At 59.2% G+C, this 57,671-nt stretch carries 42 protein-coding genes, 2 tRNA genes, 3 rRNA genes and 1 pseudogene (1 of these 48 running past the window's edge); 31 read left to right on the forward strand and 17 right to left on the reverse strand.

The window, feature by feature from the left end; genetic code table 11:
* Positions 1–280: 280 nt before the first annotated feature.
* The 11 genes from BFL40_RS20230 (at position 281) to yfiB (ending at position 17,304) form a co-directional block, all read left to right on the forward strand.
* Positions 281–1,817 (forward strand): 16S ribosomal RNA (locus BFL40_RS20230).
* A gap of 82 nt (positions 1,818–1,899) precedes the next feature.
* Positions 1,900–1,976, forward strand: a tRNA-Ile gene (locus tag BFL40_RS20235).
* Between the two features lie 30 nt (positions 1,977–2,006).
* Positions 2,007–2,082, forward strand: a tRNA-Ala gene (locus tag BFL40_RS20240).
* A gap of 249 nt (positions 2,083–2,331) precedes the next feature.
* A 23S ribosomal RNA gene (locus BFL40_RS20245) occupies positions 2,332–5,223 on the forward strand.
* 163 nt (positions 5,224–5,386) lie between these two features.
* A 5S ribosomal RNA gene (rrf, locus tag BFL40_RS20250) occupies positions 5,387–5,502 on the forward strand.
* Together the 16S, 23S and 5S rRNA genes with 2 tRNA genes alongside form the textbook arrangement of a ribosomal RNA operon.
* Before the next feature lie 137 nt (positions 5,503–5,639).
* Positions 5,640–9,095 (forward strand): exodeoxyribonuclease V subunit gamma, encoded by a 3,456-nt coding sequence (gene recC, locus BFL40_RS20255; protein ID WP_071485603.1) that lies wholly within the window; start codon positions 5,640–5,642, stop codon positions 9,093–9,095.
* The gene (gene recB / locus BFL40_RS20260) at positions 9,092–12,766 is read left to right on the forward strand and encodes an exodeoxyribonuclease V subunit beta (protein WP_071485604.1); all 3,675 of its coding nucleotides are present in this window, start codon (positions 9,092–9,094) and stop codon (positions 12,764–12,766) included. Before recC ends, recB begins: the two co-directional genes overlap by 4 nt.
* Positions 12,763–14,820 carry an exodeoxyribonuclease V subunit alpha gene (gene recD / locus BFL40_RS20265; protein ID WP_071485605.1) on the forward strand — a complete coding sequence of 686 codons (2,058 nt, stop codon included), beginning with the start codon at positions 12,763–12,765 and terminating at the stop codon, positions 14,818–14,820. The genes recB and recD overlap by 4 nt, the downstream gene beginning before the upstream one ends.
* 153 nt (positions 14,821–14,973) lie before the next feature.
* On the forward strand, positions 14,974–15,549 hold the full coding sequence (gene yfiR, locus BFL40_RS20270; RefSeq protein ID WP_071485606.1) for a regulatory sequestration protein YfiR: 576 nt from the start codon (positions 14,974–14,976) through the stop codon (positions 15,547–15,549).
* Positions 15,546–16,808 carry a diguanylate cyclase DgcN/YfiN gene (gene dgcN, locus BFL40_RS20275; RefSeq protein ID WP_071485607.1) on the forward strand — a complete coding sequence of 421 codons (1,263 nt, stop codon included), beginning with the start codon at positions 15,546–15,548 and terminating at the stop codon, positions 16,806–16,808. Before yfiR ends, dgcN begins: the two co-directional genes overlap by 4 nt.
* A 4-nt stretch (positions 16,809–16,812) precedes the next feature.
* The gene (gene yfiB / locus BFL40_RS20280; RefSeq protein WP_071485608.1) at positions 16,813–17,304 is read left to right on the forward strand and encodes an outer membrane lipoprotein YfiB; all 492 of its coding nucleotides are present in this window, start codon (positions 16,813–16,815) and stop codon (positions 17,302–17,304) included.
* A gap of 203 nt (positions 17,305–17,507) precedes the next feature.
* Here the strand turns inward: yfiB and BFL40_RS20285 are convergent, their stop codons facing one another.
* Together BFL40_RS20285 and BFL40_RS20290 are read right to left on the reverse strand one after the other, a co-directional pair.
* Positions 17,508–17,798 (reverse strand): DUF3077 domain-containing protein, encoded by a 291-nt coding sequence (locus BFL40_RS20285; RefSeq protein WP_071485609.1) that lies wholly within the window; start codon positions 17,796–17,798, stop codon positions 17,508–17,510.
* A gap of 314 nt (positions 17,799–18,112) precedes the next feature.
* Positions 18,113–19,060 carry a LysR family transcriptional regulator gene (locus BFL40_RS20290; protein WP_071485610.1) on the reverse strand — a complete coding sequence of 316 codons (948 nt, stop codon included), beginning with the start codon at positions 19,058–19,060 and terminating at the stop codon, positions 18,113–18,115.
* A gap of 130 nt (positions 19,061–19,190) precedes the next feature.
* On the opposite strand from BFL40_RS20290, the gene BFL40_RS20295 reads away from it, so the two are divergent.
* Complete coding sequence (locus BFL40_RS20295; protein WP_071485611.1) at positions 19,191–20,708, forward strand: CoA-acylating methylmalonate-semialdehyde dehydrogenase; 1,518 nt, start codon at positions 19,191–19,193, stop codon at positions 20,706–20,708.
* A gap of 15 nt (positions 20,709–20,723) precedes the next feature.
* Positions 20,724–21,611: a 3-hydroxyisobutyrate dehydrogenase gene (gene mmsB / locus BFL40_RS20300; RefSeq protein WP_071485612.1), complete on the forward strand. Its 888-nt coding sequence runs from the start codon at positions 20,724–20,726 to the stop codon at positions 21,609–21,611.
* Between the two features lie 48 nt (positions 21,612–21,659).
* Here mmsB and BFL40_RS20305 read toward each other — a convergent pair whose 3' ends face one another.
* Positions 21,660–22,004: a cupin domain-containing protein gene (locus BFL40_RS20305; RefSeq protein ID WP_010206533.1), complete on the reverse strand. Its 345-nt coding sequence runs from the start codon at positions 22,002–22,004 to the stop codon at positions 21,660–21,662.
* A gap of 294 nt (positions 22,005–22,298) precedes the next feature.
* Here BFL40_RS20305 and kynB point away from each other — a divergent pair, with 294 nt between their 5' ends.
* The gene (gene kynB, locus BFL40_RS20310) at positions 22,299–22,949 is read left to right on the forward strand and encodes an arylformamidase (RefSeq protein ID WP_071485613.1); all 651 of its coding nucleotides are present in this window, start codon (positions 22,299–22,301) and stop codon (positions 22,947–22,949) included.
* Complete coding sequence (kynA, locus tag BFL40_RS20315; RefSeq protein ID WP_071485614.1) at positions 22,946–23,803, forward strand: tryptophan 2,3-dioxygenase; 858 nt, start codon at positions 22,946–22,948, stop codon at positions 23,801–23,803. The genes kynB and kynA overlap by 4 nt, the downstream gene beginning before the upstream one ends.
* An 81-nt stretch (positions 23,804–23,884) precedes the next feature.
* Here the strand turns inward: kynA and BFL40_RS20320 are convergent, their stop codons facing one another.
* The 4 genes from BFL40_RS20320 to antA all read right to left on the reverse strand — a co-directional run bounded on the left by BFL40_RS20320 (position 23,885) and on the right by antA (position 28,311).
* Positions 23,885–25,273 carry an amino acid permease gene (locus tag BFL40_RS20320; RefSeq protein ID WP_071485615.1) on the reverse strand — a complete coding sequence of 463 codons (1,389 nt, stop codon included), beginning with the start codon at positions 25,271–25,273 and terminating at the stop codon, positions 23,885–23,887.
* A 72-nt stretch (positions 25,274–25,345) separates the two neighbouring features.
* Complete coding sequence (gene antC, locus BFL40_RS20325; protein WP_071485616.1) at positions 25,346–26,353, reverse strand: anthranilate 1,2-dioxygenase electron transfer component AntC; 1,008 nt, start codon at positions 26,351–26,353, stop codon at positions 25,346–25,348.
* A gap of 75 nt (positions 26,354–26,428) precedes the next feature.
* Positions 26,429–26,920, reverse strand: a complete 492-nt coding sequence (antB, locus tag BFL40_RS20330) for an anthranilate 1,2-dioxygenase small subunit (RefSeq protein WP_071485617.1) — start codon at positions 26,918–26,920, stop codon at positions 26,429–26,431.
* Positions 26,920–28,311: an anthranilate 1,2-dioxygenase large subunit gene (gene antA, locus BFL40_RS20335; RefSeq protein WP_071485618.1), complete on the reverse strand. Its 1,392-nt coding sequence runs from the start codon at positions 28,309–28,311 to the stop codon at positions 26,920–26,922. Before antA ends, antB begins: the two co-directional genes overlap by 1 nt.
* Before the next feature lie 324 nt (positions 28,312–28,635).
* On the opposite strand from antA, the gene BFL40_RS20340 reads away from it, so the two are divergent.
* Positions 28,636–29,628, forward strand: a complete 993-nt coding sequence (locus BFL40_RS20340; protein WP_071485619.1) for an AraC family transcriptional regulator — start codon at positions 28,636–28,638, stop codon at positions 29,626–29,628.
* A 43-nt stretch (positions 29,629–29,671) separates the two neighbouring features.
* Here BFL40_RS20340 and BFL40_RS20345 read toward each other — a convergent pair whose 3' ends face one another.
* Complete coding sequence (locus BFL40_RS20345) at positions 29,672–30,547, reverse strand: LysR family transcriptional regulator (protein ID WP_071485620.1); 876 nt, start codon at positions 30,545–30,547, stop codon at positions 29,672–29,674.
* A gap of 114 nt (positions 30,548–30,661) precedes the next feature.
* On the opposite strand from BFL40_RS20345, the gene BFL40_RS20350 reads away from it, so the two are divergent.
* From BFL40_RS20350 to catA, 3 genes are read left to right on the forward strand one after another with little or no spacing between them, the layout of a single operon-like run.
* Positions 30,662–31,789, forward strand: coding sequence for a muconate cycloisomerase family protein (locus BFL40_RS20350; protein ID WP_071485621.1), 1,128 nt, complete (start codon positions 30,662–30,664; stop codon positions 31,787–31,789).
* A 12-nt stretch (positions 31,790–31,801) separates the two neighbouring features.
* Entirely contained in the window at positions 31,802–32,092 is a 291-nt protein-coding gene (catC, locus tag BFL40_RS20355; protein ID WP_071485622.1) for a muconolactone Delta-isomerase, read from the forward strand.
* A gap of 41 nt (positions 32,093–32,133) precedes the next feature.
* Complete coding sequence (gene catA / locus BFL40_RS20360) at positions 32,134–33,063, forward strand: catechol 1,2-dioxygenase (protein ID WP_071485623.1); 930 nt, start codon at positions 32,134–32,136, stop codon at positions 33,061–33,063.
* Between the two features lie 105 nt (positions 33,064–33,168).
* Here catA and BFL40_RS20365 read toward each other — a convergent pair whose 3' ends face one another.
* Positions 33,169–33,642: an Lrp/AsnC family transcriptional regulator gene (locus BFL40_RS20365; protein ID WP_016974903.1), complete on the reverse strand. Its 474-nt coding sequence runs from the start codon at positions 33,640–33,642 to the stop codon at positions 33,169–33,171.
* A gap of 144 nt (positions 33,643–33,786) precedes the next feature.
* Between BFL40_RS20365 and kynU the strand changes: the two genes are divergently transcribed.
* A complete protein-coding gene (gene kynU, locus BFL40_RS20370; RefSeq protein ID WP_071485624.1) occupies positions 33,787–35,037 on the forward strand; it encodes a kynureninase in 1,251 nt (416 codons plus the stop codon).
* A gap of 61 nt (positions 35,038–35,098) precedes the next feature.
* Complete coding sequence (locus BFL40_RS20375; RefSeq protein ID WP_071485625.1) at positions 35,099–36,505, forward strand: amino acid permease; 1,407 nt, start codon at positions 35,099–35,101, stop codon at positions 36,503–36,505.
* On the opposite strand, the gene BFL40_RS20380 is transcribed toward BFL40_RS20375, so the two are convergent.
* Positions 36,451–37,347, reverse strand: coding sequence for a LysR family transcriptional regulator (locus tag BFL40_RS20380; RefSeq protein ID WP_071485626.1), 897 nt, complete (start codon positions 37,345–37,347; stop codon positions 36,451–36,453). The two genes, BFL40_RS20375 and BFL40_RS20380, sit on opposite strands and share 55 nt — an antisense overlap.
* Before the next feature lie 94 nt (positions 37,348–37,441).
* Between BFL40_RS20380 and BFL40_RS20385 the strand changes: the two genes are divergently transcribed.
* The 5 genes from BFL40_RS20385 (at position 37,442) to BFL40_RS20405 (ending at position 42,418) form a co-directional block, all read left to right on the forward strand.
* Complete coding sequence (locus BFL40_RS20385) at positions 37,442–38,206, forward strand: sulfite exporter TauE/SafE family protein (protein ID WP_071485627.1); 765 nt, start codon at positions 37,442–37,444, stop codon at positions 38,204–38,206.
* Between the two features lie 123 nt (positions 38,207–38,329).
* On the forward strand, positions 38,330–38,920 hold the full coding sequence (gene mdaB / locus BFL40_RS20390) for an NADPH:quinone oxidoreductase MdaB (protein ID WP_071485628.1): 591 nt from the start codon (positions 38,330–38,332) through the stop codon (positions 38,918–38,920).
* Between the two features lie 30 nt (positions 38,921–38,950).
* Positions 38,951–39,847, forward strand: coding sequence for a LysR family transcriptional regulator (locus tag BFL40_RS20395; protein WP_071485629.1), 897 nt, complete (start codon positions 38,951–38,953; stop codon positions 39,845–39,847).
* A gap of 103 nt (positions 39,848–39,950) precedes the next feature.
* Entirely contained in the window at positions 39,951–40,844 is an 894-nt protein-coding gene (locus BFL40_RS20400; RefSeq protein WP_071485630.1) for an NAD-dependent epimerase/dehydratase family protein, read from the forward strand.
* Positions 40,845–40,972: 128 nt separating this feature from the next.
* Positions 40,973–42,418 carry a SulP family inorganic anion transporter gene (locus BFL40_RS20405; RefSeq protein ID WP_071485631.1) on the forward strand — a complete coding sequence of 482 codons (1,446 nt, stop codon included), beginning with the start codon at positions 40,973–40,975 and terminating at the stop codon, positions 42,416–42,418.
* A gap of 1 nt (position 42,419) precedes the next feature.
* Here BFL40_RS20405 and BFL40_RS20410 read toward each other — a convergent pair whose 3' ends face one another.
* Complete coding sequence (locus BFL40_RS20410; protein ID WP_071485632.1) at positions 42,420–42,812, reverse strand: lysozyme inhibitor LprI family protein; 393 nt, start codon at positions 42,810–42,812, stop codon at positions 42,420–42,422.
* Between the two features lie 247 nt (positions 42,813–43,059).
* Between BFL40_RS20410 and BFL40_RS20415 the strand changes: the two genes are divergently transcribed.
* From BFL40_RS20415 to BFL40_RS20430, 4 genes are read left to right on the forward strand one after another with little or no spacing between them, the layout of a single operon-like run.
* Positions 43,060–44,409, forward strand: coding sequence for a GntT/GntP/DsdX family permease (locus tag BFL40_RS20415; protein ID WP_071485792.1), 1,350 nt, complete (start codon positions 43,060–43,062; stop codon positions 44,407–44,409).
* Positions 44,410–44,421: 12 nt separating this feature from the next.
* Positions 44,422–45,282, forward strand: coding sequence for a MurR/RpiR family transcriptional regulator (locus BFL40_RS20420; protein ID WP_071485633.1), 861 nt, complete (start codon positions 44,422–44,424; stop codon positions 45,280–45,282).
* Position 45,283: 1 nt separating this feature from the next.
* Positions 45,284–46,747, forward strand: coding sequence for an N-acyl-D-amino-acid deacylase family protein (locus BFL40_RS20425; RefSeq protein ID WP_071485634.1), 1,464 nt, complete (start codon positions 45,284–45,286; stop codon positions 46,745–46,747).
* A gap of 29 nt (positions 46,748–46,776) precedes the next feature.
* Positions 46,777–47,145, forward strand: coding sequence for a glyoxalase superfamily protein (locus BFL40_RS20430; RefSeq protein ID WP_071485635.1), 369 nt, complete (start codon positions 46,777–46,779; stop codon positions 47,143–47,145).
* Between the two features lie 652 nt (positions 47,146–47,797).
* Here the strand turns inward: BFL40_RS20430 and BFL40_RS34635 are convergent.
* From BFL40_RS34635 to BFL40_RS20440, 3 genes and pseudogenes are all read right to left on the reverse strand, one after another.
* Positions 47,798–48,661: a methyl-accepting chemotaxis protein gene (locus BFL40_RS34635; protein ID WP_439896726.1), complete on the reverse strand. Its 864-nt coding sequence runs from the start codon at positions 48,659–48,661 to the stop codon at positions 47,798–47,800.
* Positions 48,653–49,717 (reverse strand): annotated as a pseudogene (locus BFL40_RS34640) (methyl-accepting chemotaxis protein); the annotation flags it as partial. The pseudogene BFL40_RS34640 and the gene BFL40_RS34635, both read right to left, overlap by 9 nt.
* A 165-nt stretch (positions 49,718–49,882) precedes the next feature.
* Positions 49,883–55,609 (reverse strand): membrane-targeted effector domain-containing toxin, encoded by a 5,727-nt coding sequence (locus BFL40_RS20440; protein ID WP_071485637.1) that lies wholly within the window; start codon positions 55,607–55,609, stop codon positions 49,883–49,885.
* A 209-nt stretch (positions 55,610–55,818) separates the two neighbouring features.
* On the opposite strand from BFL40_RS20440, the gene bamJ reads away from it, so the two are divergent.
* A complete protein-coding gene (gene bamJ, locus BFL40_RS20445) occupies positions 55,819–56,436 on the forward strand; it encodes a BamJ family beta-barrel-assembly machinery protein (RefSeq protein ID WP_071485638.1) in 618 nt (205 codons plus the stop codon).
* A 147-nt stretch (positions 56,437–56,583) separates the two neighbouring features.
* On the opposite strand, the gene BFL40_RS20450 is transcribed toward bamJ, so the two are convergent.
* The 3 genes from BFL40_RS20450 to BFL40_RS20460 all read right to left on the reverse strand — a co-directional run.
* Positions 56,584–56,841, reverse strand: coding sequence for a PA4570 family protein (locus BFL40_RS20450; RefSeq protein ID WP_017735021.1), 258 nt, complete (start codon positions 56,839–56,841; stop codon positions 56,584–56,586).
* Positions 56,842–57,001: 160 nt separating this feature from the next.
* Positions 57,002–57,343 (reverse strand): zinc ribbon domain-containing protein YjdM, encoded by a 342-nt coding sequence (locus tag BFL40_RS20455; RefSeq protein WP_071485639.1) that lies wholly within the window; start codon positions 57,341–57,343, stop codon positions 57,002–57,004.
* A 101-nt stretch (positions 57,344–57,444) separates the two neighbouring features.
* Positions 57,445–57,671: the end of a polyprenyl synthetase family protein gene (locus BFL40_RS20460; RefSeq protein ID WP_071485640.1), read on the reverse strand. Its footprint extends 742 nt past the window's final position; 227 of the gene's 969 nt are visible here — the last part of the coding sequence; the start codon falls outside the window, past its right edge; its stop codon occupies positions 57,445–57,447.

Genomic DNA, 57,671 nt, shown 5'->3' on the forward strand with positions numbered 1-57,671 from the left:
GCGCAAGTGGTTGAAGTTGTTGAAGAAATCTTCGAAAGCTTCTGAAAATAATCACTTGACAGCAAATGAGGCTGCTGTAGAATGCGCGCCTCGGTTGAGACGAAAGATCTTAACCAACCGCTCTTTAACAACTGAATCAAGCAATTCGTGTGGGTGCTTGTGGAGTCAGACTGATAGTCAACAAGATTATCAGCATCACAAGTTACTCCGCGAGAAATCAAAGATGTAACCAACGATTGCTGAGCCAAGTTTAGGGTTTCTTAAAAACCCAAAGATGTTTGAACTGAAGAGTTTGATCATGGCTCAGATTGAACGCTGGCGGCAGGCCTAACACATGCAAGTCGAGCGGTAGAGAGAAGCTTGCTTCTCTTGAGAGCGGCGGACGGGTGAGTAATGCCTAGGAATCTGCCTGGTAGTGGGGGATAACGTTCGGAAACGGACGCTAATACCGCATACGTCCTACGGGAGAAAGCAGGGGACCTTCGGGCCTTGCGCTATCAGATGAGCCTAGGTCGGATTAGCTAGTTGGTGAGGTAATGGCTCACCAAGGCGACGATCCGTAACTGGTCTGAGAGGATGATCAGTCACACTGGAACTGAGACACGGTCCAGACTCCTACGGGAGGCAGCAGTGGGGAATATTGGACAATGGGCGAAAGCCTGATCCAGCCATGCCGCGTGTGTGAAGAAGGTCTTCGGATTGTAAAGCACTTTAAGTTGGGAGGAAGGGCAGTTGCCTAATACGTAACTGTTTTGACGTTACCGACAGAATAAGCACCGGCTAACTCTGTGCCAGCAGCCGCGGTAATACAGAGGGTGCAAGCGTTAATCGGAATTACTGGGCGTAAAGCGCGCGTAGGTGGTTTGTTAAGTTGGATGTGAAATCCCCGGGCTCAACCTGGGAACTGCATTCAAAACTGACTGACTAGAGTATGGTAGAGGGTGGTGGAATTTCCTGTGTAGCGGTGAAATGCGTAGATATAGGAAGGAACACCAGTGGCGAAGGCGACCACCTGGACTAATACTGACACTGAGGTGCGAAAGCGTGGGGAGCAAACAGGATTAGATACCCTGGTAGTCCACGCCGTAAACGATGTCAACTAGCCGTTGGAAGCCTTGAGCTTTTAGTGGCGCAGCTAACGCATTAAGTTGACCGCCTGGGGAGTACGGCCGCAAGGTTAAAACTCAAATGAATTGACGGGGGCCCGCACAAGCGGTGGAGCATGTGGTTTAATTCGAAGCAACGCGAAGAACCTTACCAGGCCTTGACATCCAATGAACTTTCTAGAGATAGATTGGTGCCTTCGGGAACATTGAGACAGGTGCTGCATGGCTGTCGTCAGCTCGTGTCGTGAGATGTTGGGTTAAGTCCCGTAACGAGCGCAACCCTTGTCCTTAGTTACCAGCACGTAATGGTGGGCACTCTAAGGAGACTGCCGGTGACAAACCGGAGGAAGGTGGGGATGACGTCAAGTCATCATGGCCCTTACGGCCTGGGCTACACACGTGCTACAATGGTCGGTACAGAGGGTTGCCAAACCGCGAGGTGGAGCTAATCCCATAAAACCGATCGTAGTCCGGATCGCAGTCTGCAACTCGACTGCGTGAAGTCGGAATCGCTAGTAATCGCGAATCAGAATGTCGCGGTGAATACGTTCCCGGGCCTTGTACACACCGCCCGTCACACCATGGGAGTGGGTTGCACCAGAAGTAGCTAGTCTAACCTTCGGGAGGACGGTTACCACGGTGTGATTCATGACTGGGGTGAAGTCGTAACAAGGTAGCCGTAGGGGAACCTGCGGCTGGATCACCTCCTTAATCGACGACATCAGCTGCTCCATAAGTTCCCACACGAATTGCTTGATTCATTGAAGAAGACGATAAGAAGCAGCCCGAAATTGGGTCTGTAGCTCAGTTGGTTAGAGCGCACCCCTGATAAGGGTGAGGTCGGCAGTTCGAATCTGCCCAGACCCACCAATTTTGTGTGGGAAACGCCTGTAGAAATACGGGGCCATAGCTCAGCTGGGAGAGCGCCTGCCTTGCACGCAGGAGGTCAACGGTTCGATCCCGTTTGGCTCCACCACTACTGCTTCTACGTTATGAAAGCTTAGAAATGAGCATTCCATCAGGTTGATGGTGAATGTTGATTTCTAGTCTTTGATTAGATCGTTCTTTAAAAATTTGGGTATGTGATAGAAAGATAGACTGAACGTTACTTTCACTGGTAACGGATCAGGCTAAGGTAAAATTTGTGAGTTACTCAGTTTTGAGTATTATCGAATTTTCGGCGAATGTTGTCTTCACAGTATAACCAGATTGCTTGGGGTTATATGGTCAAGTGAAGAAGCGCATACGGTGGATGCCTTGGCAGTCAGAGGCGATGAAAGACGTGGTAGCCTGCGAAAAGCTTCGGGGAGTCGGCAAACAGACTTTGATCCGGAGATGTCTGAATGGGGGAACCCAGCCATCATAAGATGGTTATCTTACGCTGAATACATAGGCGTAAGAGGCGAACCAGGGGAACTGAAACATCTAAGTACCCTGAGGAAAAGAAATCAACCGAGATTCCCTTAGTAGTGGCGAGCGAACGGGGACTAGCCCTTAAGTGGCTTTGAGATTAGCGGAACGCTCTGGAAAGTGCGGCCATAGTGGGTGATAGCCCTGTACGCGAAAATCTCTTAGTCATGAAATCGAGTAGGACGGAGCACGAGAAACTTTGTCTGAATATGGGGGGACCATCCTCCAAGGCTAAATACTACTGACTGACCGATAGTGAACTAGTACCGTGAGGGAAAGGCGAAAAGAACCCCGGAGAGGGGAGTGAAATAGATCCTGAAACCGTATGCGTACAAGCAGTGGGAGCCCACTTTGTTGGGTGACTGCGTACCTTTTGTATAATGGGTCAGCGACTTATTTTCAGTGGCGAGCTTAACCGAATAGGGGAGGCGTAGCGAAAGCGAGTCTTAATAGGGCGTCTAGTCGCTGGGAATAGACCCGAAACCGGGCGATCTATCCATGGGCAGGTTGAAGGTTGGGTAACACTAACTGGAGGACCGAACCGACTACCGTTGAAAAGTTAGCGGATGACCTGTGGATCGGAGTGAAAGGCTAATCAAGCTCGGAGATAGCTGGTTCTCCTCGAAAGCTATTTAGGTAGCGCCTCATGTATCACTGTAGGGGGTAGAGCACTGTTTCGGCTAGGGGGTCATCCCGACTTACCAAACCGATGCAAACTCCGAATACCTACAAGTGCCGAGCATGGGAGACACACGGCGGGTGCTAACGTCCGTCGTGAAAAGGGAAACAACCCAGACCGTCAGCTAAGGTCCCAAAGTTATGGTTAAGTGGGAAACGATGTGGGAAGGCTTAGACAGCTAGGAGGTTGGCTTAGAAGCAGCCACCCTTTAAAGAAAGCGTAATAGCTCACTAGTCGAGTCGGCCTGCGCGGAAGATGTAACGGGGCTCAAACCATACACCGAAGCTACGGGTATCACGTAAGTGATGCGGTAGAGGAGCGTTCTGTAAGCCTGTGAAGGTGAGTTGAGAAGCTTGCTGGAGGTATCAGAAGTGCGAATGCTGACATGAGTAACGACAATGGGTGTGAAAAACACCCACGCCGAAAGACCAAGGTTTCCTGCGCAACGTTAATCGACGCAGGGTTAGTCGGTCCCTAAGGCGAGGCTGAAAAGCGTAGTCGATGGAAAACAGGTTAATATTCCTGTACTTCTGGTTATTGCGATGGAGGGACGGAGAAGGCTAGGCCAGCTTGGCGTTGGTTGTCCAAGTTTAAGGTGGTAGGCTGGAATCTTAGGTAAATCCGGGATTCTAAGGCCGAGAGCTGATGACGAGCTAACTTTTAGTTAGCGAAGTGGTTGATGCCATGCTTCCAAGAAAAGCTTCTAAGCTTCAGGTAACCAGGAACCGTACCCCAAACCGACACAGGTGGTTGGGTAGAGAATACCAAGGCGCTTGAGAGAACTCGGGTGAAGGAACTAGGCAAAATGGCACCGTAACTTCGGGAGAAGGTGCGCCGGTGAGGGTGAAGGACTTGCTCCGTAAGCTCATGCCGGTCGAAGATACCAGGCCGCTGCGACTGTTTATTAAAAACACAGCACTCTGCAAACACGAAAGTGGACGTATAGGGTGTGACGCCTGCCCGGTGCCGGAAGGTTAATTGATGGGGTTAGCTAACGCGAAGCTCTTGATCGAAGCCCCGGTAAACGGCGGCCGTAACTATAACGGTCCTAAGGTAGCGAAATTCCTTGTCGGGTAAGTTCCGACCTGCACGAATGGCGTAACGATGGCGGCGCTGTCTCCACCCGAGACTCAGTGAAATTGAAATCGCTGTGAAGATGCAGTGTATCCGCGGCTAGACGGAAAGACCCCGTGAACCTTTACTATAGCTTTGCACTGGACTTTGAATTTGCTTGTGTAGGATAGGTGGGAGGCTTTGAAGCGTGGACGCCAGTCTGCGTGGAGCCAACCTTGAAATACCACCCTGGCAACTTTGAGGTTCTAACTCAGGTCCGTTATCCGGATCGAGGACAGTGTATGGTGGGTAGTTTGACTGGGGCGGTCTCCTCCTAAAGAGTAACGGAGGAGTACGAAGGTGCGCTCAGACCGGTCGGAAATCGGTCGTAGAGTATAAAGGCAAAAGCGCGCTTGACTGCGAGACAGACACGTCGAGCAGGTACGAAAGTAGGTCTTAGTGATCCGGTGGTTCTGTATGGAAGGGCCATCGCTCAACGGATAAAAGGTACTCCGGGGATAACAGGCTGATACCGCCCAAGAGTTCATATCGACGGCGGTGTTTGGCACCTCGATGTCGGCTCATCACATCCTGGGGCTGAAGCCGGTCCCAAGGGTATGGCTGTTCGCCATTTAAAGTGGTACGCGAGCTGGGTTTAGAACGTCGTGAGACAGTTCGGTCCCTATCTGCCGTGGACGTTTGAGATTTGAGAGGGGCTGCTCCTAGTACGAGAGGACCGGAGTGGACGAACCTCTGGTGTTCCGGTTGTCACGCCAGTGGCATTGCCGGGTAGCTATGTTCGGAATAGATAACCGCTGAAAGCATCTAAGCGGGAAACTAGCCTCAAGATGAGATCTCACTGGAACCTTGAGTTCCCTGAAGGGCCGTCGAAGACTACGACGTTGATAGGTTGGGTGTGTAAGCGCTGTGAGGCGTTGAGCTAACCAATACTAATTGCCCGTGAGGCTTGACCATATAACACCCAAGCAATTTGCGTCGGCTCTTTAATACAGAGCAGCAGATTGCGGTGTGTGAAGACGATAGAACCGAAAGTTCGAATCTCACAAAACACCGAAAGCTGTCACATACCCAATTTGCTGAAGCGAGGCATTCTTGTCACGACTCAGTACCCGAATTTCTTGACGACCATAGAGCATTGGAACCACCTGATCCCATCCCGAACTCAGTAGTGAAACGATGCATCGCCGATGGTAGTGTGGGGTTTCCCCATGTGAGAGTAGGTCATCGTCAAGATTAAATTCCAGAACCCCTGTTTGCTAACGCAGACAGGGGTTTTGTTTTGGGCGGTCGAAAAGTACAAAGGGGCTTATTGCGGCTACCTTCAGTGCTAAAGTCCATGCCTCGATTTTGCTTTTCCCAAGGAAGCCGTTATGCCGGATGCGACGTCCCTCAGCGCTGGATTCATGGTGGTTCACGGCAACCGCCTGGATGAACTGCGTAGCCTGGTGGTCAGTTGGATGCGCCGCTATCCCCTGGCCCCGCTGGAAAACGAAATCGCCCTGGTGCAAAGCAATGGCATCGCCCAATGGCTCAAGCTGGCCTTGGCCGAAGACCCAGAAGAGGACGACACAGGGGGCTGCGGTATCGCTGCGGCAATCGACGTGCAACTGCCTGGCAGTTTCATGTGGCAGCTCTATCGTATGGTTCTGGGGCGTGACGAAATCCCGCCTAAGTCCCTGCTCGATAAAGCCCCATTGACCTGGCGCTTGATGCGACTGCTCCCGGAACTCATCGATCAACCGCACTTCGAACCGTTGCAGCGCTTCCTCACCCACGACACCGACCTGCGCAAACGCTACCAACTCGCCGAACGTTTGGCCGACTTGTTCGACCAATACCAGGTCTACCGCGCCGATTGGCTGGAAGACTGGGCCGCCGGCCGCCACCAACTGCGCAACGGTCGAGGCGAATCCAAGCCTCTAAACCCCGCGAATTGCTGGCAGGCGGAACTATGGCGCGCGCTGCTGCTGGATGTGGGGGAAGAGGGCATGGCCGAGAGTCGTGCCGGCGTTCACCAGCGTTTCATCGAGCGCATCAACACCCTTGAGAATGCGCCCCAAGGCCTGCCGTCCCGAGTGATCGTTTTCGGGATTTCCTCGTTGCCCGCGCAGGCACTGGAAGCACTCGCCGGCCTGGCGCGATTCAGTCAGGTCCTGCTGTGCGTGCACAACCCTTGCCGCCACCATTGGTCCGACATCGTTGCCGACAAAGACCTGCTGCGTAACGAATACAAACGCCAAGCGCGCAAAGTCGGTATGCCGGTCACCATTGACCCGCAAACCCTGCATCAGCACGCACATCCGCTACTGGCTGCCTGGGGCAAACAGGGCCGTGACTACATCAGCCTGCTGGACAGCTACGACGACCCCAACAGCTACCGCGCCGCCTTCCTCGATGGCCGTATCGATCTGTTTAGCGAAAGCGAACCCACCACACTGCTCAACCAACTTCAGGACGATATCCTCGAACTTCGCCCTCTCAACGAAACCCGCGAACGCTGGAACGAAGGAGTCGACCTGCAACATGACACGTCTATTCGCTTCCACATCGCCCACAGCGCCCAACGCGAAGTGGAAATCCTCCACGACCAACTGCTCCAACGCTTCAGCGCCGACCCTATGTTGCGCCCCCGCGACGTCATCGTCATGGTCCCCGACGTCGACAGCTATGCGCCGCATATTCGTGCCGTGTTCGGCCAGCTTGAGCGAACCGATCCGCGCTTCATCCCTTTCACCCTTACCGACCAGGGCCAGCGCGGCCGCGATCCTCTGCTGATTGCCGTCGAACACCTGCTGAAACTCCCGGACAGCCGTTTCCCCGTCAGCGAAATCCTGGACTTGCTCGACGTCCCCGCCTTGCGCGAGCGTTTCGCCATCAAAGAACGCGACCTGCCCACACTGCACCGCTGGATCGAAGGCGCCGGCATCCGTTGGGGCTTGAATGCCGAGCAGCGTGCCGGCCTGGGCCTGCCAAAAGAGCTGGAGCAAAACAGCTGGCGATTTGGTCTACGTCGCATGTTGTTGGGTTACGCCGTCGGCACCGGTGCCGCGTGTGACGGTATCGAGCCCTACGACGAAATCGGTGGCCTCGACGCCGCCCTGATCGGCCCTCTGGTCGCTTTGCTCGATGCTCTAAACGACGCCCATCAGGCCTTGTCACAACCGGCAAAACCCCAAGAGTGGGGCGAGCGTCTGCAACGCCTGATGCAACTGTTCTTCCTGCCCAGCAGCGAACACGACGACTATCTGCTGGGTCAACTCGAGCAACTCAGAGAAACTTGGCTGGAAACCTGTGAGTCCGTAGGCCTGCAGGACGAGTTACCGCTCACTGTCGTCCGTGAAGCTTGGTTGGCAGGTCTGGACCAGGGTCGTCTATCCCAGCGCTTCCTCGCCGGAGCGGTCAATTTTTGCACCCTGATGCCCATGCGCGCGATCCCGTTCAAGCTCGTCTGCTTGCTGGGCATGAACGACGGAGACTACCCGCGCGCCCAACCACCGCTGGACTTCGACTTGATGGGCAGCGACTATCGCCCTGGCGACCGCTCACGCCGTGAAGACGACCGCTACCTGCTACTCGAGGCCTTGCTCTCAGCCCGCGACCAGCTCTATATCAGCTGGGTAGGCCGCAGCATCCGCGACAACAGTGACCGTCCGGCCTCGGTGCTGATCGGCCAACTGCGCGACCACCTCGCCAGCGGCTGGCATAACGCACAAACACAAACGCCACTCTTAGACGCAATGACCCAAGAGCACCCACTCCAACCGTTCAGCGCGCGCTACTTTCATGAAGGCGACCCGCTGTTCAGCTACGCTCGCGAATGGCAGTTGCTGCACGAAGCCGCCGATGCCATCCCAACAGAAGACGAATTGGCAGAGCATCAACAAGAAGAACCCCTGAGCCTCGGCCAGTTGCAGGATTTCCTGCGCAACCCGGTCAAACACTTCTTCAGCCAGCGTCTGAAAGTGTTCTTCGAAGCCGCCGAAGTTCCTCTGGCCGATGAAGAACCTTTCGTCCTCGATGCGCTGCAACGCTACAACCTAAGCGACAGCCTGCTAAGCGCCGCACTGACCCAGCCCGATCATGTGGACCAAGCCTTAAACGCCCAAGCCCTGCGCCTACAAGGCAGTGGCCTGCTGCCTATGGTCGGTTTCGGCGAGTGCCTGCGTAACGAACTGATCGAGCCATTGCCCGCTCTGTTGCAGCGTTACCAACAGTTACTGGCACTCTGGCCGACCCCGCATCCAGGCGCAGAGCCGGTCAGTTTTGAGCATCAAGGTATCCAACTGGAAGGCTGGATCAGTGGCCTGCATCGGCGCAGTGATGGCGGATTGTTAAGTGTCACCACCATCCCCAACAGCATCGGCTCGATCAAGACGCGCAAGTGGCACCGGCTGATTCGCCCTTGGGTCAATCACGTAGTGGCCTGCGCCTGTGGCCTGCCACTCAGCACTGGTTTAGTGGCGAGTGACGATACCTTGTTGCTGGCCCCGCTGGATAAATCCACTGCTCAGGAAATCCTCGGCAACCTGCTATTGGCCTGGCACACCGGAATGAGAAAACCGCTCCCCGTGGCCGTTAAGACGGCCTTCGCCTGGCTTGGTCAAACCGACCCTGCCAAGGCCCAAGCCGCCGCGAGTAAAGCCTACGAAGGCGACGGTATGACCACCGACGGCGAACGCCGCGAAACCCCCGCGCTCACTCGTCAATTCCCCGACTTCGCTGCGCTCATAGCCAGCGAAGAATTCGAAGGTTGGGCCGAAACCCTGTATCGCCCGCTGATCAACGCCCCATGGCGATCACTCACCGGCGAGGAGGTTGGCGCATGAGCAGCAAACCCTTAGCCTTGGCCTTCCCGCTAAAAGGTAGCCAACTGATTGAGGCCAGCGCGGGCACCGGCAAGACCTTTACCATTTCCGCCCTGTACCTGCGCCTGGTGCTCGGCCATGGGGGGGATGAATCCGGCTTTGGTCGCGAACTGTTGCCGCCACAAATTCTGGTGGTGACCTTCACCGATGCTGCCACCAAAGAGCTGCGTGAACGCATCCGCATCCGCCTGGCCGAAGCCGCACGTTTCTTTCGCGACGAAATCCAGCAGCCCGATGCCCTGATCGCCGACCTGCGCGACCAATACCCTGCCGAGCAATGGCCCGCCTGTGCCAATCGCCTGGACATCGCTGCCCAATGGATGGACGAAGCCGCCGTTTCCACCATCCACAGTTGGTGCCAGCGCATGCTGCGCGAACATGCCTTCGACAGCGGTAGCCTGTTCACTCAGACCCTGGAAACCGACCACAGCGATCTGCTTGGCGAAGTGCTGCGCGATTACTGGCGGTTGTTCTGTTACCCGATGCACGACGACGCGCTCAACTGGGTCCGTAATAACTGGGGCGGACCCGCCGGGTTGATGCCACGGGTGCGCGCGCTGTTCGGCAGCGAACGGCCGGCTGACGAGACGCGTGATCCCGCCGAACTGATCACGGCCTGCCTGCAAGAGCGTCGCGAAGCGCTGACAACCCTCAAAGCACCCTGGCAGCAATGGGCTGCCGAACTGCGCGATATCTGCCTGCAAGCCGTGGCCGCCAAAGCCGTCGACGGCCGCAAGATGCAAGCTCGTTATTTTGAACCCTGGTTCGAAAAGATCAGTGCCTGGGCCGCTGACGAAACCCTTGAACAGCTCGACATCGGCACCGGCTTCACCCGCTTGACCCCCGACGGCATGGCCGAAGCCTGGAAGGGCGAGCCGCCGCACCATCCCGGCATCGACGCCATGGCGGGACTCAAAGCCGCCCTCGATGCCTTGCCAACCCCCGACGCCGCCGTGTTGCAGCACGCTGCCGGCTGGGTGGGCAAACGCTTCGAAGAAGAGAAACGTCGCCGCGCCGAAATGGGCTTCGACGATATGCTGATCCGCCTCAATGCAGCCCTGCAAGCCGACGGCGGCGAGCGCCTGGCCAGCGTGATCCGCGAGCAATTCCCGGTGGCCCTGATCGATGAATTCCAGGACACCGACCCGGTGCAATACAGCATCTTCGACAGTATTTACCGTATCGAAGAAAACCACCTCGACAGTGGCCTGTTCCTGATCGGCGACCCGAAACAGGCGATCTACGCCTTCCGTGGCGCCGACATCTACACCTATCTGCGCGCGCGCCAGTCCACCACCGGCCGCCACCACACCCTGGGCACCAACTTCCGCTCCAGCCACGCGATGGTCGAGGCTGTGAACCATGTGTTCCAACGTGCGGAAAAAGGCCGTGGTGCCTTTCTGTTCCGAGAGCCGAATGGCGACAATCCGGTGCCGTTCCATTCAGTGTTGTCCCAAGGCCGCAAAGAACAATTGCAGGTCGAGGGCCAAACGCTCCCGGCGATGAACCTCTGGCACCTGCCCACCGATCAGCCGATTTCGAATGCGGTTTACCGCCAGCAACTGGCCGCCGCCTGTGCCACGCAGATTGTTGAATTGCTCAACGGCGGGCAGCAAGGCACAGCAGGTTTCCTACAACCGGACGACAGTTTCAAAGGCGTACTTCCGTCAGACATCGCCATCCTTGTGCGCGATGGCAAGGAAGCCCAAGCCGTACGCGCCGAGTTGGCCGCCCGTGGCGTGCGCAGCGTGTACTTGTCGGACAAAGACTCAGTCTTCGCCGCCCAGGAGGCCCACGACCTCCTGTCCTGGCTCAAGGCCTGCGCTGAACCAGACGTCGAACGCCCGCTGCGTGCCGCCCTGGCCTGCGTCACCCTGAACCTGTCACTGCCGGAACTGGAGCGGTTGAATCAGGACGAACTGGCGTGGGAAACCCGTGTGATGCAGTTCCGTGGGTACCGCGCGATCTGGCGCACCCAAGGTGTGCTGCCAATGCTGCGTCGCCTGCTCCACGATTTCAAACTGCCGCAAACCTTGATCGCCCGTAGCGATGGCGAACGTGTGCTGACCAACCTGTTGCACCTCAGCGAACTGCTGCAACAGGTCGCGTCGGAACTGGACGGCGAGCAAGCGCTGATCCGCCACTTGGCCGAACACCTCGCGCTGTCGGGTCAGGCCGGTGAGGAACAGATCCTGCGCCTGGAAAGTGATGAACAACTGGTCAAGGTCGTCACGATCCACAAGTCCAAAGGCTTGGAATATGACCTGGTCTTCCTGCCCTTCATCTGTTCGGCCAAGCCGGTAGACGGTAGCCGGTTGCCCCTTCATTACCATGATGCAAATGGCAAATCCCAAGTCAGCCTGCGTCCCACGGCCGAGCTTATCGCGCAGGCCGATGAAGAGCGCCTGGCCGAAGACCTGCGCTTGTTCTACGTCGCGCTGACCCGCGCCAAACACGCGTGCTGGCTCGGCATTGCCGACCTTAAACGCGGCAATAACAGCAGCTCGGTATTGCACCTTTCGGCACTGGGCTATCTGCTCGGCGCCGGCGCTTCTTTGGGTGAGTCCGCTGGTCTGGCGCGTTGGCTGCTGGATTTGCAGGAAGGCTGTCCTGCAATCGACTATGCCCTAGTGCCCGAAGCGCAAGACATCGTGTTCCACTCGCCACGCAACGAGGCCAGACTGCTCGCGCCGTTGTTCCCCAAGCGCAAGGCCGCCGAAAACTGGTGGATCGCCTCCTACAGCGCTTTAAGAATCGGCGACAGCATGAGCGCTGCAAACCTTGAAGCCCCCGAAAGCCCACAGGCCCAGAAGCTGTTCGATGACGAACGCCTCGACCCCGATGCACCGCGCGAAGTCGCTGCGTCCGGCGGTGACATTCACCGTTTCCCACGCGGTCCTAATCCCGGGACCTTCCTCCACGGCCTGCTGGAATGGGCTGGCGAGGAGGGTTTCAATGTGACACCAGAGTCCATCGAAAAAGCCGTAGGCGCGCGCTGCAATCGTCGCAACTGGGAAGGCTGGATCGTCACCCTCAGCGGTTGGCTGGGCCATCTGCTGCAAACGCCACTGCCTGTGGATAACGACCGCATCACCCTCAGCAGCCTGCAGCAGTACCAGATCGAAATGGAGTTCTGGTTCGCCAGCCACAAAGTCGACGTGCTCGCCCTCGACAAACTGGTGTGCCAATACACCCATAACGGCGTGTCCCGGGTCGCTGCCGAACCGGTGCTGCTCAACGGCATGTTCAAGGGTTTTATCGACCTGACGTTCGAACACGACGGCCGGTACTACGTGGCCGACTACAAATCCAACTGGCTCGGCCCTGACGACTCGGCCTACACCGTTGAAGCCATGGAACAGTCGATCCTCGAGCATCGGTATGACCTGCAATACGTCCTTTACCTGCTGGCCCTGCACCGCCAACTCAAGGCACGTCTGCCTGGTTACGACTACGACCGTCACATCGGCGGTGCGCTGTACCTGTTCCTGCGAGGTACACAGTCCACCAGCCGAGGTGCTTATTTCACCCGGCCACCACGGGAATTGATCGAAGGCCTGGATTTTCTGTTCCAGGGTAAGCCTATCCCGCCCAAGGTTGAGCCCGCCTGGGAACAAGGAGTGCTGTTATGAGCCTGTCGCCGTTACCGCTTGAGGAGTTGGCCCCCCTCAGCCGCGCCGCCGATTTGGTGCAACTGCTGGAACGATGGGTCGAGCGTGGCTGGCTGCGTGCTTTGGACAAAGCCTTCGTTGGCTTTCTGCACGAGCTCGATCCGCAAGCCGACCCTTTGGTACTGCTGGCTGCGGCTCTGACCAGCCACCAACTGGGCCACGGCCACGTTTGCCTGGACCTGTTCGAAACCCTTAACGCCCCGGACTTTGCCCTGTCCTTGCCGCCCGAGGGCGACCTGCAAACCAGCGCGATGTTGCTGCCGTCGCAATTGCTCGAGGGCCTCGACGGCGCCCACTGGTGCCATGTGCTGGCCGCCAGCCACCTTGTTGCTCTGGCTATCGATGGCAGCGAAACCGCACAAAGTCGTCCTTTGGTTCTGTCCGGCAAGCGCCTTTATCTGCGCCGCTACTGGACCTACGAACGGCGCATCGACACGGCCTTGCGCCTGCGTCTGACTACCCGAGAAAGCGTCGCCGTCGATTTGCCCCAACGTCTGAATAGCCTGTTCGACCAACCGCCGCCCGATGGCGTGATCGACTGGCAAAAACTCGCCTGCGCCCTGGCGACTCGCGGTGCCTTCAGCATCGTTACCGGCGGCCCCGGCACCGGCAAGACCACCACGGTGGTGCGTTTGCTCGCGTTGTTGCAGGCGCCCGCCGTGGAAGCCGGCAGCCCGTTGCGCATTCGCTTGGCCGCGCCGACCGGCAAAGCTGCCGCGCGGTTGACGGAATCCATCAGCCAGCAAGTGCAGTCGCTGACAGTGCCGGACAGCGTGCGCGAAAAAATTCCGACCCAGGTCACCACCGTTCACCGCCTGCTGGGCAGTCGGCCGGGCACGCGGCACTTCCGCCATCACATGGGTAACCCATTGCCTTTGGATGTGTTGGTGGTGGACGAAGCCTCGATGATCGACCTGGAAATGATGGCCAACCTGCTGGACGCCCTGCCGCCCCACGCACGGTTGGTCTTGCTGGGCGACAAGGACCAGCTCGCATCGGTGGAGGCGGGCGCCGTGCTTGGCGATTTGTGCCGCGATGCCGAAGCCGGCTGGTACAGCCCGGATACCCGCCAATGGCTGCAAACGGTCAGCGGCGAAGACCTCAGCGCCAGTGGCCTGCAGGAGGATCTCGACGGCAGTCACCCCCTGGCCCAGCAAGTGGTCATGCTGCGCTACTCACGGCGTTTCGGCGAAGGCAGCGGTATTGGCCAATTGGCGCGTTGGGTCAATCAGCAAAATGCCGAAGAGGCCCGTAAACTGCTTGCCGCTCGTAGCCACAGCGACCTGTTCTGCGTCAGCCTCAAGGGCGAACACGACCACGCACTTGAGCGGCTGGTGCTGGACGGGCAGGGCGACGGCGCCCAGGGTTATCGCTATTACCTCAACCTGCTGCAAAGGGCGCGCCCGGCCCTCGACACCCCGCGTGACGACCCCGCCTGGACCCATTGGGCGCAACAACTGTTGCAAGCCTTCGATGCCTTCCAGTTGCTCTGTGCCGTGCGCAAAGGCCCTTGGGGGGTTGAAGGGCTGAACCTGCGCATCACCGCGGCCTTGCGCAAAGTGCGGCTGATTGAGGGCGACGACCAGTGGTACGAAGGCCGCCCGGTGCTGATGACCCGCAACGATTACGGGCTTGGCTTGATGAACGGCGATATCGGCATCGCCCTTAAACTGCCCGAAAGTGATGGCGGTCCGCAGGTGTTGCGCGTGGCCTTCCCGCGCAATGATGGCCAGGGCGGCGTGCGCTTTGTATTGCCCAGCCGACTCAATGATGTGGAAACCGTGTACGCCATGACCGTGCATAAATCCCAGGGCTCGGAGTTCACCCACACCGCCCTGATCCTGCCGGATGCGCTGAACCCGGTGTTGACCAAAGAGCTGATCTACACCGGCATCACCCGCGCCAAGCGCTGGTTCAGCTTGATCGAGCCCCGTGGCGGGGTGTTTGAGGAAGCCGTGCGGCGCAAGGTCAAGCGCTTGAGTGGGTTGATGTTGGAGTTAGACGCTCACGACTAAAAAACTGACTAACGGGTCATGTAATATTTCTGATTCAGTTGTCTGATTTTTCTGAAAAAATAGTGAGTCCCGCGAAAGCCTCGCTTCGCGGGGTTTTCCGCCGCTGTGCTATCGTTGCGGCATCACCCTGTAAACACTTGAGAGAATCGCTGCATGAACGTGGCTGTCTCGCCCACAGAGCGTAGTTTGAGCTGGAGACGCATGTTACTGGTGGCGGTTCTGTGTGCGCTCGCGCCCCGTGCATTTGCCCAGGCGCCGGGCTCGGCCGGTATGGCCGATCACCGTGCCCAGTCGGTCACCCAAGTGGTACTTGGTATCCTCAGTTACGCGCGCTGGCCCGTGGAGCCTGCGCAACTTCGGTTGTGCATCGTCGGCCCCACCCAATACACCGACGACCTGATCAAAGGCACCACCCAAGCGACTGGTCGTCCGGTGGTGGTGCAGCGCCTGCTGGCCGATCATCCCGATATCGTCAGTGCCTGCGACGCGGTGTACATCGGAAAACTCTCCGCCGATGAGCGCAGCCGCCTATTCGCATCGCTGATCGGTCATCCGGTGCTCAGCATCAGCGAAGGGGGGGACCAATGCACCGTGGGCAGCCTGTTCTGCCTGCGTGTGGGCGATGAACAGGTGTCGTTCGAGGTCAACCTGGACTCCGTCTCCCGCAGTGGCGTGCGCATTCATCCCAGCGTGTTGCAGTTGTCCCGTCGTCGAGCACCGGCGTCATGAACGCTGATAAAGCACGGCCGACCCTGCGTTCGGTCATTGGCCGTGGGCATATGATCCTGACGTTGGTGGCGGTGACCCTGACCAGTGTGTCCCTGACCCTGCTCGGGGTACTGGCGCTGCGGGTGTATGCCGAACACAACCTGCACCTGATCGCACGTTCCATCAACTACACCGTGGAAGCGGCGGTGGTGTTCGACGACAGCGCCGCGGCCACCGAAGCGCTGAGCCTGATTGCTTCTACCGAGGAGGTGGCTCAGGCCGAAGTCTTCGATGCCAACGGCAAGCTGCTGGCGCAATGGGTGCGGCCGGAAACCGGGATGCTGTCACGGGTTGAACTGGTGCTGGCGCATACCCTGCTCGAACAGCCCATCAGCCAGCCGATCCTGCATCAAGGGAAAGCCATTGGCAGCATTCATGTGGTCGGCCATGGCGCCAGCCTGTTGCGCTTCTTGCTCAGCGGCCTGGCCGGCATCCTCATATGTACCGCCCTCAGCGCCTGGGTGGCCTTGCACCTGGCGCGGCGCCTATTGAATGGCATCACCGGGCCGCTGCAAAGCCTCGCCGCCGTGGCCCACGCGGCCCGTAGCGAGCGCGATTTTGACCGCCGCGTGCCGCCCGCGCAGATCGCCGAACTCGACAGCCTTGGCAGCGACTTCAATGCCCTGCTCGGTGAGATGGAGGCCTGGCAGAACCACCTGCAAAATGAAAATGAAACCCTCGCCCATCAGGCCAGCCACGACAGCTTGACTGGCCTGCCCAACCGCGCATTTTTCGAAGGCCGGCTGATCCGCGCATTGCGCAGCGCCGCCAAAGTCGATGACCGGGTGGCGGTGCTGTTTCTCGACAGCGACCGCTTCAAAGACATCAACGACAACTTCGGCCATGCCGCGGGTGATGCCGTGCTGGTCGCCGTCGCCGACCGCGTGCGTGCGCAGTTGCGTGAAGATGACCTGGTGGCGCGCCTGGGCGGTGATGAATTTGCGATCCTGTTGGCGCCCCTGCACAAAGTGGAAGACGCTCAGCGTATTGCTGCCAAGATCATTGCCAGCATGGACCTGCCGATCCCACTGCCCGGCAATACCCAGGTGTTGACCTCCCTCAGTATCGGCATCGCCATTTATCCGGATCATGGTGCCACCCCCGGCACCTTGCTCAATGCCGCCGATGCCGCGATGTATCAGGCTAAACGGTTGTCCCAGGGCGGCCAGCAAACGGCGGAATCAGCGCCCACCGCCGCCAACGTTCACCACAGGAGTTGATCCCTTGTTCTCGACCGCGCGTTTTATGTTTATCACTATGCTGGTGGCACTGCTCGCCCTCGGCGGCTGCCAGACGGCCCCACCCAAAGGCCTGACCCCGGCGCAAATTGTCGTCCTTAAGCAGCAGGGCTTCGAACTCACCGACGAAGGCTGGGCGTTCGGGCTGTCCGGCAAAGTGCTGTTTGGCAGTGACATCGAAACCCTCAACAAACCCAGCACCGACATCGTCGAACGCATCGGCAAGGCCCTGCTCGGCGCGGGCATCGAACGCGTGCGCGTCGACGGCCACACCGACGCCTCCGGCAAAGAAACCTACAACCAACAGCTGTCCCTGCGCCGCGCCAAAAGCGTGGGCAAGGTGTTGACCAGCGTGGGTATGAAGGAGGAGAACGTCCAACTGCGAGGCCTGGGCAGCAGTGAGCCGGTGGCGCCGAACACCACGGTGGCGGGGCGCACCGAGAATCGGCGGGTGTCGATTGTGGTGATTGCGGACTGAGCAACCCCGCCAATTTCAACGTGAAATGCACGCCAGGGTGTGTGGCTTGCCTGCGATAGCGGTCGTTCAGCCACGGATCTAGCGAGATCGTTCCCACGCTCTGCGTGGGAATGCCGCCTTGGACGCTCTGCGTCCGCTGTTAAGTCGTGACGCGGAGCGTCACTGGATGCATTCCCACGCAGAGCGTGGGAACGATCTGGTGTTTAGTCCGCCGGTGTTATTGCCTGTGTTAAGTCATCCACCACGGCTTTGCCCATCTCACACAGATAATGCGCGGCCCACGCGTATTGCTCGCCGCGCACATCCATGGCGGCTTCCATCGCGAGTTTCTTGGAGTAAAAAAGCAGGGTGGAGGCGTGTTCCAGGGCTTCGTCAATCGGCATGCCGGCATTGACGCGGAACAGTGGTTTTTGGTTTTCGCCGTAGTCGCCGAAGGTGACGACGCCGAGGGTGGTGATGGAGGGAAGCGGTGGATCGGGGACGATTTTAGTCATGATCTATACCTGGGAGTTTTAGGAACCACCCATTCATGTCGCTAAACATAAAAGGGTGGCAGCTGTACGCAGGTTAGCGAACCGGACCCAGGACCCGGCAGACCCGAAGGTCTCCCACGCACAGCCGCCATAACACGAGAACGACGAGCACGAAGCTCCTGCCGTTGGTGGCTGTGTCCGGGTTCGGGTCGCTAAACCCGTTCGCTGATGTCAGCGAAGTACGGAGGCTAGTGACTCGAACCCTAAGGCGCAATAGGGCAGGGATTCTCTAGGAATCGTCCTGCAATTTAAAGAGAATCGTCGTTGATGGCCCTTTAATCCGCGAACCGCATCTCCCGCGTTTCCCCCATCAACAACCCCTGGTTCTGCTCCGTCACCTCGCGGATGTAATCCCACAACAGCGTAATGCGCTTCAACTTCCTCAGATCCTCCCGGCAATACATCCAAAATTGGCGAGTGATCGAAATCTGCTCCCCCAACACCGGCAACAACCGCGGATCCTGCGCCGCCAGAAAGCACGGCAATATTGCCATCGACCGGCCCTGCTGCGCCGCCACGTACTGCGCAATCACGCTGGTACTGCGTAAGCTGGCGCTGGCGCCGGGCACTACATTCGCCAGGTACAACAGCTCTGAACTGAACGCCAGATCGTCCACATAGCTGATAAACGGATGCTCGGCCAAATCCGCCGGGCGTTGGATGGGTGGGTGTTGGTCGAGGTATTCCTGGGTCGCGTACAGCTGCAGTTTGTAGTCGCACAATTTGCAGCACACATACGGCCCATGTTCCGGGCGTTCCAGGGCGATGACGATGTCGGCTTCGCGCTTGGACAGGCTGATGAAGTGGGGCAGGGGCAGGATGTCGACCGAGATTGCCGGATACGTGTCGACGAAATGGCTCAGTTGCGGCGTGACGAAAAAGCTTCCGAAGCCTTCGGTGCAGCCCATGCGCACGTGGCCGGACAGCGCCACGCCGGAGCCGGAAACCTGTTCGCAGGCCATGTGCAGGGTGCTTTCGATCGACTCGGCGTAGCCCAGCAAACGCTGGCCCTCGGGGGTGAGGACGAAGCCGTTGGTCCGGGATTTTTCGAACAGCAATGTACCGAGCGACACTTCCAGCGAACTGATGCGCCGCGACACGGTGGTGTAGTCCACCGCCAGGCGCTTGGCGGCGACGCTGGCCTTGCGGGTGCGGGCCACTTCGAGGAAAAACTTCAGGTCATCCCAGTTCAGGGAGCCCAAGGAGGTGATGTTTTTTTGCATATTGGACCGGCTTTTATGTGCGTTCTTATTAGAAGTTTGCACATCTATACTCCAAAAACAGTCCGAACGCCTCATTCCCAAGGCGGCTTCCGCGCCTTGTCTCTGCATAAATATAAGATTTGGAGACCACATGAACGCATCTGCCGATATTTCCGTGCAACAGGTCAAGTTGCTGATCAACGGTGAATGGGTCGAGTCAAAGACCACCCACTGGCAAGACATCGTCAACCCGGCCACCCAGCAAGTGCTGGCCAAGGTCCCGTTCGCGACTGCCGATGAAGTCAACGCCGCCATCGACGCCGCCCACCGCGCCTTCCAGACCTGGAAGCTGACGCCGATCGGCGCGCGCATGCGCATTATGCTCAAGCTGCAAGCCTTGATCCGCGAACATTCCAAGCGCATCGCCGTCGTCCTCAGCGCTGAGCAGGGTAAGACGATTGCCGATGCCGAAGGCGATATTTTCCGTGGCCTGGAAGTGGTGGAACACGCGTGCTCCATCGGCACGTTGCAGATGGGCGAATTCGCTGAAAACGTCGCCGGGGGCGTCGACACTTACACCCTGCGCCAGCCTATCGGCGTGTGCGCCGGCATCACGCCGTTCAACTTCCCGGCGATGATTCCGCTGTGGATGTTCCCGATGGCGATCGCTTGCGGTAACACCTTCGTGCTCAAACCGTCCGAGCAGGACCCACTGTCGACCGTGCTGTTGGTGGAGCTGGCGCTGGAAGCCGGTGTACCGCCAGGTGTGCTCAACGTGGTGCACGGCGGCAAAGACGTGGTGGATGCGCTGTGCACCCATAAAGACATCAAGGCTGTGTCCTTCGTCGGTTCGACTGCTGTCGGCACCCATGTATACGACCTTGCCGGTAAACACGGCAAACGCGTGCAGTCGATGATGGGCGCCAAGAACCACGCCGTGGTGCTGCCGGATGCCAACCGCGAACACACCCTCAACGCCCTGGTCGGTGCCGGTTTCGGCGCGGCGGGTCAGCGTTGCATGGCCACTTCGGTGGTGGTGTTGGTGGGCGCATCCAAGCAATGGCTGCCTGATCTCAAGGCGCTGGCGCAAAAACTCAAGGTTAACGCCGGCAGCGAAGCGGGCACGGACGTTGGTCCGGTGATTTCCAAGCGTGCCAAGGCGCGCATCCTGGAACTGATCGAAAGCGGCGTAAAAGAAGGCGCCAAGCTGGAACTGGACGGCCGCGACATCAAGGTGCCGGGCTTCGAGCAAGGTAACTTTGTCGGCCCGACCCTGTTCTCGGGCGTCACCACTGATATGCAGATCTACACCCAGGAAATCTTCGGCCCGGTGCTGGTGGTGCTGGAGGTCGACACCCTCGACCAGGCCATCGCACTGGTCAACGCCAACCCGTTCGGCAACGGCACTGGCCTGTTCACCCAGAGCGGTGCGGCGGCGCGCAAATTCCAGAGCGAAATCGACGTGGGTCAGGTCGGCATCAACATCCCGATCCCGGTGCCGGTCCCATTCTTCAGCTTCACCGGTTCCCGTGGCTCCAAACTCGGCGACCTGGGCCCATACGGCAAGCAAGTGGTGCAGTTCTATACCCAGACCAAAACCGTGACGAGCCGCTGGTTCGATGACGACACGGTCAACGATGGCGTCAACACCACCATCAACCTGCGCTGAGTCCGGGAGACGACCATGAAGATTGCATTTATCGGCTTGGGCAACATGGGCGCACCCATGGCCCGCAACCTGATCAAGGCTGGCCACGCGCTGAACCTGTTCGACCTGAACCAGACCGTCCTCAAGGAACTGGCCGAGCTGGGCGGCACCATCAGTGATTCACCGCGTGATGCGGCCAATGGCGCTGAGCTGGTGATTACCATGCTGCCGGCTGCTGCCCATGTGCGCAGTGTATGGCTCGGTGAAGACGGCGTTTTAGCCAGTATCGGCAAAGGCGTTCCGGCGGTGGATTGCAGCACCATCGACCCGCAAACCATCCGCGATGTAGCGGCTGCGGCGGCCAAGATTGGCGTGACCGTGGCCGATGCCCCGGTCTCCGGCGGTACCGGCGGTGCCAGTGCAGGCACGCTGACCTTCATGGTCGGCGCCACCCCGGAACTGTTCGCCACCCTGCAACCGGTACTGGCGCAGATGGGCCGCAACATCGTGCATTGCGGCGACGTCGGCACCGGCCAAATCGCCAAGATCTGCAACAACCTGCTATTGGGCATCAGCATGGTCGGCGTCAGCGAGGCCATGGCCCTGGGCGATGCACTGGGCATCGACACCCAAGTGCTGGCCGGGATCATCAACAGCTCCACCGGGCGCTGCTGGAGTTCCGACACTTACAACCCATGGCCGGGCGTGATCGAAACCGCGCCGTCGTCCCGGGGTTACACCGGTGGGTTCGGCGCTGATTTGATGCTCAAGGACTTGGGCTTGGCCACCGAGGCTGCGCGTCAGGCGAAACAGCCGGTGATCCTCGGTGCCGTGGCCCAGCAGTTGTATCAATCGATGAGCCAGCGTGGGGAAGGGGGCAAGGACTTCTCGGCGATCATCAACAGCTATCGCAAGCCCCAATAGGGGATTTTCCGGGAGCCTGCCTTTGGCGGGTTCCCGGGTTTTTGCGGTTCAAGCAAACACAAAATACTTACGCACAGTCTCGACCACTTCCCACGTCCCCTTCATCCCCGGTTCCACCACAAAGATATCCCCAGCCCGCAAATGAATCGGCTCCAGGCCTTCTGGGGTGATGATGCAGTAGCCTTCCTGGAAATGGCAGTATTCCCACTTCACGTAGTCCACGTACCACTTGCCCGGTGTGCAGATCCAAGTGCCCATGATCTTGCTGCCGTCTTCGCTGGTGTAGGCGTTGAGGTTGACGGTGTGCGGGTCGCCTTCGAGCTTTTCCCATTTGCAGGCATCCAGGACCGGCAGGGGGTGGGTGTCGCGCAGTACGGTGATGGGCTTGGACATGATGACTCCGAGGCGGGGAATGGAAAGATGCACCCTAAGGCCTTGGGCGCTGTGTCAGTGGTCTGAACTCGACATCGGGATGCTCAGAAGCGCAGGGGGACAGTGATTCATTGAGCAACACAGAACCCGGTGGGAGCCGGGCTTGAGCGATTGCAGCTGAGCGATAGATTTGTGCGTCAATCAGAAAATTCCTCGCAGTAAGTGCGAAAGATTTCCCGCTTGACGCAGGAATTCGCAAGAAAATTCGCAGCTGGCCCTCGTATCATTCACTTTAGAACGAGTGAGAGCCTTGAAATGAACCCAATAAAAACGTGGTGGGATATCAGCCCGCCCTTGAGCACGGCGACCCCGACCTGGCCGGGCGATACGCCGTTCCAGGAGGAGCGCGTGTGGCAGTTCGGCCCGGAGTGCCCGGTGAATGTGGGGCGCATTACGTTGTCGCCACACACCGGCGCCCATGTGGATGCGCCGCTGCATTACAGCGCGGACGGCGCGCCGATTGGCGAAGTGTCGTTGGATGTGTACATGGGCCCGTGCCGGGTGTTGCATTGCCTGGGCAGCGGAGCGTTGGTACAGCCGCATCAGTTGGAGGGCCGTGTGGATAACTTGCCGGAGCGTGTGTTGCTGCGCACTTATCCACAAGCGCCGCTGACTGAATGGGATTCGAATTTCACCGCCATCGCCCCGCAAACCATTGAGCTGCTTGCCAGCCTGGGTGTGCGCTTGATTGGCATCGACACTCCATCCCTGGACCCGCAACAGTCCAAGACCATGGACTCCCACAACACCGTGGCCCGCCATGGCATGGCCATTCTCGAAGGCATCGTGCTCGATGACGTACCGGAGGGCGACTATGAACTGATCGCGCTGCCGCTGCGTTTTGCCAACCTGGATGCCAGCCCGGTCCGCGCCATTCTCCGCCCGCTCAAGGAGCCCACGCGATGAGCCAATGTCCCTTCTCTGCTGATTACCAACCCCCGGAAGAATGGCATAACGCCGAACTGAATTTTTCCGAGTCCATGAGCTACGGCGACTACCTGGACCTGGGCAAAGTGCTCAGCGCCCAGCACCCGCTGTCGCCGGACCACAACGAAATGCTCTTTATCATCCAGCACCAGACGTCTGAGTTGTGGATGAAACTGATGCTCCACGAACTCAAGGCCGCCCGCGAACACGTGCGCCTGGGCGAGTTGCCGCCAGCGTTCAAGATGCTGGCGCGGGTGTCGCGGATATTCGATCAACTGGTGCACGCTTGGGCGGTGCTGGCGACGATGACGCCGTCGGAGTACAAGGCGATCCGCCCGTTCCTGGGGCAGTCGTCTGGGTTCCAGTCGTTCCAGTACCGCGAAATCGAATTCATCCTCGGCAATAAAAGCCCGGCACTGTTGCGGCCTCACGCCCATCGCCCGGCGTTGTTGCAGGAGCTGCAAGTGGCGATTGCCACGCCGTCGCTGTATGACGAGGCGATCAACTTGATGGCCAAGGCGGGCCTGGCGATTGACCCCAAACGCGCCGAGCGCGACCCGACGGCGGCTACTGTTCACGATGAGTCTGTGGAGGCGGCCTGGCGTGAGGTTTATCGCGACCCGAGCCGTTATTGGGACCTGTACCAGTTGGCTGAGAAGTTTATCGACCTGGAAGACTCTTTCCGCCAATGGCGCTTCCGCCATGTCACCACGGTGGAGCGGATCATCGGCTTCCAGCCTGGCACCGGCGGCACTGAAGGTGTGGGTTACCTGCGCAAGATGCTCGACACCGTGCTGTTCCCCGAGCTGTGGCGAGTGCGTTCCACGCTGTAAACAAAAAGCCCCGGACAACCGGGGCTGATCGTTCCCACGCTCTGCGTGGGAATGCCGCTTGGGACGCTCTGCGTCCGATCATTACACTTTCGTATTTCTGATCCGCAACCGGTAAGCAATGTAGATAACCCCTACCCACACCGGCATCGCATACACCGACTCGCGAATGCCCGGGATCGCCAGCATCACGCTGACGATCATCAGCATGAACGCCAGGCACAGGTAGTTGCTGAACGGGAACCAGAAGGTCTTGAACGACGGCGTAACGCCTTGTTCGCCCATGGCCTTGCGGAACTTGATATGGGTAAGGCTGATCAGCGCCCAGTTGATCATCAGCGAGGCAACCACCAGCGCGAACAGCAACTCCAGCGCACTGTGCGGCGCGACGTAGTTGACCACCACGCACAGCATCGTCACCAGCGCCGAAATCGCCAGGGCCCGAATCGGCACGCCTTGTTTGTTCAACTTCATCAGCGCTTTTGGCGCGTCGCCTTGCTCGGCCAGGCCGAACAGCATGCGGCTGTTGCAGTACACGCCGCTGTTGTACACCGACAGTGCTGCGGTCAGTACCACGAAGTTGAGGATGTGCGCGGCGGTGTCGTTACCGATCAGCGAGAAGATCTGCACAAACGGGCTGCCGCTGTAGGCATCGCCCGACGCGCCGAGGGTTTGCAGCAGTTGGTCCCATGGGTACAGCGACAGCAGTACGGTCAGGGCGCCGACGTAGAAAATCAGGATCCGGTACACCACCTGGTTGATCGCTTTCGGGATCACTTTGCGCGGCTCGCTGGCCTCGGCGGCGGTGATGCCCACCAGCTCCAGGCCACCAAACGAGAACATGATAAACGCCATGGACATCAACAGCCCCATGCCGCCATTCGGGAAGAAACCGCCGTGGCTCCACAGGTTGCTGACGGTCGCTTGCGGGCCGCCGGTACCGCTGAACAGCAGGTAGCAGCCGAGCACGATCATGCCGACAATCGCCACCACTTTGATGATCGCGAACCAGAACTCGGTTTCACCGAAGAACTTCACGTTCAAGGTGTTGATCAGGTTCACTGCGACAAAGAACACCAGCGCGCTGACCCAGGTCGGGATCTCCGGCCACCAGAACTGGATGTATTTGCCCACCGCCGTCAATTCGGCCATGCCCACCAGTACGTAGAGTACCCAGTAGTTCCAGCCCGCCAGGAAGCCTGCGTAACCGCCCCAGTACTTGTGGGCGAAGTGGCTGAAGGAGCCGGCCACCGGCTCCTCGACGATCATCTCGCCGAGCTGGCGCATGATCAGGAACGCGATAAAGCCGGCAATTGCGTAGCCCAGGATCATCGACGGCCCTGCCGACTTGAGTACCCCGGCCGAGCCGAGGAACAACCCCGTGCCAATCGCCCCTCCCAAGGCGATCAACTGAATATGCCGGTTCTTCAGGCCACGCTTGAGGCCCACCGGGTTAACCATGTCATCCGCCATTAACATTCCCTTCTACTTGTTTTTCTTGAGGGTGATTGCACGCCGCACCCGCCCCTCAGAAGTGCTGAGGAGTCAGATATTACTCTGCGTGAACTTTTCGTAATACAGCTGAACGCCATCAAGTGCCTGATCCGCCAGCCATTGTTGGATGGATTCGACCATTGGAGGGGGGCCGCACACGTACATATCCGCCGATCTATCCCGCAATTCGGCCAGGTCGAAATGCTCGGTGAGGTAACCGCGTTTGCCGGGCCATTCCGGCGACGGGTCACTCAGCACCTCGGTGTAGCGGAAACCGGGAATTTTTGCGGCATAAGCGTTGATGCGCTCGGCCTCGCATAAATCTTCAGCCCCGCGCACGCCGTAATACAGGTGTACCGGTTGATCACAGCCGTTGGCGGCCAGCTCATCGAGCATGCCCAGCAACGCCGACAACCCGGTGCCGCCGGCCACCAGTACCAGCGGTTGGGTGACATGCCGCAGATAGAAGGCACCCAAAGGCGCCTCCATCAGCACTTCATCACCGACCTGACAGCGCTCGCGCAGGTAGTTGCTCATCACGCCATCGGGCAACAGGCGCACCAGAAACTGCAATTGATTGCCTGGCCGATTGGCAAAGGAATAAGAGCGCCAGCTGTCTGTGCCGGGAACCGACAGACGGGCGTATTGGCCGGGCAGAAAATCCAGCGGCTGATTCAACTGCACTTGCAGGATCGCCGTGCTGGCCGACACCAACTGAACCTCGCTCACCGTGCCACGCACCTGCACCGGCCCCGCTGCATTGCACAGGCTCGAATCAAAGTCGAAGTAGAACGCTGCGTCGGACTTCACCCGGGTCTGGCAACTGAGCATTTTGCGGTGTTGCAGGTCGAGACTGGAGAGGGCTTCCTCGTCCACATAGTCCTGGCTGTAATCGCCGGATTCACAGCGGCCCTGGCACGTGCCGCACACGCCTTCGCGGCAATCCAGAGGGATTTTGATGCCATTGCGCAACGCGGCGTCCAACAGGAGTTCATTGGCACCGATCGGGAAAAAAAGAGTCTTGCCGTCGGCAAAACTGAAGGCCACTTTGTGATTCATAGGCTTGCTCTCTAAACACCCCCGTAGACGCCGCCTCGCCAAGGCCCGACAGCGGCTACGAAGGAGGGGCGGTGTTCACAGGTGATAGAAATCCAGCACCGAGTTGATGGTGTCGTTGAGCAGCAACGCGTGTTTACGGGTGATCAACCAGCTGTCGCCATTGGGCTTGAGGCCGTAGGTGGCATGCCCGTAAAACTGCTCCGAGGTCGCCAGGCGATAGAACAGCGTGTGCCAGTTCAACCGCACTTCCAGCGTGCCGTCCGACTGCTCGGCAACGCGTACGTTATTGATCAGGTGCACCGTGCGCGGCATCGGCGTGGCGGAAGCGGCCTTGCCAGTGCGCAGGCGAAATACGCGATCTTCCAGGCCCGAGCGGTTGGCGTAATAAATCAGCGACATCTCACGCTTGGGGTCGCGGGTGTAGACGTGTTCCGAGTCCCATTGCGGCAGGTGGAACTCACTCTGCGGGTCGAACAGCTGTACATAGGCGTCCCAGTCCTGGGCATCGCACAGCTCGGATTTGCGGTAGAAAAACTGCTCAATCTGGTACTGCAACTGGGCATTCATCATTCCACCTCCCGCAGCTTGAGCGCTTGCCGGTCGAGGCCGTTGAGCAGGAATTGCTGCCAGTTACGGTGCTGGTTCACGTAGAGGCCTTCATGGGTGAATTCGGTGCCGGTCATCGCCGGTTGGATGCCGATGGCTTCGCTGTTCGGCGTGGGGCCGGTTTCCCAGCGATGGCTGCCGCGCGAGATATCGCTCCAGCGCTCAAGGCGGCCCTGGAAACCACGCTGGGCTTCGCGGAACTCCACCAGGTCATCCGGCGTGCCCATGCCTGATACGTTGAAAAAATCTTCAAACTGGCGAATACGGTTTTCACGGTCGGCATCGGACTCGTTCTTCACCCCCAGGCACTGGCTGATGATCTCGGTCTTGTTCCACGCAATCGGGCGGATGATCCGCAACTGCGAGCTGATCTGGTCAAGAAAGAACAGGCTCGGGTAGATGTTCAGGTTGCGCAGGCGGTGCATCATCCATTCGGCCTTTTGTTGGCCGTGTTCTTCCACCAGGCGCGGCATGATGGTGGCGTAGCCGGAGCGCACGGTCGGGTTGGGCATGTCGCTGAACAACACGCTGTGGCCGTTGTTGAAGGCGAACCAGCCATCATCGGTGTTTGCGTCGCCGGCGCCGAGCTTGCTGTAGTCCAGGGTGCTGCCTACGGCTGCGCCACTTTCGGTATTCACCTGCTGGCGATGCTGCACCGTGGCCACGTAGTTGTAGTGCACGGTGCTGACGTGATAACCGTCCAGGCCGTTTTCGTTTTGCAGTTTCCAGTTGCCGTCGTAGGTGTAGGCGGACTTGCCTGGCAGTACTTCCAACTCACCGGTGGCGGACTGCGCGACCATCATGTCGAAGAACACTTTGGCATCGCCGAGGAAGTCTTCCAGGCTGTCTGTGCCATTCACGTCCAGGCTGATAAACACAAAGCCCTTGTAGCTCTCGATGCGCGCCTTTTTCAGGCCACGGGTGGCCTTGTCAAAACCCTCCGGGTATTCCCCCGGCGCCTTGACCTTCACCAGCCGGCCATCGCTCTTGTAGCACCAGGCGTGGAACGGGCAGGTGAACGTTGACTGGTTGCCTTTGCCGACGCGGGTCAGCGTGGTGCCGCGATGCTGGCAGGCGTTGATCAGCGCGTTGAGTTTACCCTCGCCATCGCGGGTGATGATCATCGGCTGGCGCCCGGCGCGCATCGTCACGAAATCGTGGTTGTTCGCCAGTTCGCTCTCGTGGCAGGCGTAGATCCAGTTCTTTTCGAAGATCAACTCCATCTCAAGATCGAACAGTTCCGGCTCGGTGAACATGTCGCGGGCGATGCGGAACACCTCATCCACCGGACGAAAATCCAGACAGCCTTCGATAAACGTTTTCCACTGTTCGACGCTTCTTGCACCACTCATGGGAGGCACCTTTTTGATGAGGGCTAATCGGTGGCTCATTAGAGGCAGCGGGGCAGGGCGCGGGCTATCCACTTAATGGGGGAAGGTGGGCCGGAAAGTTGCGCCGCAAAATTGGGCAGCAAATACCCACCGAGGTGCGCAGCGGTGACGTGATGCGCTACTGTCTTGCAAGGCAAGCTCGCCAAAGCCCGCGACTTATCCACATAGTCGACCGTTGCTATCCAGCCAGTGGAAAAAGCCCAGGCGTGGCGTAGAACTTGCTGTCGAACAATAACGACGCGCCGTCAGAGCGCGCAAAAGCCTAACCGCCGTGGGTGCACCCTGATGAGTAGCCAAACACGCGATATCCATATTCAACGCTTCGACCTGGAAGGCGCCTGTAGTTGGATGTCCGGCATCTGCGGGCCGCACCGCCTGGCGACGTCGACGCCCGAGCGCCTGCGTTTTCACCACAGCGCCAATGTGTTCAAGTCCCGCGCCACCACCCTGGGCGTGATCGAGTACGGCACCGACGTGACCATCGACATCGAAGACGCCGAACACTTCAGCAGCTACAGCCTGAGCCTGCCGCTGGTGGGCGAGCAGGAGCTGAGCAAGAACGGTGAACGCCTGAGTTCCAACCGTGATCAGGGCGTGATCATTTCGCCCAACGAGCACCAGGTGCTGGCGATTTCCGGTGACTGCCGCAAGTTGCAGGTGGTGATTACCCGGGCGGCGATGAGCGAATCATTGGAAGGTTTGCTGCAACGGCCTATTGAAGCGCCACTGCGTTTTGAGTCGGTGATGGACGCGGTGGACGGTGCTCCTGCGTCGTGGTGGCGCATGGCGCGGTATTTCATTGCGGAGCTGGAACGCAGCAGCGAGTTATACGAGCAGGCGGCGTTTACCCGCGATCTGGAAAGCTCGCTGATCAAGGGTTTGATCCTGGCGCAGCCGAATAACTATTCAGAAGAATTACGCGACGTACTCGGCGTGAAACTGCCGCATTACTTGATCCGCGCGCGCCAATACATCCACGACAATGCCCGCGAGGCCCTGCACCTGGAGGACTTGGAAGCGGCTGCCGGCGTATCGCGGTTCAAGCTGTTCGATGCCTTCCGCAAATACTTTGCCCTGTCGCCCATGGCTTATTTGAAGAAGTACCGGCTGGGTGCCGTGCGTCAGGAAATCCTCGAACACGGCTCAATCCGCACAATCTCCGAAATCGCCTTGGGCTGGGGTTTTACTCATTTGGGGCGGTTCTCTGCGGAGTATCGAAAGCTGTTCGATGAGTCCCCCAGCCAAACCCTGCAACGCAAGCGCCTGCGCAGTATCTGAAAACAATGAAGATCAAAATGTGGGAGCGGGTGTCAGCACTTTTTCAGATCAGCTCTTCCACCAACTGCAAACAATGACTGAGCCCCGGCGACTGGTCATTCACCCGCCGGCTCAAAATAATCGGCGAAGTCGCGGTGGCTTCCACCACCGGCGTGTAGCCAATATCCGCCCGATGCAGCACTTGCACCGAGGCCGGCACCAGCGTCACGCCCATCCCCGCGCCGACCAGCCCGATGGCGGTCTGCAACTCGTTGGTCCACTGCGCTACCTTGAGGCTCAAACCGTGGGCGTCGAACAACGCAATCACATGGTCGGCATAGCTGGGGCGCGGGTTGCCGGGGTACAGCACAAAGGGCTCGGCGGCCAATTGGGCGAGGGTGGCGGGTGCGCCCAGCAACGGGTGACCGGCGGGCAGCACGGCGACCAATCGATCCTCCACCAACACCCGTTGGACGATGGCCGGGTCGTCGATACGAATCCGCCCGAAGCCCACATCAATACGCCCGGCCTTGAGCGCTTCAACCTGCTGCAACGTGGTCATCTCCGACAACCCCAATTCCAGCTCCAACGCCTCATGGTTGCGCAGCCGTCGAATCAGTTCCGGCAGCACGCCGTACAAGGTCGATGGCGCAAAACCGATGCCCAGCCAGGTCTTTTCGCCTTGGCCGATGCGCCGCGTGTTGTCGCAAACTTTGCCCAGCTGCTCCAGCAACACATTGGCGTGCTCATAGAAAAACCGCCCGGCCTCGGTCAGCCGCAGCGGTCGGCCACGCTCAAGCAAAATCACGCCCAGTTCATCTTCCAATTGCTGGATCTGCCGGCTCAATGGCGGCTGGGCGATGTGCAGGCGTTCGGCTGCGCGGGTGAAGTTGAGGGTCTCACCCAGCACCTGGAAATAGCGCAGATGACGCAGTTCCATAACGGCTCCTTTCATACCTTGAGGGTATTGCTTGAGACCAATTCTATATTGGAAGCCAGCAAAAATGCGGAACAGAATCGGCTCAAACCTATAAAGAACCCAACGGGTATTGCCATGCCGATTTGCGCCATCGAGTCGATCGAGACCATCATCGTCGACCTTCCCACCATCCGCCCGCACAAACTGGCGATGCACACGATGCAAAACCAGACGCTGGTGATCATCCGCCTGCGCTGCGCCGACGGCATCGAAGGCATCGGCGAGGCCACCACCATTGGCGGCTTGAGCTACGGCAATGAGAGCCCGGACAGTATCAAGATCAACATCGACCGCCACTTCGCACCGCTGCTGATCGGCCAGGACGCCAGCAACATCAACGCGGCCATGTTGCGGCTGGAACGCAGTATTCGCGGCAACACCTTTGCCAAGTCCGGCATCGAAAGCGCCTTGCTCGACGCCCTCGGCAAACGCCTGAACCTGCCGGTCAGCGAATTGCTCGGCGGCCGCGTGCGCGATGCCTTGCCGGTCGCCTGGACCCTGGCCAGCGGCAACACCGAAAAAGACATTGCCGAGGCCGAAAAGATGCTCGACCTGCGCCGCCATCGCATCTTCAAATTGAAGATCGGTGCGGGTGAAGTCGGCCACGACCTGGCGCATGTAATCGCGATCAAAAAGGCCTTGGGCGACCGCGCCAGTGTGCGTGTCGATGTCAACCAGGCCTGGGACGAAGCCGTGGCCCTGCGCGCCTGCCAGGTGCTCGGTGACAACGGTATCGACCTGATCGAGCAGCCGATTTCGCGCAACAACCGTGGCGGCATGGCCCGGCTCAACCTGTCGAGCCCGGCGCCGATCATGGCCGATGAGTCCATCGAATGTGTGGAAGACGCCTTCAACCTGGCCCGCGAAGGTGCGGCCTCGGTATTCGCCCTGAAGATCGCCAAGAACGGCGGCCCGCGCGCCGTGTTGCGCACCGCCGCGATTGCCGAAGCCGCCGGTATCGGCCTGTACGGCGGCACCATGCTTGAAGGCGGTATCGGCACATTGGCCTCGGCCCATGCCTTCCTCACGCTGAACAAACTGGCGTGGGACACCGAGCTGTTTGGCCCGCTGCTGCTCACCGAAGACATCCTTACCGAGCCACTGGTGTACCGCGACTTCCAGCTGCATGTCTCCACCGCACCGGGCTTGGGCCTGGCCATCGATGAAGAGCGCTTGGCGTTCTTCCGTCGTGATAAACACTAAGAGGCGCCTGCCATGTTGTTCCACGTAAAAATGACTGTGAACCTGCCACTGGACATGAACCCCGAGCGCGCCGCTGGCCTCAAGGCTCAAGAGAAAGCCCTGGCGCAGCGTCTGCAACAAGAGGGCAAATGGCGCCATCTGTGGCGCATCGCCGGGCTCTACGCCAACTACAGCGTGTTCGATGTCGACAGCGTGCAAGAGCTGCACGACCTGCTGATGCAACTGCCGCTTTACCCTTATATGGCCATCGAAGTGAATGCTCTGTGCCGGCATCCTTCGTCGATCCATGAAGATGACCGTTAAGCCTGTTTTCACACTAATAACTACAAGATGAGGATTGCACCATGTCCATCCGAATTTCCCAGACTGCCCACGCCCAACAGTTTCTCGAAGAAGCCAGCGGCAACCTGAACGACGGCGGTAACCCGCGCACCAAGGCGTTGATCTACCGAATCCTGCGGGACACGGTGAACATCATCGAAGACCTGGAAGTGACCCCGGAAGAGTTCTGGAAGGCGGTCAATTACCTTAACGAGTTGGGCAAGAACCAAGAGGCCGGTTTGCTGGCTGCCGGGCTGGGCCTGGAGCATTACCTGGACTTGCTGATGGACGCTGCCGACGAAGAGGCCGGCAAATCCGGCGGCACACCGCGCACCATCGAAGGCCCGCTGTATGTGGCCGGCGCGCCACTGAGCAAGTACGAGGCACGGCTGGATGATGGCCTGGACGCAGCGGTGCCGCTGTTTATGCGCGGGCAGGTGCGTGATACCGATGGCAAGCCGTTGGCGGGGGCGATTGTCGATGTGTGGCAGGCCAATACCGGCGGGACTTATTCGTGGTTTGACACAACGCAATCCGAGTTCAACCTGCGTCGGCGCATCGAGACCGATGCCCAGGGCAACTACCGTTTTCGCAGCATTGTGCCATCGGGCTACGGCTGCCCACCGACCGGGCCGACCCAGCAGTTGCTCGACCAACTGGGGCGCCATGGGCAGCGGCCGGCGCATATCCACTTCTTTATCTCGGCGCCGGGGCATCGGCACCTGACCACGCAGATCAACCTGTCGGATGACCCATACCTGCATGATGACTTTGCCTATGCGACGCGGGATGAGTTGATTGCCGAGATTCGCTTCAGTGACGATCAGCAACTGGCGCGGGAGTTTGGCGTGGAAGGGCGGTTTGCGCAGATTGATTTTGACTTTGAGTTGCAGTCCTCTGCCGCACCGGTAGAGCAAAAACGCATGCAGCGCGTTCGCGCCCTCGAAGACTAAACACAGACTGATCGTTCCCACGCTCCGTGTCCGTTGTTAAAGGCATGACGCAGAGCGTCATCGGATGCATTCCCACGCAGAGCGTGGGAACGATCCGCCGATCAGCTACTTACGGATGACCAGGTCCAGCACCTCATCCCGATCCTTGATCTTCTGCAGCACAATCTCCGAACGTATATCCATCACCCCTGCCGTGCGGTTCAGGTGGTTCACGATAAAGTCCGAAAAGTGCTTGAGGTTGCGCGCCTGCACTCGCAACACATAGTTGCTGGCGCCGGTAATCACATACGCACTGGCCACTTCCGGCCACCCTTGTACCTTCTTGATAAACGTCTCATGCCAATCCTCCACATCCTGGCGCAACGACAGGTGGACGATGGCCTCCAGCTCGATCCCCAATTGCTCGGCATTCAACACCGCGCGATAGCCGCTGATGATTCCCTCGCTCTCCAGCAGGCGCAAACGGCGCAGGCAGGCGGAGGGTGACAGCGCGACTTTTTCCGCCAGTTCCTGGTTGCTGATACGGCCATCCTGTTGCAGGAAATGCAGGAGGCGCAGGTCGGTGGCGTCGAGAATCATGGTTAGAATAAATCCGCGTGTTTTGGGGTTAAATTCGAATTTCCTACAGCTTAATTAGCCTGTTACCCGGCACTTTGCACGAAAATTCTCTAAATCTTCGTTCATTATTGGGCCCATCTTCACTTATAAAAATCAGGACAGCCCATGACCACTCGAAGCCATTGCCAAGCCCTCGACGCCCAGGACCCGTTGGCGCCATTGCGTCACCAGTTCGCGTTGCCGGAAGGTGTTATCTACCTCGACGGCAACTCCCTCGGCGCCCGCCCGGTGGCGGCGTTGGAACGGGCGCAGGCGGTGATCGCACAAGAGTGGGGCAATGGCTTGATTCGCAGTTGGAACAGCGCCGGTTGGGCGGACTTGTCCCAACGCTTGGGCAACCGCCTGGCACCGCTGATCGGCGCGCGCGACGGCGAAGTGGTGATCACCGACACCACCTCAATCAACCTGTTCAAGGTGCTCAGCGCCGCGTTAAGCGTGCAGCGCCAACGTCAGCCCAAGCGCAAGGTGATCGTCAGTGAAGCGAGCAACTTCCCGACCGACCTGTACATCGCCGAAGGCCTGACCGAATTGCTGCAACAGGGTTATTCCCTGCGCCTGGTGAATAGCCCTGACGAATTGCCCCAGGCTATCGACGGGGACGTAGCGGTGGTGATGCTCACCCACGTCAACTACAAGACCGGCTACATGTACGACATGCAGGCGCTTACCGCCTTGAGCCACGAATGCGGTGCCTTGAGTCTCTGGGACCTGGCGCATTCGGCGGGCGCGGTGCCCATCGACCTGCACAAGGCCAGTGCCGATTATGCGATTGGCTGCACTTACAAATACCTCAATGGCGGCCCGGGTTCCCAGGCGTTTGTGTGGGTCAATCCGGCGTTGGTGGATGTGGTGCGACAGCCGTTGTCGGGTTGGTTCGGTCACTCTCGTCAATTCGCCATGGAGCCGGCCTATGCGCCAAGCGCCGGCATCGCACGTTACCTGTGCGGCACCCAGCCGATTACGTCGCTGGCCATGGTCGAATGTGGCCTGGAGATTTTTGCCCAGACCGATATGGCCAGCCTGCGCACTAAATCCCTGGCGTTGACCGACCTGTTTATCGCGTTGGTAGAGGCTCGTTGCGCGGCCCACGGCCTGGTGCTGATTACTCCGCGCGAACACGCCAAGCGTGGCAGCCACGTCAGCTTCGAACACCCCGAAGGCTATGCGGTCATCCAAGCCCTGATCGCCCGTGGCGTGATCGGTGATTACCGTGAGCCGCGCATCATGCGCTTCGGTTTTACACCGCTGTACACGAGTTTTACCGAGGTATTTGACGCCGTGGAGATCCTCGGTGAAATCCTCGATAACCGCACCTGGGACCAACCGCAATTCAAAGTCCGCAACAGTGTCACCTGAATGAACTCCCACAAGGTTCAGCACCAGCAACAATAATCACAATAATAAAGGGGCACACCACGTGACCACGCCAGACAACGGCTTTGCAGAGATCACCCACCGCGAACTGGGCCTGAGGCGCCAGCTCACTTCCGGCCAGATGAGCATGATCGCCATCGGTGGCGCCATCGGTACCGGGTTGTTCATGGGCAGCGCCTATGCCATTGGCTACGCAGGGCCGAGCGTGCTGGTGAGCTACGCCATTGGTGCGTTGATCACCTTGCTGTTGATGGGCTGCCTGGCGGAGATGACGGTGGCCCATTCCACCTCGGGCTCCTTCGGTGCCTACGCCGAGTTTTACATCAGCCCATTGGCCGGGTTTCTGGTGCGCTACGCCTACTGGGCAGCGATTGTGCTGGCGGTAGGCGCCGAGGTCACGGCGGTGGCGATGTACATGAAGTACTGGTTCGCCAACGTGCCGGAGTGGGTGTGGATCGTGTCGTTTTCCAGCGTGCTGATCCTGCTCAATGCGATCAGCGTGAAGACCTTCGGTAACTTCGAATACTGGTTCTCGACGATCAAAATCACGGCCATCGTCGGCTTCATCATTCTTGCCGTGTATGTGGTGTTCGGCTCTGGCAATCCGCAGTACGGGGTGCAGAACTACACGGCCCACGACGGCTTTTTCCCGCATGGTTTGAGCGGCATGTGGATCGCGGTCATCGTGTCGATCTTCAGCTACTTGAGCGTGGAGATGATCGCGGTGGCCGCCGGTGAAGCCGCCGACCCGGAGCAGGCGGTGAAGAAAGCCTTCCGCGCGACCATCGTGCGCCTGGTGGTGTTTTACCTGCTGACCCTGGCACTGATGCTCGCCATCGTGCCGTGGAACCAGGCCGGGCAAACCCAGAGCCCGTTTGTCACGGTGATGCAGACCATCGGTATTCCCGGTGCCACCGGGGTGATGAACTTCGTGATCCTGATCGCCGCGCTGTCGGCGATGAACAGCCAGCTCTACATCACCACGCGCATGATGTTCAGCTTGTCGCGCGCTGGTTTTGCTCCCAAGTCCATGGGCGCCTTGAGCAAGAGCGGCATTCCGTTGAACGCGCTGCTGCTGTCCAGTTCAGGCATTGCCCTGGCAACGTTGCTCAACGTGGTGTACCCGGAAAGCTCGTTCACGCTGATGATGGCGATCTCGATGTTTGGCGCGATCTTCACCTGGTTCATGATCTTTCTCACACACCTGTTCTTCCGCCGCTATCGCAAACGCCATGGCGGGCCGACGTTGTCGTTCCAACTGCGTTTTTTCCCTTACAGCACATTGCTGGGGCTGGTGCTGATGGGCGCGGTGATGATCACCACGTACTTCACCGAGGCGTTCAAGATGACCCTGGTGTTTGGCGTGCCGTTCCTGCTGATTTTGTCGGCGGTGTATTACGGGTTCTTCCGCAAGGGCAAGGCCAAGGCGTCAAACAAGGCCTTGGCGTAACCCGGCAAGTGTTCGAACGAGCGCGCGCATAACAGCAGCTTGCGGCAGGCCCACTCCTCTCGTAGAGGTTGGGCCTTGAAGTGGCGTTCCGACGGCCAGCGTTCCAGTGCGGCTTGGGGCACGATGCCCAGGCCGGCACCCCGGGCAACCATGCGAATCAACCCGTCAAAGCCATCGACGCGGATGCGTGTTTGCAGACGAAAGCCTGCGTGCAGCGCCTGTTCTTCCAGGTACACCGCCAGCGCGCTGTTGGCGGCCAGGCCCACGTAATCGTGTTGCAGGCTGTCGATAAAACTCACCGCGCCCGTCGTCAGGGGATGCTCCAGCGGCATGATCAGTACCAGCGGGTCGTCACGAAAGGGCAGGGTCTGCAAGCCGTGAGTGTCTACCGCATCGGAGATGATCCCAAGGTCCGCCGTGCCTTGGCGCAAGGCGTGGGTGATGCGCAGGCTGGGCAGTTCTTGCAGGTCGATATCGAGATTGGGGTGTTCGCGCAAAAAATCCGCCAACAGTTCCGGCAGGTATTCACTCAGGGCAGTGGTGTTGCACAACAGGCGCACTTGGCCTTTGACGCCTTTGGCGTATGCCGCCAGGTCCTGTTGCAGGTGGTCGGCTTGTTGCAGCAGCAGGCGGGCGTGCCGGGCCAGGGCTTTACCGGCGGCGGTTGGCGTGACACCCCGGCGGCCGCGCTCCAGGAATTCGATGCCCAGTGAAGCCTCCATCGCTCGAATACGCGCGCTGGCGGCGGCCAGGGACAAATGACTGCGGCCGGCACCGGCGGTGATATTGCCGGTGTCGAGGATGTGCAGGTAGAGGCGCAGGTCGATCAGGTCAAAGTGCATGGCGCGTACTCGCGGGTTTGCCTCAAGTGAAACAAGAGGCTGCCTCAGTATATGGCGAATTTCCAGCTTCGCCTTTAGGCGGCAAAATTCCCCCATGAATACCTTCCTTGCGTTCTACCAAAACATCGGCCCCGCCCTGACCCTGTTGGTGATCGGCACCTTCCTGCTGGCGGGCACCGTCAAAGGTGTCATCGGCTTGGGCCTGCCCACCGTGGCCATGGGCATGCTCGGCCTGGCTATGTTGCCGGCGCAGGCTGCGGCGTTGCTGATCATCCCTTCAACCGTGACCAACCTCTGGCAACTGGCGTTCGGTGGGCACCTGAGTGCATTGGTCAAACGTTTGTGGCCAATGCTGCTGCTGATTTTCCTCGGCACCGGCTTCGGCACGTTGTGGCTGGGCATGGACGGCGGCCATTGGGTGGTGCGCGCCTTGGGCGGGGCGTTGTTGGTGTATGCGTTGAGCGGGTTGTTCTTGCCCTCCTTCAAGGTGAAGCCTGAAACCGAGCGCTGGCTGGGGCCTTTGTGTGGTCTGGTCACGGGTGTGATCACCTCGGCCACCGGCGTATTCGTGATTCCTGCAGTGCCGTATCTGCAAGCCCTGGGCTTGAATCGCGATCAGTTGGTGCAGGCGCTGGGGCTGTCGTTCACCGTTTCTACACTGGCGCTGGCTGCCGGATTGGCCTGGCGCGGTACCCTGGGCGGTGGCGAAATAAATGCATCGTTGTTGGCGTTGGTGCCCGCACTATTGGGCATGTGGCTGGGTCAGGCAGTGCGCCAGCGCATCAGTGCGGTGCTGTTCAAAAGGGTATTTTTTACCGGTATGGCGCTGTTGGGCGGTCATCTGCTGATTAGCGGATAAATCAAAAATACCGAGTTATTCATGCGTTTGAGTCAAATGTATTTTGCTGCATCGCTGCTTATTCCAAAGGGTCAATGTCGATAGCCTGCTTCCAGACATTTTTAACCCTTTGGATGCCCTCCCATGAAAAAAGTACTCCTGCTCAACGGCGGCAAAAAGTTCGCCCACTCCGATGGCCGCTACAACACCACGCTGCATGACACCGCCCTGGCCGTATTGGATCGTGCTGGCATCGACGTGAAAGTCACCCATATCGACGAAGGCTATGACGTGGCCGAAGAAGTCGCCAAGTTCCTCTGGGCCGACGTGATCATCTACCAGATGCCCGGCTGGTGGATGGGCGCGCCGTGGATCGTCAAAAAATACATCGACGAAGTCTTCACCGAAGGCCACGGCAGCCTGTACGCCAGCGATGGCCGCACCCGTTCCGACGCGTCGCAGAAATACGGCAGCGGCGGCCTGATCCAAGGCAAGCAATACATGCTGTCTCTGACCTGGAACGCGCCGCAGCAAGCTTTCGACGACCCGGCTGACTTCTTCGAAGCCAAGGGTGTGGACGCCGTGTACTTCCCGTTTCACAAGGCCAACGAGTTCCTTGGCATGACCGGCCTGCCGACTTTCCTCTGTGTCGATGTGATGAAGCGCCCGGCTATCGAGGCCGACGTAGCACGCTACGAGCAGCATCTGGCGCAGGTGTTCAACCTGTCGGTGTAAGCTGCTGTGAATCGATAAAGAGGACAGCCTGTGAAAGCCCGATCCGATGAGCTACAGATCTTCGTCAGCGTGATTGAGTGCGGCTCGATTTCCGCCGCGGCGGAGCAGGTCGGGCAGACGCCGTCGGCGGTCAGCCGCACCTTGTCGCGCCTGGAAGCCAAGCTCGACACTACGCTGATCAACCGCACCACGCGGCGCATGGACCTGACCGAGGAGGGCAAGTACTTCTTCGAGCAGGCCAAGGTGATCCTGGCGCAGATGGATGATTTGGAGGAGCGCCTTTCGTCGCGTCAGAAAAACCCTGCCGGGCGGTTGCGCATCAATGCTGCGGTGCCGTTCATGCTGCATGGGATCGTGCCGTACATCGCCGAGTTTCGAGGCCTGTACCCTGAGATTCAGCTGGAACTGAACAGCGACGATTTGATCATCGACCTGCTGGAGCAAAGCACCGATATCGCGATTCGCATTGGTGCCCTGGCGGATTCGACCTTGCATGCGCGCTCCCTGGGTTGCAGCCCACTGCACATCCTCGCCAGCCCCGCGTACCTGGAACGGCACGGCACGCCCACTAGCGTTGCCGAGTTGGCCGGGCACACGCTGCTCGGTTTCACCCAGACGGAAACCCTCAACCACTGGCCGCTGCGCCATGTGGAGGGCGACCGCTGGCCGATCCAGCCGGGTATTTCTGCCTCCAGTGGCGAAACCCTGAGGCATCTGGCGCTGGAAGGGCAGGGCATCGCCTGCCTGTCCAACTTCATGACCATTGACGACATCAATGCCGGGCGTTTGCAGCCGATCTTGGCCGAGTTCAACAGTGGATATCGCCAGCCGATCAACGCGGTGTTCTACCGCAACTCGCAATTGGCGTTGCGCATCCAGTGTTTCCTGGACTTTATCCAGGCCAAGCTGGCGCGGTATGCCTGCTGATTCGTGACCGCTGCGCAAGATTGAATTGGGCAATACGGTCTTATTCGTCAGGGATGGGTCCGTAACAATGGGCCCATCACTTACCCAGTCAGGACCACTCTCCATGAACGTATTCGTAACCGGCGCAGCAGGTTTTATCGGGGGTTCCATCGCAACCGGCCTGCTCAAGGCCGGCCACACCGTAACCGGCCTGGTGCGCAGCGCCGAGCAAGCCGCTGAAATGACCGCCCTGGGGATCACCCCGGTGATCGGCACCCTCGATGACGCCGCCGTGTTGACCGAACACGCGCATAAAGCCGACGCGGTGATCAACGCCGCAAGCAGCGACCATCGTGCTGCGGTGGAAACCTTGTTGGGCGCCTTGAAAGGGTCGAACAAGCCATTCCTGCACACCAGCGGTTCGAGCATCGTCGGTGATGCGTCGGGCGGTAAGGCCAGCGATGTCATCTACGTCGAAGACAACCTGCCTGAACCCACCGTCGACAAGGCCGCTCGCGTGGCCATCGATAACCTGATCCTCGCGGCCGCCAACGACGGCGTGAATTCGGCGGTGATTTGCAACACCCTGATCTACGGCCACAGCCTGGGCGTGAAGCGTGACAGCGTGCAATTGCCGCGCTTGCTCAAGCAGGCGCGCAAGAGCGGGGTGGTGCGCCATGTGGGTAGCGGGCAGAACATCTGGTCCAACGTGCACATCGAAGACGTGGTGGCGCTGTACCTGCTGGCGCTTACCCAGAATCTTCCGGGCACTTTTTACTTCGTCGAAAGCAGTGAAGCGGCGTTTGTCGACATGACCACGGCGATTGCCGAAGCCCTGAACCTGGGTCAGCCGCAGGACTGGCCATTAGCCGAAGCTGAGGCCGAGTGGGGCTATGAAATGGCCAACTATGGGCTGGGCTCCAACAGCCGGGTGCGCGGCAAGCATGCGCGTGAACTGCTGGGCTGGGTGCCGAATCGGACTTCGGTTGTCGAGTGGATTCGCAACGAGATGGTGTGATCTAGCGTGCACTCCACCTGTGGCAAGCCCGCTCGCCACAGGTGGTTGCAGGTCTTTAAAAATCTATCCCCTGCCCCCTCAATTCCGTACCATCCCCGGCCTTATCCCCCGCAATGCCCTGGTACCTCATGAACCTCACCCGTCTGCGCGCCGATGCCCTGGCCGGTCTCACCACGTCTTTTGCGCTGCTGCCCGAATGCATCGCCTTTGCCTTGGTGGCCCACCTCAACCCGCTGATGGGTCTCTATGGCGCTTTTATCATTTGCACCCTCACCGCGTTGTTCGGCGGCCGACCGGGGATGGTCTCTGGTGCGGCGGGCTCAATGGCGGTGGTGATTGTTGCGCTGGTGGTGCAACACGGCGTCGAGTATTTGCTGGCGACGGTGCTGCTGGGCGGGCTGATCATGATTGCCTTTGGCGTGCTGCGCCTGGGCAAGCTGGTGCGCATGGTGCCGCACCCGGTGATGCTCGGCTTCGTCAACGGCCTAGCGATCATCATTGCCTTGGCGCAACTGGAGCATTTCAAGAACGGTGAAACCTGGCTCAGCGGCACGCCGTTGTATGTGATGACGGGCCTGGTTGTGCTGACCATGGCCATCGTCTACCTGCTGCCGCGCCTGACCCGCGCTGTGCCGCCCGCCTTGGTGGCGATCCTCGGCGTGGGCCTGGCGGTGTACCTGCTGGGCTTGCCGACCCGTACGCTGGGCGACATGGCCCACATCGCCGGTGGCCTGCCGAGTTTCGCGCTGCCGCAAATCCCCTGGACCCTGGAAACCTTCACGATCATCGCGCCCTACGCGTTCCTGATGGCGATGGTCGGCCTGCTGGAAACCCTGCTGACGCTGAACCTCACCGACGAAATCACCGAGACCCGTGGCTACCCCGACCGTGAAAGTGTGGCCCTGGGTGCGGCGAATATGATCTCGGGCGTGTTCGGCGGCATGGGCGGTTGCGCGATGATCGGGCAAACCGTGATCAACCTCAGCTCCGGCGGGCGCGGGCGTTTCTCCGGGGTGTTGGCCGGGGTGATGATTCTGTTGTTCATTCTGTTTCTGTCGCCGCTGATCGAGCGGATTCCGCTGGCGGCGCTGGTGGGGGTGATGTTCGTGGTGTCCCAGCAAACCTTCGCCTGGGCGTCGTTGCGGGTGGTCAACAAGGTGCCGCTCAACGATGTGCTGGTGATTCTGGCGGTGACGGTGATCACGGTGTTCACCGACCTGGCCACGGCGGTGCTGTGCGGGATCGTGATTGCGGCGCTGAACTTCGCCTGGCAACAGGCGCGAGAGTTGTACGCGGATGAACACCTGGAAGCCGATGGCAGTAAGCTCTATCGCCTGCACGGCACGTTGTTCTTCGCCTCGACAACGCCGTTTTTGAATCAATTCGACCCGGCCAATGACCCGGCCCAGGTGACATTGGATTGCCGTCACCTGAGCTTTGTCGACTATTCAGCGATTGCCGCGCTGATGACCCTGCGCGAGCGCTACGCCAAGGCCGGTAAGCATCTGCGGGTGCTGCATTTGTCGGAGCGCTGCAAGACGTTGCTCAAGCGCGCCCGAGTGCATCACGACTGAATCACGGTCCGACCCAATCTTCCAATTCCTGGGCGCGGGCCTGGGTCATGTCCAGCACACAGCCGGAGCCGTTAACCTGATCGATGCTGCCGCCGGTGGCTGAGCCGGCGAAGGCGCAATTGGCGTCGCGGTATTTGATCCACAGGCGCTGAACATCCTGCAATTGCTGCTTACGCGCGCCTTCTTGGGCGGCGAGGGCGGTCTTGTAGGCTTTGTTCAGGCGGTCATCCTGCACCTTGGCTTCCTGGGTGTTGCAACCGACCATATCCGCAGTGGTATTGGCGCCGTCCATGCACTTTTTCAGCGCCGTGTTATCGGCGGCCGTGGCGTTGCCGCACAGGGCGAGCAGCAGCGCGCCGGCGGCAAAAGGAACAAGCAGGGTTTTGCGATTCATCGTAGGGATTCCTGATCGTAGTTGAGGCCGCCATCTGAGACCCGGCCCCGGCAATTGAGTTTCCACGCGCCAAAATCTTCATGTAAGAACACCCACCGAATTTTCATAGGCTGGCGCTGGGCATATCCCCAAGCGACAACGCTTGTCCGTGGGCGAAAATTACTTTCATTAAAATTGAAAATACTCTCCGGTAATGATTTATGAGTTTCACAACCTATTCGACGTGACCCTTTCCGAGGAGTACCGCATGGCCGCATCACCGGGCTTCGGGCTATTGGCATACGCTGCCATCGCCATCATTGCATTGATCGTGCTGATTGCACGTTACCGACTTAACCCGTTTATCGTCATCACCCTGGTGTCCATCGGCCTGGCGCTGATGGCCGGCATGCCGGCTGACACCATCATGGGTTCCTACGAGGCGGGCGTTGGTAAAACCCTGGGGCACATCGCCCTGGTGGTCGCGTTGGGCACCATGCTCGGCAAGATGATGGCCGAGTCCGGCGGCGCCGAGCAGGTAGCGCGCACGCTGATCAACCGTTTTGGCGAGCGCAATGCGCACTGGGCGATGGTGTGCATCGCGTTTCTGGTGGGGTTGCCGCTGTTTTTCGAAGTCGGTTTTGTGTTGCTGGTGCCGATTGCTTTCACCGTGGCGCGGCGCGTGGGGGTGTCGATCCTGATGGTCGGTTTGCCGATGGTCGCCGGCTTGTCGGTGGTGCATGCGCTGGTGCCGCCGCACCCGGCGGCGATGATGGCGGTGCTGGCGTACAACGCGTCCGTGGGGCAGACCGTGCTGTATGCGATTTTGATTGGCATCCCGACGGCGATCATCGCCGGTCCGGTCTACGCCAAATACATCGTGCCGCGTATTCATCTGCCGGCTGAAAACCCGCTGGAACGCCAGTTTATCGACCGAGAACCGCGTACCCGGTTGCCGAGTTTCGCGTTGACCATGGGCACCATCCTGTTGCCGGTGGTGCTGATGATGATCGGCGGCTGGGCCAATGTAATTTCCACCCCAGGCACCGGTTTTAACCAGTTCCTGCTGTTTATCGGCAACTCGGTGATCGCGCTGCTGGTGGCGACCCTGGTGAGCTTCTGGACCTTGGGCCTGGCGCAGGGTTTTAACCGTGAGTCGATCCTCAAATTCACCAACGAATGTTTGGCGCCGACCGCCAGCATCACCTTGCTGGTGGGCGCGGGCGGTGGGTTGAACCGCATTCTGGTGGACGCTGGCGTCACCCATGAAATTCTCGGGTTGGCCCACGCCTTCCATCTGTCGCCGCTGGTCATGGGCTGGTTGTTTGCTGCGCTGATGCGTATCGCCACCGGTTCGGCCACTGTGGCCATGACCACTGCATCAGGTGTGGTTGCGCCGGTCGCCATGGGCCTGGGTTATCCACACCCCGAATTGTTGGTGCTGGCCACCGGTGCAGGCTCGGTGATCTTTTCCCACGTCAACGACGGCGGCTTCTGGCTGATCAAGGAATACTTCAATATGACGGTGATCCAGACCTTCAAGACCTGGACCGTACTGGAGACCCTGATCTCGGTGGTCGCCTTCGGTCTGACGTATGGTCTGTCCTGCATTCTGTAACTGGGAGACCCCATGGACATCCTCTACCAGATCCGCGCTCGCCAGGATTCCTTCAGCGCCGGTGAAGGGCGTATCGCCAAGCTGATGCTGGATGATGTGGGCTTTGCCGCGTCGGCCAGCCTGGAAGCGTTGTCGCAACGGGCCGAGGTCAGCACCGCCACCTTGTCGCGTTTTGCGCGCAGTGTCGGTTGCCGGGATTTGCGTGATTTGCGCCTGCAATTGGCCCAGGCCAGTGGGGTTGGCAGCCGCTTTCTGGACCCGGCGGGGTTGCCGGAACAGTCGGCGTTTCATCGGCAGATTCTGGGTGATATCGAAACGACGTTGCGCCAGCACCTGTCGGGCTTCAATCAGAGCAGCTTTGTCGATGCGGTCAATCTGTTGGGCAAGGCGCGGATGATTCATGCGTTCGGCATGGGCGGTCCGTCGAGCCTGTGCAGTGATGAGTTGCAGGTACGCCTGGTGCGCTTGGGTTATCCGATTGCCGCCAGCCATGACCCGGTGATGATGCGTGTCACGGCTGCAACCTTGGGCCCGGAACATGTGCTGATCGTCTGCTCGCTCACCGGCTTGACCCCGGAATTGCTGGACGTGGTGAGGCTGGCGCGCAACTACGATGCGCGCATCGTCGCCATCACCCTGGCGGGCTCGCCCCTGGCCGAGCTGGCGGATGTGCTGCTGCCGCTGCAACCGGCCGAAACCAGTTTTATCTACAAGCCCACTGCGGCGCGCTACGGAATGCTGCTGGCCATCGACCTGCTCGCCACCGAGCTGGCGCTGGCCCTGCCGGACGACAACCAGGAACGCCTGCGCCGGATTAAGCTGGCCCTGGACGATTATCGCGGCGGCCCTGACAGCCTGCCGCTTGGAGACTGATATGAAGTACGACACGCTGATTCGCCAGGCGCTGATCATTGATGGCAGCAACACCCCGGGCTATGTCGCCGATGTGGGGCTGCGCGGTGGGCGCATCGAGACGATCGGTGACTTGTCGACGGCCGTGGCCGAGCATGAAATCGATGCCCACGGCCGTGTGCTGGCACCGGGTTTTATCGACGTGCACACCCACGATGACACGGTGGTGATCCGTTATCCGCAGATGCTGCCCAAGCTCAGCCAGGGCGTGACCACGGTAATCGTCGGCAACTGTGGCATCAGCGCCTCGCCGGTCAGTTTGCGAGGTGATCCGCCGGACCCGATGAACCTGCTGGGCAAGCGTGAAGCGTTCAGCTACCCGCGGTTTTCCGATTACCGTGCCGCTGTGGAAAGCGCTCACCCGGCAGTCAACGTCGCGGCACTGATTGGCCATACGGCGCTGCGTAGCAACCATATGGACGACCTGCACCGCACGGCCACTGCGGATGAAATCGCCGCCATGCGCGTGCAGTTGCAAGAGAGCCTTGAGGCGGGTGCCCTGGGGTTATCCACAGGCCTGGCCTACGCCAGCGCGTTCAATGCCGAGACCGATGAAGTGCTGCAACTCAGTGAAGAACTGACGGCGTTTGGTGCGGTGTACACCACTCACTTGCGCAGCGAATTCGAGCCGGTGCTGGAGGCGATGGATGAGGCCTTTTTGATCGGCCGACATGCCAAGGCGCCTGTGATCATTTCCCACCTCAAATGCGCGGGTGCGGGAAACTGGGGGCGTAGTCCGCAGCTGTTGGCCTCGCTGGAGCACGCGGCGAAAACGCACCCGGTGGGGTGTGATTGCTACCCGTATGCGGCGAGTTCTTCGACACTGGATTTGAAGCAAGTCACCGATGCATTTCGTATCACTATCACCTGGTCGACGCCGCACCCGGAAGTGGGCGGACGTGACTTGCAGGATATCGCTGCCGAGTGGGACGTTTCGCTGCTGGACGCAGCGCGTCGCCTGCAACCGGCAGGGGCGGTGTATTACGGGATGGATGAGGCGGATGTGCGGCGCATCCTCGCGCATCCGTTGTCGATGGTGGGCTCTGATGGGTTGCCTGAAGATCCGTTCCCGCATCCGCGTTTGTGGGGCGCGTTTCCTCGGGTGTTGGGGCATTTCAGCCGGGATGTCGGGTTGTTCCCGTTGCATACGGCGGTGCACAAGATGACCGGGTTGTCGGCCGCGCGTTTTGGCCTGGCCGAGCGTGGTGAGATTCGCGAAGGGCATTGGGCCGACCTGGTGTTGTTTGACCCGTTGCGCGTGCGCGATGTGGCGGATTTCAAGGCGCCACAACGAGCGGCCGAAGGCATTGATGGCGTGTGGGTCAATGGGGTGTTGAGCTACAGCGAAGGGCAGGCCAATGGTCAGCGTCCGGGCCGGTTTTTGGCGCGCAACGGGGATTTGCGTGGTGGTTTTTCGCCTCTATAGTGAGCGCTCTCATACACGGAGCGGTCGCCATGAACTTAGGAAAAGTCACCCCCATTTTGCGGATTTTCGACGAGGCCAAGGCGTTGGAATTCTACGTTGACTTCCTGGGGTTCAAGGTCGATTGGCAGCACCGCTTCGAGGCGAATTTCCCGTTGTATCTGCAGGTGTCGTTGGGCGAGTGCGTGTTGCATTTGTCCGAGCACCATGGCGATGCGTCGCCGGGTGCGGCGGTGCGGATTCAGGCACAGGGGGTGGACGCGTATCAGCAGCAATTGCTGGGCAAGGATTACCGTTACGCCAAGCCTGGGGTTGAGGAAACGCCGTGGGGCTCGCGGGAGATGAGCATCAACGATCCGTTTGGGAATCGGCTGGTGTTTGCGGAGGACAGCGAGGGCTGATCGGCAAATCGCAGGCAATAAAAAACCGCCTTAGTGGGGCGGTTTTTTATTGCAATCCCAGTGAGTGGCTGGGGTTGCGGCCTCAAAGATGCACTGACCTGGCGAAGGATACTATCCCCAGTCATTTCATTGCGCAAGTTTGAAAAGATGATCGTTAGCGGTATTTCCTTACGTTTTTCTAATCCCGATTTCCGTTGTAACAGTTTGCAATAGAGCTCGTGATCAATACTGGATATTTGACCACTGTTCGTCACACCTTCAGGTGGGATTTTGGTTAGGCTCCTCCCTGTTCTGCGTTTGTCGCTTTAGGTGAGCCGGGTACGCGCGCGAATTTTTGGACTGACCGCCACGGGCTAGTAATCCGTGCCGGATTGATGCGGGAAGCCCACTCACCCGGCCGCCTCAAAGATGCACTGACCTGCGTCCAAAGGCTCACATGTTCCGGTAAGTGCGCTGGAGGTAAGGCCCAACTTAGGGAGGGCCGAGTATGTCTAAGTTTGTACGACGTACGTGGAACCTCGTAGTGAATGTCCTGCGTGTTTATCACGTCTGGTCATTCCTACGGGACAGCTTCGATGACCTGTAAGGTCTGAGAAGTGGGGCCGCCTCGGTTTAGACCGAGGCGGCTTTTTGGTTTCTGCGACTTGGGTTTTTATACCCGGAAGTGGCTGACCATCTGCTGCAATTGGCTGCCCAAACGCGCCAGTTCCACGCTCGACTTGGCCGTCTCGTCGCTGGCTGTAGCGGTCTGCTCCGACACATCACGCACATTCACAATACTGCGGCTGATCTCTTCGGCCACGGCACTTTGCTGTTCGGCTGCCGCGGCAATCTGCTGGTTCATCGACTGGATATTCGACACCGTACGGGTGATGTTTTCCAGGGATACACCCGCCTTACGCGTCAACTCGACACTGCTGTCGGTGAGGTTGCGGCTGTTGTTCATCACCGCGGCGACTTGCTGGGTACCGTTCTGTAAACCAGCCACCAGGCCTTCGATTTCTTCGGTGGATTTCTGCGTGCGTTGGGCCAGGCCACGCACTTCATCAGCCACCACGGCAAACCCACGGCCGGCTTCACCGGCACGCGCCGCTTCAATCGCTGCGTTGAGCGCCAGCAGGTTGGTCTGTTCGGCCACGGCCTTGATCACGTCCATCACGCTGCCGATCTTGTTGCTCTCTTGTTGCAGGTGCGTCATGGCGTCGGTGGAGCGCGCTACTTCGGCAGCCAGGCGTTCGATTTGGGCGATGGCTTCGGCCACCACTTTGTCACCTTCGCGGGCTTGGCCGTCGGCGTCGGAGGCAGCTTGGGACGCCTGCTCGGCGTTACGCGCAACTTCCTGCACGGTGGCGGTCATTTCGTGCATCGCGGTGGCGACTTGATCGGTCTCGATCTTCTGGCTGTTGACGCCGGCGCTGGTTTGCTCGGTCACGGCCGACAACTCTTCGGCAGCGCTGGCGATCTGGGTCACGCCGTCGCGGATGCCGCTGATCAGCTCACGCAACGTTGTACCCATGCGCTGGATGCCTTGTTGCAGCACACCCAGTTCGTCGCGACGGGTGACCTGAATGTTGTGGCTCAGATCGCCGGAGGCAATGCGCTCAACCACTGCCATGGTCTCTTGCAGCGGACGCGTGATCTGGCGGGTAATGACGAGTGCCGCGATGACGCCGACCAACAGTGCCAGCAAGGTGCTGATCAGTTGCAGGCTACGAGCCTGGGCGCTTTCGGCGTCGCGGCGATCAAGCTGGATATCGTAGAGCTTGTCGCTGATCGTTACGATATCGGCGCCCTGGGTGGTCATCTCGGCGCGGGCGGTGACGATATTGGCGTTGGCCGCCTTGTAGCTCTGCACGGCGCTGCGATAGGCGCCAAGTGCGGTTTCCAGCGAGGCCAATGCGGTTTGTTGTTGGGTGCCGAATGCGACGTTGAGGCCTTTCAAACCACTGATGGCTTTCTCGATTTGCGCAGCGGCGCGTGCTTCGGTTTCGGCGTTGACGTTATTGGTGTAGCCGCGTACTTCGTAGCGGGCCAATTGGAAGTCTTCCTTGGCACTGGTCACGGCTTGGAATTGAGTGAAGCGCTCTGCGCTGTCAGGCATCTGCTGCACGCCTGTTTCCAGGGCGTTGATCTGCGCATTGGCGATGTCGGCCTTGTCACCCATGACTTGGCGTGCGCTGTTGCCGTTACGGTAGGCCTCACGCATTTTGTTCAGCGACTGCTGGTAAGCGGTGATGACGGCTTTCTGGTCGGTGAGCAGCTTGCGGTTTTCCGGGCTCTTGAAGCTGTCCAGCAACTTTTGCTGCTGGGCGGCGAAGGCGTCGAGGCTCGTCTGTACGTTCTGTGCCACCGTTTCATCACCGTTGGCCAGCATGTATTGCAGACGCACGATGCGCAGCTTGGTCAGCGAGGCGTTGAGCTGGGTGATGTCACTCATCCAGTTGCTGCGGTCGATCAGGCCGCCCAGGCTGGTCCAGCCGGTGAGTGCCAGGATCGAAGTGAGGACCAGCACCAGGCCGAAGCCCAGGCCGAGTTTGAGGTTGACGCTGATGTTACCGAACCAGCTGTTCATCGAATGCTCCGCAAGAATGATGTCTGTTTGCTGGACGGTGTTGTTGTTTGAGCCAGCCAAGGTGTGTAGGGCTGTATCGGCGGCGAGGCGTCAATCTGAAATGCCTTTTGTTCGAAGTTCCGACAAACGGACCCTACTCGTAGAACGAGCAGGGCCTCTGCCTGGTTAAGGCGCCGGTATCAGGTGAATCTCGAGCTTGAGGGCTTCAATCAATTGGGATTGATAGAGGAAGCGCTTGTCGCGAATTTTTTCCCAACGCTCAATGAAAAACTGGCCCTTGTCATCTATCTGAATGGGCGTGACCACGATCTCCCCGCTGTTGGAGCGATGTACCAGGTTGGTCTCGCTGGCTGATGGGCGCTCGATCAAAAAGAAGCCTTTGGTGTGCAGACGTGTGCGGCTTGGCGGCGCTGGTGGGCGTAGGGTTGGCCGGCCGGCAACGCCGATCTCCAGCGTAAAGTCACTGCGCAGGGCCTGCGTACTGAACTCATCGACTACCCATCCACCCCGCGTTAGAGCGCGAGTTGTACCGGCGGCGGCATCGCGTACGTGCAGGCTGACGGCGTCTTGCAATTGAGCGATGCCGGGCACTAATAGATTGATGTCTGTGTGCGCGCTGCCCATGAACGCCACCCATTTGTGAGGACCGAACGCTATCTGGTCGGCCTTGATGACTTCGTTGGCGAAGTAACTGAATAACGTATGGCGTGGCGTAGCGCCGCGTGCGCCCTTGGTGTGGTAGCTGGCGGTGCAATCCAGGGCGCGCACCCGAATTCCGTATTTATTGGCGGTCTTGACCACGTTGGTGTACGTATTGGGCCCTTGGTAATTGAGCATATGGCCGTGGTCTTGCTGCTTCAGATAGGCCTTCAGATAACTCGGCATTTTCAAGCTGTCGTGCAGGATGTCCAATTCATGTTGGTGCAGGTCGGTGAGCAGATGTTCGACATAAAGGGTCTTGACCCCCTGTTGTTTCAACAGCTTCATGTGCTGAATCAGAAACTGTTTGCTCGACTGTGCCGAATGGGCTTCGCCGATCACCAGCCCGAGCTTCTGTTGATATAGGCGTTCGATAAAGTGTCGCTCACTGGTGGCCTCGGCAAGTTGGGTCAGAGAGGCACGTGGGGGTGAGGTGTAGTCGGCAAAAAAAGCCTCGGCGCGCTCTTGCAGGCGTTGTCGAATACGCACGAACTCATCGAACGCCGCTTTTCTCGGGTCTTCATTTGTCACTGAATAGCGCGAATCCAGGCCTCGGTGAGAGTCGGCCAATTGCTGCGTGTGTTTTCTCATGGCCTGGGGCATATCGAATGCGCTGTAGTGTGTTGCACTCACGGCGGCAGATGGCACTGGGGCGGGACCCGGTTTGGGGCGCGCATGATAAGGCGTCGACAGTGTGAGTTTGTAATGGCCCCTGGAAAGGGCCACTGGCTGAGTGTCGACCCAGATGCCCACTGGCTGGCCTGGTGCGACACCTTCGATGCGCACTGCGTAAGCGTTCTGTAGATCGGCCAAGCCGGGAACCTGCTCGTAGGTGCCCAAGCGATTCTGTTCAACCAAGGCGATCCAGCCTTCATCCGGGTTTTTTTGGGCATTGCGCTCGATCACCTTGTGCGAATAGAAATTCCTCACGCGGCTGGAGCGAGGGATAAAGCGCTCGCCGTCGGCCAGATCCAGCAAATGTTCCATGTGATAAGAACTGGCGGCGTCAAGCCCATCAATGGCGATGTTGTGACGGTGGGCTTGCAGCATCAGGTTGCGAAAAGTAAATGGCGCCTCGCGGGTGTAACCCATTGCCAGGTCGACACGTGCCAGATGGTCTTCGACGCGTTGCAGCGCTGCAGTCAGGTTGCCGGTAGCTTCCCGGTTGATAATTTTCAACTTGTTGCGAAACAGATCGGCCGGCAGGTTTTCGATGTACAGGCGCTTGAGGCCCAGGTTGGCCAGTTCCTGCATATTTTCGATCAGCAACTGTTTACTGGCGATGGAAGCATTGGGGGCACCGACGATCAGCCTTTTGTTCTGCCCCAGCAATATCTTGAGCATATCGGCCGGTCGAGCATCCGCCGCGATGTGCGGCAAGGTAGCCCGCGTAGGGAGTGGGGGTGGGGTCTTGAAAAACGTGTCGACATCGTTGGCCAGCCGTTCCACCTGACTCGAGTAGGCGCAATGCAGTGGGCGCAATTCATCGTAGGCATTAACCGTGGCGGCACGTGCTTCGACAATGCCCCAATCCCCTTCCAGCCTGGTCTTGAAGTCCGGGTCGAGCACGGCCCGGAACGTTCGTGCTTGATTGGCCGACACCTCGTAGATTGCCAACGTATTGTCTATCTCCTCTACCAGCGTTTGGTAAGAGTCGCGACCCCCGCCAGCCAAGCCAGAGCGCACCCAGCGCCCTTCGGCGTTCTGGTTGACCAGGCGAGCGGTGGACTGCATTTGCCCACTCACCGGATCCTGGCGATAGAGCAAGTGACGTCCCAGCGCATCCGGGGCTTGGGGTGTCCAGAATGATTGGCCATCAACCAGCACTGGTTTCATCGTGTCGGGTGGGGATGCTTGTAGTTGTTTCAGTTGTGCGGCGTTTACCGCCTCCTTTCCCGTTGTGAGCGTGGGGCGTACGGGACGCAGGGCATAGAAGGGACCGGCGATGGCGGGGCGCAAGTCAAACAGCAGAGCGCCACCCAGGTTGGCCAGGTAGCCGATGTAGTGTTGCAAGGCGCCGCCTTTGTCCCCTTGGTGGTAAGCGTCAAGGGCCAGCATGGCGTCTTTGAATGCGAGCAATCCGCCCAGGCTCAGGCTTAACGCAGGGAAGGGGATGGTGGCAATTGCGGTGACCCACTCCACGCAGGTCCAGAGAATGCCGGTGATCATTTGGGTGCGGTTGACCGTTGAACCATGCACGTCGTCGATCTTGCGTTGCAGGCTCATGTTGTAGAGGTCATGGTGCAAATCGGTCAGCGGCATGGCGTGAGTGATGCTGTCGTGACGGGCAGGGCTCGGAGTGGTGCGGTTTATGTCTTCCGGTAATCCTTTTTGCGCGCTCAGTAACCATTGATTGACCCGTGCCTGGGATTGCAGCGGCATCCGATTTGTCAGGTAGGCCAGAAAGCCGTTGTCTTTTTTTATCAAGTAGTTGAATAACTTGGCCTCACGAACGCCGATGCCATCCGGTGCATTAGGGGTATAGAGCAGTACGGGGTTGTCGGCGTGCCGAAACAGGTAGCAGCCGATTACCCACTCGCCCTCGATCGATAGACGATGCACCTGGTAGGTATTGCGGGATGCGACGGCGGTATCAGGCAGGCTGTCAATGGCGCGTTCAAGCCAAGCCAAGTCTGCGCTGGCGATGTCGCCTTGCAGCCGCGACTCCAGGGCGGCACTTTTCATCTGCAACTGAGTGATCTTGAGGGTAGCATCGCGTCGTGCGGCATAGCCTGGGCTATCGACAGATTGCAGGTTTTTGCGCACCTCGTCGGTGTAACGCTGGCCGATCCAAATTCCGGTTACCGAGCGAGCGACGTTTTGCGCGGTCAGGCGGCTCAGATCGACATCAGGTGGCCCTCGAAAGGTGGCTGAGGCGGCAAATTTTTCATTGAGAAAGCCGATACCGTCTTCGTATCCATCGCGGTACAGCTGGGTGTAGGACAGTGGCTGCGGTGCGCCACCCAAGAGCGGTTTGGGTGAGTAGGCAAATACGCTGTCCGGGTCTATATCGTTTTTGGGGCGGCTGAGCAGGGCGTTGAGGCTGAGCTTGGCCTTGTCATGCAGGAAGGCTTCAAAGCTTGGGAAGTTAGCCTCGGCGTCCGGTCGGGCATTGTAGGTATCAAGGGCTCCGGCGGCATCAGCGCTAAGGGTGGTCATGCGGGTTCGATCTGCCGACGAGGCCGAGCGATACCAGGACGGTGTGCCGTGTTCATAGTCGTCCACCAACTGGCCATCGAGCAAATGCCCCACCATGGCGTCCAGGCACTGGGTGTAGTTGCACGGTGTGCCAAACGTTACTTCCAGGTGTTCGCCTGCATCGGGTTTGAAGGTCAGAGACGTGAGGAACAGTTCCATCTTCGGTTGAAAGCGCAGAGGGGCCTGGCTCATCAAGTAGTCGTGCATGGAGCGGCCTTTGACAGGCGACTTATCGACGGCCCAAGCGAGGATATGGGTCTGGCACTCTCTTACGTTGGCGAAGGTGATAAACGATTGAGCGCGGGGTGATTCCGGAGTGCATAGCAGTATCCGTTTTGCCTCGCCTTGGGCATCGTTTTCGCGCAGCATCCAGAGGTCCTTGAGCTGCGCGCCGTGGAGTGCAACGGTGTGGGCGCGCAGGTGGGGTTGAGGTGTTTCCCGTAGATGTTCGAACAATTGATGGTCGGCTGGGCTCAGGCTCCCTTGCAGTTTGCTGATCTGGGCCAGCGTTACGAGCCGCTGGTCCAGCATCGTGTGGGCTGCCGAGCGAATTTCAGGTTTGGCCTTCATGGCTATCTGGAGCTTGGCAAAGTCCAGTCGTGGCTGCAGGTTTTCTACCAGCATGCGTACACCGACCGGTGTCAGTGCGGTGTGGGCGGCGGTCAAGGCTGCGCCTGCGTAGGTGAGCCGGGTCTGTTTTTCAAAGGTTGACCCCGGTAGTTCGTCGCCGGTGTGCAGGCCGCGCAGGCTCAGTTCAACCAGACTTTGGCGCTGCTCGTAGGTCCCAACATTAGGCACTGTACGTCGGGTGGTGACGAGCAGTTGGCCTGGGTCCAGGTCATGGATGTCCAGCTCATCGGCCAGTTGCTCGACTAAACTGAAATGTGCCAAGGATTGAGGTGTCGCTGCTGCCCCGAACAGGTCAACAAACGCATCGCGAGCCTGATTGTAAGCGCGTATTTGTTGTGCCAATGCGGACTGCTGGGTGGGCGCGGCGTTGCGGTACCAATCCGGCAGGCTGTTGTATAGGCCGAGTTCCAACAGGCGTTGCGCACGAAAATCCAGGCGCTGGGTCAGGTCGGGCAAGGCATCGGACAGTGCTTTGTCCAAGGCCATCATCAAGATGGCAGTGTCGTGCGTTGGGTTGTGGGTGAGGCTCAGTGCCAGGTCGATGTCCTGGCGACGTTTGTCGAGGATGGCGTTCCAGGTGTGTTCGAACAGTGGCTCACTTTCGATTGGCTGCAATTGGAGGGGCCAGATTCCGATGGTGTCCAACGCTTGGTAACGCACGGGTAAATGCCGGGTGATTTCTGCATGCCCGGCAGGCGACTTCAAGGCTGCCCAAAGGCCCTGCTCAAGGTCTCGTAATGAAGGAAACGCTTCCAGACCTCGGGACGGGGTGAAGAACAGCACCGGCCCTGTGTCCAAGGTACTCGTCAGGTCGCTTACCACTGGGCTGGATTGGCGGGTCAGCACAAAGGCACCGGCAAATTCGATCGTCTGCTCCTGGTAGGTGAACGTCAGGGCGTACATGCCGGGGCGCAAGGTGGGGCCGAGGGTGCATTCCTCGATCATGCGCAGGTCCGACGGGGCCAACAGGTAGTCGTCGGCGTTAAGCCGAGCTTCCTGCTCCGCGGCGGTGCTGCCTGCGGTAAAGGTCATGAAGGATTTGCGGCCCTGCCCATCGATGGTGCTGGTTTCATCCAGGGCTTGCAGTTGTTTGTTCAGGTTCGCAACCTGCTGTGCCAGCCGTCTTTTCCCCTGATCGGTCGTGAGGTCGGCTTGAGCCAAATCCTGATACAAAGCGCGCGATTGGCTGAACAAGTCGAGGTTGGCTTTTTTAAGCGTGGCATTGAGCTTTTCCAGCGCCAATAGAGCCTCTGGCAACGCAATGGGGCGCCGGGTACGGGAGCGTAGCGTGGGATCGATTTCCAGTAGATGGGTTTGTATTGTCTGGAATGTGGGTGCGGCAGGTGGGTTATTCGGTGTGCTCATCGGCACAGCTCCCATAAGGATGAAATGAATCATCAGCTTGGGGGGCTGGGCGGATGCTGCTGCGGTAGATAGCTATGCACGGGGCGTTGTGTGGGGCTCATCAACGGCCAAGGTTCTGTGCTAGTCTGCGGGCCCTTTTAGTTCTGGATGACACGGGAATAGCGGCACCTGTGCCGGTTTTTCAGTGCTGTCCTACAGCGGAGCGTTCCATGTCCGAAGTTAATCTGTCTACCGACGAAACCCGCGTCAGCTACGGTATTGGCCGTCAACTGGGCGACCAACTGCGCGACAACCCGCCACCGGGCGTAAGCATCGACGCAATCCTGGCCGGCCTGACCGACGCGTTCGCAGGTAAGCCAAGCCGTGTTGATCAAGAGCAAATGGCCGCTAGCTTCAAGGTCATCCGTGAAATCATGCAAGCCGAAGCAGCTGCCAAAGCTGAAGCCGCTGCTGGCGAAGGCCTGGCCTTCCTGGCTGAAAACGCCAAGCGTGATGGCATCACCACCCTGGCATCCGGCCTGCAATTTGAAGTGCTGACTGCAGGTACAGGCGCCAAGCCGACCCGTGAAGATCAAGTACGTACCCACTACCACGGCACCCTGATCGACGGCACTGTGTTCGACAGCTCCTACGAGCGTGGCCAGCCTGCCGAGTTCCCGGTTGGCGGCGTGATCGCCGGCTGGACCGAAGCTCTGCAACTGATGAATGCCGGCAGCAAATGGCGCCTGTATGTGCCGAGCGAACTGGCTTACGGCGCTCAAGGTGTTGGTAGCATCCCGCCGCACAGCGTTCTGGTGTTCGACGTCGAACTGCTCGACGTTCTGTAAGACGCGGTAGCAGTGGCGCTGGCTTTATGTGGGAGCTGGCTTGTCTGCGATAGCATTACCTCGGTAGCAAGTTTGACCGAGTCGTCTGCATCGCTGGCAAGCCCAGCTCCCACATGAAGCAGGTGTGTTCAGGTTTTGCGTGGTAGCTCATGGATGAAACTTGCCATGGAGCTCCGTCGCCGGGCGCAACGCTCGGGCATAGCAGAACAGAAACAGGTTACGTACCACTTCCTTCAGTACTCCAGGCTCACTGGAACTCAGGCCATTCACGTCCAGGTCGCCCTGGTCCTGCAGTTCATTCAGCGCTTCTTCCTCCAGCACCGCACAGACCTCCCCGGTTTCTCGATGCAGAATTCGCAGGTAAGGGTGTGGACGGTCCAGCCAGGCATCTATCAAATAAGTCATGGTTCACTCTCCTTGATGGGTTTCAATGAGAATAATTCTTATTCGCTGAATAGCAAGTGCCTATTGGCGATTTTCTGGTTTTTCTGTGTGGATATTGCGTTCAGTCAAGAGAGAGGGCGAAACGCCATCCCGCGGCGGGCGCGGGATGGATGTAGCAGATTCAGACTTTGCGCACGAACTCTGACTTGAGCTTCATCGGGCCGATCCCATCGATCTTGCAATCGATATCGTGGTCGCCGTCGCACAGACGGATATTCTTGACCTTGGTACCGACCTTGACTACCAGGGACGTGCCCTTGACCTTGAGGTCCTTGATCACGGTGATGGTGTCGCCGTCCTGCAGAACGTTGCCCACAGAGTCTTTCTTCACGGTTTCATCGCCGACGGCTTCGGCCTCGCCACTGGCGGACCACTCATGGGCGCATTCCGGGCAGATCAGTTGGGCGCCGTCTTCGTAGGTGTATTCGGAATTGCATTTCGGGCAGGGTGGCAACGTGCTCACTAAAGCTCCTTGAGAGTCAGGGTGACTAAAGGCGCGCATTATATAGGGTTTTAGCGAAGGAGGGGGTGTGCAGGAACCTGGCCGGTTCCTGCAGCGGGCAATCAGTGAGTACGCGCGACCGCAAACTCACTCAGCTCGACCAGGGCGTCCCGGTATTCGCTGGCGGGGAGAGCTTCGAGGCATTGGATGGCACGGGCGACATAATCGCGTGCCAGTTGTGCGGTGTAATCCAGCGAGCCCGAGGCTTCGACGGCAGCGCGGATGCTTTCCAGGTCTTCGATCCCGCCTTTCTGGATCGCCTTGCGCACCAGCGCCGCCTGTTCCGGCG

The sequence above is a fragment of the Pseudomonas costantinii genome (assembly GCF_001870435.1).
In the GTDB taxonomy this organism is placed as follows: Bacteria; Pseudomonadota; Gammaproteobacteria; order Pseudomonadales; family Pseudomonadaceae; genus Aquipseudomonas; species Aquipseudomonas costantinii.

Bases quoted from the DNA above. Each gene is read 5' to 3' on its own strand.
- recC (WP_071485603.1), top strand. From the start codon at position 5,640: ATGCCGGATGCGACGTCCCTCAGCGCTGGATTCATGGTGGTTCACGGC.
- recB (WP_071485604.1), top strand. From the start codon at position 9,092: ATGAGCAGCAAACCCTTAGCCTTGGCCTTCCCGCTAAAAGGTAGCCAA.
- recD (WP_071485605.1), top strand. From the start codon at position 12,763: ATGAGCCTGTCGCCGTTACCGCTTGAGGAGTTGGCCCCCCTCAGCCGC.
- yfiR (WP_071485606.1), top strand. From the start codon at position 14,974: ATGAACGTGGCTGTCTCGCCCACAGAGCGTAGTTTGAGCTGGAGACGC.
- dgcN (WP_071485607.1), top strand. From the start codon at position 15,546: ATGAACGCTGATAAAGCACGGCCGACCCTGCGTTCGGTCATTGGCCGT.
- BFL40_RS20285 (WP_071485609.1), bottom strand. From the start codon at position 17,798: ATGACTAAAATCGTCCCCGATCCACCGCTTCCCTCCATCACCACCCTC.
- BFL40_RS20290 (WP_071485610.1), bottom strand. From the start codon at position 19,060: ATGCAAAAAAACATCACCTCCTTGGGCTCCCTGAACTGGGATGACCTG.
- BFL40_RS20295 (WP_071485611.1), top strand. From the start codon at position 19,191: ATGAACGCATCTGCCGATATTTCCGTGCAACAGGTCAAGTTGCTGATC.
- mmsB (WP_071485612.1), top strand. From the start codon at position 20,724: ATGAAGATTGCATTTATCGGCTTGGGCAACATGGGCGCACCCATGGCC.
- BFL40_RS20305 (WP_010206533.1), bottom strand. From the start codon at position 22,004: ATGTCCAAGCCCATCACCGTACTGCGCGACACCCACCCCCTGCCGGTC.
- kynB (WP_071485613.1), top strand. From the start codon at position 22,299: ATGAACCCAATAAAAACGTGGTGGGATATCAGCCCGCCCTTGAGCACG.
- kynA (WP_071485614.1), top strand. From the start codon at position 22,946: ATGAGCCAATGTCCCTTCTCTGCTGATTACCAACCCCCGGAAGAATGG.
- BFL40_RS20320 (WP_071485615.1), bottom strand. From the start codon at position 25,273: ATGGCGGATGACATGGTTAACCCGGTGGGCCTCAAGCGTGGCCTGAAG.
- antC (WP_071485616.1), bottom strand. From the start codon at position 26,353: ATGAATCACAAAGTGGCCTTCAGTTTTGCCGACGGCAAGACTCTTTTT.
- antB (WP_071485617.1), bottom strand. From the start codon at position 26,920: ATGAATGCCCAGTTGCAGTACCAGATTGAGCAGTTTTTCTACCGCAAA.
- antA (WP_071485618.1), bottom strand. From the start codon at position 28,311: ATGAGTGGTGCAAGAAGCGTCGAACAGTGGAAAACGTTTATCGAAGGC.
- BFL40_RS20340 (WP_071485619.1), top strand. From the start codon at position 28,636: ATGAGTAGCCAAACACGCGATATCCATATTCAACGCTTCGACCTGGAA.
- BFL40_RS20345 (WP_071485620.1), bottom strand. From the start codon at position 30,547: ATGGAACTGCGTCATCTGCGCTATTTCCAGGTGCTGGGTGAGACCCTC.
- BFL40_RS20350 (WP_071485621.1), top strand. From the start codon at position 30,662: ATGCCGATTTGCGCCATCGAGTCGATCGAGACCATCATCGTCGACCTT.
- catC (WP_071485622.1), top strand. From the start codon at position 31,802: ATGTTGTTCCACGTAAAAATGACTGTGAACCTGCCACTGGACATGAAC.
- catA (WP_071485623.1), top strand. From the start codon at position 32,134: ATGTCCATCCGAATTTCCCAGACTGCCCACGCCCAACAGTTTCTCGAA.
- BFL40_RS20365 (WP_016974903.1), bottom strand. From the start codon at position 33,642: ATGATTCTCGACGCCACCGACCTGCGCCTCCTGCATTTCCTGCAACAG.
- kynU (WP_071485624.1), top strand. From the start codon at position 33,787: ATGACCACTCGAAGCCATTGCCAAGCCCTCGACGCCCAGGACCCGTTG.
- BFL40_RS20380 (WP_071485626.1), bottom strand. From the start codon at position 37,347: ATGCACTTTGACCTGATCGACCTGCGCCTCTACCTGCACATCCTCGAC.
- BFL40_RS20385 (WP_071485627.1), top strand. From the start codon at position 37,442: ATGAATACCTTCCTTGCGTTCTACCAAAACATCGGCCCCGCCCTGACC.
- mdaB (WP_071485628.1), top strand. From the start codon at position 38,330: ATGAAAAAAGTACTCCTGCTCAACGGCGGCAAAAAGTTCGCCCACTCC.
- BFL40_RS20400 (WP_071485630.1), top strand. From the start codon at position 39,951: ATGAACGTATTCGTAACCGGCGCAGCAGGTTTTATCGGGGGTTCCATC.
- BFL40_RS20405 (WP_071485631.1), top strand. From the start codon at position 40,973: ATGAACCTCACCCGTCTGCGCGCCGATGCCCTGGCCGGTCTCACCACG.
- BFL40_RS20410 (WP_071485632.1), bottom strand. From the start codon at position 42,812: ATGAATCGCAAAACCCTGCTTGTTCCTTTTGCCGCCGGCGCGCTGCTG.
- BFL40_RS20415 (WP_071485792.1), top strand. From the start codon at position 43,060: ATGGCCGCATCACCGGGCTTCGGGCTATTGGCATACGCTGCCATCGCC.
- BFL40_RS20420 (WP_071485633.1), top strand. From the start codon at position 44,422: ATGGACATCCTCTACCAGATCCGCGCTCGCCAGGATTCCTTCAGCGCC.
- BFL40_RS20425 (WP_071485634.1), top strand. From the start codon at position 45,284: ATGAAGTACGACACGCTGATTCGCCAGGCGCTGATCATTGATGGCAGC.
- BFL40_RS20430 (WP_071485635.1), top strand. From the start codon at position 46,777: ATGAACTTAGGAAAAGTCACCCCCATTTTGCGGATTTTCGACGAGGCC.
- BFL40_RS34635 (WP_439896726.1), bottom strand. From the start codon at position 48,661: ATGGGTACAACGTTGCGTGAGCTGATCAGCGGCATCCGCGACGGCGTG.
- BFL40_RS20440 (WP_071485637.1), bottom strand. From the start codon at position 55,609: ATGAGCACACCGAATAACCCACCTGCCGCACCCACATTCCAGACAATA.
- bamJ (WP_071485638.1), top strand. From the start codon at position 55,819: ATGTCCGAAGTTAATCTGTCTACCGACGAAACCCGCGTCAGCTACGGT.
- BFL40_RS20450 (WP_017735021.1), bottom strand. From the start codon at position 56,841: ATGACTTATTTGATAGATGCCTGGCTGGACCGTCCACACCCTTACCTG.